Annotated in this window: 64 protein-coding genes and 1 tRNA gene (2 of these 65 cut by a window edge); 32 read left to right on the top strand and 33 right to left on the bottom strand. The window is 68.5% G+C overall.

Annotated elements, in window-relative coordinates; all coding sequences use genetic code 11:
• The 9 genes from C5C07_RS06915 to C5C07_RS06875 all read right to left on the bottom strand — a co-directional run.
• Positions 1-407, bottom strand: partial view of a hypothetical protein gene (locus C5C07_RS06915; RefSeq protein ID WP_115804781.1) — the 5' portion only. Its footprint begins 31 nt before the window's first position; 407 of the gene's 438 nt are visible here — the first part of the coding sequence; the start codon lies at positions 405-407; its stop codon lies off the left edge, out of view.
• Positions 408-461: 54 nt separating this feature from the next.
• Positions 462-1,877, bottom strand: coding sequence for an ATP-binding protein (locus C5C07_RS06910; RefSeq protein WP_115804780.1), 1,416 nt, complete (start codon positions 1,875-1,877; stop codon positions 462-464).
• A 195-nt stretch (positions 1,878-2,072) separates the two neighbouring features.
• On the bottom strand, positions 2,073-2,675 hold the full coding sequence (locus C5C07_RS06905; protein ID WP_004977249.1) for a CDP-alcohol phosphatidyltransferase family protein: 603 nt from the start codon (positions 2,673-2,675) through the stop codon (positions 2,073-2,075).
• Positions 2,672-3,181: an adenylate kinase family protein gene (locus C5C07_RS06900; RefSeq protein WP_050458980.1), complete on the bottom strand. Its 510-nt coding sequence runs from the start codon at positions 3,179-3,181 to the stop codon at positions 2,672-2,674. Before C5C07_RS06900 ends, C5C07_RS06905 begins: the two co-directional genes overlap by 4 nt.
• Complete coding sequence (hisC, locus tag C5C07_RS06895) at positions 3,178-4,263, bottom strand: histidinol-phosphate transaminase (RefSeq protein ID WP_115804779.1); 1,086 nt, start codon at positions 4,261-4,263, stop codon at positions 3,178-3,180. Before hisC ends, C5C07_RS06900 begins: the two co-directional genes overlap by 4 nt.
• A gap of 57 nt (positions 4,264-4,320) precedes the next feature.
• Complete coding sequence (locus C5C07_RS06890) at positions 4,321-5,901, bottom strand: GMC family oxidoreductase (RefSeq protein WP_115804778.1); 1,581 nt, start codon at positions 5,899-5,901, stop codon at positions 4,321-4,323.
• Entirely contained in the window at positions 5,894-6,514 is a 621-nt protein-coding gene (locus tag C5C07_RS06885) for a gluconate 2-dehydrogenase subunit 3 family protein (RefSeq protein WP_115804777.1), read from the bottom strand. Before C5C07_RS06885 ends, C5C07_RS06890 begins: the two co-directional genes overlap by 8 nt.
• Positions 6,515-6,534: 20 nt before the next feature.
• The gene (locus C5C07_RS06880) at positions 6,535-6,933 is read right to left on the bottom strand and encodes a DUF1648 domain-containing protein (protein ID WP_082220685.1); all 399 of its coding nucleotides are present in this window, start codon (positions 6,931-6,933) and stop codon (positions 6,535-6,537) included.
• Positions 6,934-6,996: 63 nt separating this feature from the next.
• A complete protein-coding gene (locus C5C07_RS06875; protein WP_115804776.1) occupies positions 6,997-7,728 on the bottom strand; it encodes a fumarylacetoacetate hydrolase family protein in 732 nt (243 codons plus the stop codon).
• A 328-nt stretch (positions 7,729-8,056) separates the two neighbouring features.
• Between C5C07_RS06875 and C5C07_RS06870 the strand changes: the two genes are divergently transcribed.
• Together C5C07_RS06870 and C5C07_RS06865 are read left to right on the top strand one after the other, a co-directional pair.
• Positions 8,057-8,773 (top strand): metal-dependent hydrolase, encoded by a 717-nt coding sequence (locus C5C07_RS06870; RefSeq protein ID WP_004977257.1) that lies wholly within the window; start codon positions 8,057-8,059, stop codon positions 8,771-8,773.
• 103 nt (positions 8,774-8,876) lie between these two features.
• Positions 8,877-9,275 carry an OsmC family protein gene (locus C5C07_RS06865; protein ID WP_004977258.1) on the top strand — a complete coding sequence of 133 codons (399 nt, stop codon included), beginning with the start codon at positions 8,877-8,879 and terminating at the stop codon, positions 9,273-9,275.
• A 96-nt stretch (positions 9,276-9,371) separates the two neighbouring features.
• On the opposite strand, the gene C5C07_RS22100 is transcribed toward C5C07_RS06865, so the two are convergent.
• From C5C07_RS22100 to C5C07_RS06855, 3 genes are all read right to left on the bottom strand, one after another.
• On the bottom strand, positions 9,372-9,506 hold the full coding sequence (locus C5C07_RS22100) for a hypothetical protein (protein ID WP_004968055.1): 135 nt from the start codon (positions 9,504-9,506) through the stop codon (positions 9,372-9,374).
• A gap of 78 nt (positions 9,507-9,584) precedes the next feature.
• Positions 9,585-10,181: a DJ-1/PfpI family protein gene (locus C5C07_RS06860; RefSeq protein WP_004063616.1), complete on the bottom strand. Its 597-nt coding sequence runs from the start codon at positions 10,179-10,181 to the stop codon at positions 9,585-9,587.
• 108 nt (positions 10,182-10,289) lie between these two features.
• Positions 10,290-11,072 (bottom strand): HAD-IIA family hydrolase, encoded by a 783-nt coding sequence (locus C5C07_RS06855; protein ID WP_115804775.1) that lies wholly within the window; start codon positions 11,070-11,072, stop codon positions 10,290-10,292.
• A 78-nt stretch (positions 11,073-11,150) separates the two neighbouring features.
• Between C5C07_RS06855 and C5C07_RS06850 the strand changes: the two genes are divergently transcribed.
• From C5C07_RS06850 to C5C07_RS06830, 5 genes are all read left to right on the top strand, one after another.
• Positions 11,151-11,405: a hypothetical protein gene (locus C5C07_RS06850; RefSeq protein WP_049905228.1), complete on the top strand. Its 255-nt coding sequence runs from the start codon at positions 11,151-11,153 to the stop codon at positions 11,403-11,405.
• Positions 11,406-11,544: 139 nt separating this feature from the next.
• Positions 11,545-12,330: a GTP cyclohydrolase III gene (locus C5C07_RS06845; protein ID WP_004977267.1), complete on the top strand. Its 786-nt coding sequence runs from the start codon at positions 11,545-11,547 to the stop codon at positions 12,328-12,330.
• A 3-nt stretch (positions 12,331-12,333) separates the two neighbouring features.
• Positions 12,334-13,332 (top strand): zinc-binding dehydrogenase, encoded by a 999-nt coding sequence (locus tag C5C07_RS06840; RefSeq protein WP_004977268.1) that lies wholly within the window; start codon positions 12,334-12,336, stop codon positions 13,330-13,332.
• A 6-nt stretch (positions 13,333-13,338) separates the two neighbouring features.
• The gene (locus tag C5C07_RS06835) at positions 13,339-13,716 is read left to right on the top strand and encodes a 6-carboxytetrahydropterin synthase (protein ID WP_004977269.1); all 378 of its coding nucleotides are present in this window, start codon (positions 13,339-13,341) and stop codon (positions 13,714-13,716) included.
• Between the two features lies 1 nt (position 13,717).
• Complete coding sequence (locus tag C5C07_RS06830) at positions 13,718-14,815, top strand: glycosyltransferase family 4 protein (RefSeq protein ID WP_004977270.1); 1,098 nt, start codon at positions 13,718-13,720, stop codon at positions 14,813-14,815.
• Between the two features lie 55 nt (positions 14,816-14,870).
• Here the strand turns inward: C5C07_RS06830 and hdrA are convergent, their stop codons facing one another.
• Both hdrA and C5C07_RS06820 read right to left on the bottom strand, forming a co-directional pair.
• Positions 14,871-15,356, bottom strand: a complete 486-nt coding sequence (hdrA, locus tag C5C07_RS06825; protein ID WP_008093022.1) for a dihydrofolate reductase HdrA — start codon at positions 15,354-15,356, stop codon at positions 14,871-14,873.
• Between the two features lie 103 nt (positions 15,357-15,459).
• Positions 15,460-15,840, bottom strand: coding sequence for a hypothetical protein (locus tag C5C07_RS06820; protein ID WP_004977272.1), 381 nt, complete (start codon positions 15,838-15,840; stop codon positions 15,460-15,462).
• Positions 15,841-15,944: 104 nt separating this feature from the next.
• On the opposite strand from C5C07_RS06820, the gene C5C07_RS06815 reads away from it, so the two are divergent.
• On the top strand, positions 15,945-16,202 hold the full coding sequence (locus C5C07_RS06815) for a hypothetical protein (protein WP_004977273.1): 258 nt from the start codon (positions 15,945-15,947) through the stop codon (positions 16,200-16,202).
• A 195-nt stretch (positions 16,203-16,397) separates the two neighbouring features.
• Here C5C07_RS06815 and C5C07_RS21270 read toward each other — a convergent pair.
• From C5C07_RS21270 to C5C07_RS06795, 5 genes are all read right to left on the bottom strand, one after another.
• A tRNA-Trp gene (locus tag C5C07_RS21270) sits at positions 16,398-16,574 on the bottom strand.
• A gap of 56 nt (positions 16,575-16,630) precedes the next feature.
• Entirely contained in the window at positions 16,631-16,858 is a 228-nt protein-coding gene (locus tag C5C07_RS06810) for a DUF5795 family protein (RefSeq protein WP_013035372.1), read from the bottom strand.
• Between the two features lie 91 nt (positions 16,859-16,949).
• Complete coding sequence (locus tag C5C07_RS06805; RefSeq protein ID WP_115804774.1) at positions 16,950-17,336, bottom strand: secondary thiamine-phosphate synthase enzyme YjbQ; 387 nt, start codon at positions 17,334-17,336, stop codon at positions 16,950-16,952.
• Between the two features lie 42 nt (positions 17,337-17,378).
• The gene (locus C5C07_RS06800; protein ID WP_004977275.1) at positions 17,379-18,275 is read right to left on the bottom strand and encodes a DUF5794 domain-containing protein; all 897 of its coding nucleotides are present in this window, start codon (positions 18,273-18,275) and stop codon (positions 17,379-17,381) included.
• Between the two features lie 84 nt (positions 18,276-18,359).
• Entirely contained in the window at positions 18,360-18,557 is a 198-nt protein-coding gene (locus C5C07_RS06795; RefSeq protein WP_081605248.1) for a hypothetical protein, read from the bottom strand.
• A 396-nt stretch (positions 18,558-18,953) separates the two neighbouring features.
• On the opposite strand from C5C07_RS06795, the gene guaB reads away from it, so the two are divergent.
• The 4 genes from guaB (at position 18,954) to C5C07_RS21635 (ending at position 22,793) form a co-directional block, all read left to right on the top strand.
• Positions 18,954-20,450 carry an IMP dehydrogenase gene (guaB, locus tag C5C07_RS06790; protein ID WP_004977276.1) on the top strand — a complete coding sequence of 499 codons (1,497 nt, stop codon included), beginning with the start codon at positions 18,954-18,956 and terminating at the stop codon, positions 20,448-20,450.
• 189 nt (positions 20,451-20,639) lie between these two features.
• Positions 20,640-21,728, top strand: coding sequence for a TrmB family transcriptional regulator (locus C5C07_RS06785; RefSeq protein WP_004977277.1), 1,089 nt, complete (start codon positions 20,640-20,642; stop codon positions 21,726-21,728).
• Positions 21,729-21,881: 153 nt separating this feature from the next.
• Positions 21,882-22,472 carry a HalX domain-containing protein gene (locus C5C07_RS06780; protein WP_004977278.1) on the top strand — a complete coding sequence of 197 codons (591 nt, stop codon included), beginning with the start codon at positions 21,882-21,884 and terminating at the stop codon, positions 22,470-22,472.
• A gap of 180 nt (positions 22,473-22,652) precedes the next feature.
• Positions 22,653-22,793 carry a hypothetical protein gene (locus tag C5C07_RS21635; RefSeq protein ID WP_004977279.1) on the top strand — a complete coding sequence of 47 codons (141 nt, stop codon included), beginning with the start codon at positions 22,653-22,655 and terminating at the stop codon, positions 22,791-22,793.
• Here the strand turns inward: C5C07_RS21635 and C5C07_RS06775 are convergent, their stop codons facing one another.
• From C5C07_RS06775 to C5C07_RS06755, 5 genes are all read right to left on the bottom strand, one after another.
• Complete coding sequence (locus C5C07_RS06775; protein ID WP_004977284.1) at positions 22,794-24,812, bottom strand: hypothetical protein; 2,019 nt, start codon at positions 24,810-24,812, stop codon at positions 22,794-22,796.
• Positions 24,813-24,946: 134 nt separating this feature from the next.
• Positions 24,947-25,663: a hypothetical protein gene (locus tag C5C07_RS06770; RefSeq protein WP_004977286.1), complete on the bottom strand. Its 717-nt coding sequence runs from the start codon at positions 25,661-25,663 to the stop codon at positions 24,947-24,949.
• Between the two features lie 139 nt (positions 25,664-25,802).
• On the bottom strand, positions 25,803-26,228 hold the full coding sequence (locus C5C07_RS06765) for a universal stress protein (RefSeq protein ID WP_004977289.1): 426 nt from the start codon (positions 26,226-26,228) through the stop codon (positions 25,803-25,805).
• Positions 26,229-26,365: 137 nt separating this feature from the next.
• Complete coding sequence (locus tag C5C07_RS06760) at positions 26,366-27,517, bottom strand: pyridoxal phosphate-dependent aminotransferase (RefSeq protein ID WP_115804773.1); 1,152 nt, start codon at positions 27,515-27,517, stop codon at positions 26,366-26,368.
• Positions 27,514-27,999, bottom strand: a complete 486-nt coding sequence (locus tag C5C07_RS06755) for an Lrp/AsnC family transcriptional regulator (protein ID WP_004977292.1) — start codon at positions 27,997-27,999, stop codon at positions 27,514-27,516. The genes C5C07_RS06760 and C5C07_RS06755 overlap by 4 nt, the downstream gene beginning before the upstream one ends.
• A gap of 139 nt (positions 28,000-28,138) precedes the next feature.
• Here C5C07_RS06755 and C5C07_RS06750 point away from each other — a divergent pair, with 139 nt between their 5' ends.
• Complete coding sequence (locus tag C5C07_RS06750) at positions 28,139-28,774, top strand: PH domain-containing protein (protein ID WP_115804945.1); 636 nt, start codon at positions 28,139-28,141, stop codon at positions 28,772-28,774.
• Positions 28,771-29,346: a PH domain-containing protein gene (locus C5C07_RS06745; protein WP_115804772.1), complete on the top strand. Its 576-nt coding sequence runs from the start codon at positions 28,771-28,773 to the stop codon at positions 29,344-29,346. Before C5C07_RS06750 ends, C5C07_RS06745 begins: the two co-directional genes overlap by 4 nt.
• A 42-nt stretch (positions 29,347-29,388) precedes the next feature.
• On the opposite strand, the gene nhaC is transcribed toward C5C07_RS06745, so the two are convergent.
• Complete coding sequence (gene nhaC, locus C5C07_RS06740; protein ID WP_004977300.1) at positions 29,389-30,846, bottom strand: Na+/H+ antiporter NhaC; 1,458 nt, start codon at positions 30,844-30,846, stop codon at positions 29,389-29,391.
• Between the two features lie 230 nt (positions 30,847-31,076).
• Here nhaC and C5C07_RS06735 point away from each other — a divergent pair, with 230 nt between their 5' ends.
• The 7 genes from C5C07_RS06735 (at position 31,077) to C5C07_RS06705 (ending at position 40,113) form a co-directional block, all read left to right on the top strand.
• The gene (locus C5C07_RS06735) at positions 31,077-32,873 is read left to right on the top strand and encodes a BatA and WFA domain-containing protein (protein ID WP_115804771.1); all 1,797 of its coding nucleotides are present in this window, start codon (positions 31,077-31,079) and stop codon (positions 32,871-32,873) included.
• A complete protein-coding gene (locus tag C5C07_RS06730) occupies positions 32,873-35,314 on the top strand; it encodes a VWA domain-containing protein (protein ID WP_115804770.1) in 2,442 nt (813 codons plus the stop codon). Before C5C07_RS06735 ends, C5C07_RS06730 begins: the two co-directional genes overlap by 1 nt.
• Positions 35,311-35,934, top strand: coding sequence for a chromosome partitioning protein (locus C5C07_RS06725; RefSeq protein WP_115804769.1), 624 nt, complete (start codon positions 35,311-35,313; stop codon positions 35,932-35,934). Before C5C07_RS06730 ends, C5C07_RS06725 begins: the two co-directional genes overlap by 4 nt.
• Before the next feature lie 124 nt (positions 35,935-36,058).
• A complete protein-coding gene (locus C5C07_RS06720; RefSeq protein ID WP_004977307.1) occupies positions 36,059-36,895 on the top strand; it encodes a hypothetical protein in 837 nt (278 codons plus the stop codon).
• On the top strand, positions 36,888-37,910 hold the full coding sequence (locus tag C5C07_RS06715; protein ID WP_004977310.1) for a MoxR family ATPase: 1,023 nt from the start codon (positions 36,888-36,890) through the stop codon (positions 37,908-37,910). The genes C5C07_RS06720 and C5C07_RS06715 overlap by 8 nt, the downstream gene beginning before the upstream one ends.
• Positions 37,911-37,917: 7 nt before the next feature.
• Entirely contained in the window at positions 37,918-38,808 is an 891-nt protein-coding gene (locus C5C07_RS06710) for a DUF58 domain-containing protein (RefSeq protein ID WP_004977312.1), read from the top strand.
• A gap of 66 nt (positions 38,809-38,874) precedes the next feature.
• Complete coding sequence (locus C5C07_RS06705; RefSeq protein WP_050458960.1) at positions 38,875-40,113, top strand: MFS transporter; 1,239 nt, start codon at positions 38,875-38,877, stop codon at positions 40,111-40,113.
• A gap of 43 nt (positions 40,114-40,156) precedes the next feature.
• On the opposite strand, the gene C5C07_RS21630 is transcribed toward C5C07_RS06705, so the two are convergent.
• On the bottom strand, positions 40,157-40,309 hold the full coding sequence (locus C5C07_RS21630) for a hypothetical protein (RefSeq protein ID WP_004977316.1): 153 nt from the start codon (positions 40,307-40,309) through the stop codon (positions 40,157-40,159).
• A gap of 149 nt (positions 40,310-40,458) precedes the next feature.
• Here C5C07_RS21630 and C5C07_RS06700 point away from each other — a divergent pair, with 149 nt between their 5' ends.
• Positions 40,459-40,905, top strand: coding sequence for an ester cyclase (locus tag C5C07_RS06700; RefSeq protein ID WP_004977317.1), 447 nt, complete (start codon positions 40,459-40,461; stop codon positions 40,903-40,905).
• A gap of 37 nt (positions 40,906-40,942) precedes the next feature.
• Here C5C07_RS06700 and C5C07_RS06695 read toward each other — a convergent pair whose 3' ends face one another.
• Entirely contained in the window at positions 40,943-41,140 is a 198-nt protein-coding gene (locus C5C07_RS06695; protein WP_004063678.1) for a hypothetical protein, read from the bottom strand.
• Between the two features lie 197 nt (positions 41,141-41,337).
• Here C5C07_RS06695 and C5C07_RS06690 point away from each other — a divergent pair, with 197 nt between their 5' ends.
• Both C5C07_RS06690 and C5C07_RS06685 read left to right on the top strand, forming a co-directional pair.
• Positions 41,338-41,763, top strand: coding sequence for an EamA family transporter (locus C5C07_RS06690; protein ID WP_004977319.1), 426 nt, complete (start codon positions 41,338-41,340; stop codon positions 41,761-41,763).
• An 81-nt stretch (positions 41,764-41,844) separates the two neighbouring features.
• Positions 41,845-42,408: a thioredoxin family protein gene (locus C5C07_RS06685; protein ID WP_115804944.1), complete on the top strand. Its 564-nt coding sequence runs from the start codon at positions 41,845-41,847 to the stop codon at positions 42,406-42,408.
• A 33-nt stretch (positions 42,409-42,441) separates the two neighbouring features.
• Here C5C07_RS06685 and C5C07_RS06680 read toward each other — a convergent pair whose 3' ends face one another.
• Together C5C07_RS06680 and C5C07_RS06675 are read right to left on the bottom strand one after the other, a co-directional pair.
• Complete coding sequence (locus C5C07_RS06680; RefSeq protein ID WP_004977322.1) at positions 42,442-42,870, bottom strand: RNA-binding protein; 429 nt, start codon at positions 42,868-42,870, stop codon at positions 42,442-42,444.
• A gap of 35 nt (positions 42,871-42,905) precedes the next feature.
• Complete coding sequence (locus C5C07_RS06675; RefSeq protein WP_004977323.1) at positions 42,906-43,109, bottom strand: hypothetical protein; 204 nt, start codon at positions 43,107-43,109, stop codon at positions 42,906-42,908.
• Between the two features lie 161 nt (positions 43,110-43,270).
• Between C5C07_RS06675 and C5C07_RS06670 the strand changes: the two genes are divergently transcribed.
• Positions 43,271-43,846, top strand: coding sequence for an NUDIX hydrolase (locus C5C07_RS06670; RefSeq protein ID WP_004977325.1), 576 nt, complete (start codon positions 43,271-43,273; stop codon positions 43,844-43,846).
• A 13-nt stretch (positions 43,847-43,859) separates the two neighbouring features.
• On the opposite strand, the gene C5C07_RS06665 is transcribed toward C5C07_RS06670, so the two are convergent.
• Positions 43,860-44,255: a 2Fe-2S iron-sulfur cluster-binding protein gene (locus C5C07_RS06665; protein ID WP_115804768.1), complete on the bottom strand. Its 396-nt coding sequence runs from the start codon at positions 44,253-44,255 to the stop codon at positions 43,860-43,862.
• A 193-nt stretch (positions 44,256-44,448) separates the two neighbouring features.
• On the opposite strand from C5C07_RS06665, the gene C5C07_RS06660 reads away from it, so the two are divergent.
• The 3 genes from C5C07_RS06660 (at position 44,449) to C5C07_RS06650 (ending at position 46,554) form a co-directional block, all read left to right on the top strand.
• The gene (locus tag C5C07_RS06660) at positions 44,449-45,132 is read left to right on the top strand and encodes a DsbA family protein (protein WP_115804767.1); all 684 of its coding nucleotides are present in this window, start codon (positions 44,449-44,451) and stop codon (positions 45,130-45,132) included.
• Positions 45,133-45,265: 133 nt separating this feature from the next.
• Positions 45,266-45,862 (top strand): TlpA disulfide reductase family protein, encoded by a 597-nt coding sequence (locus C5C07_RS06655; RefSeq protein ID WP_115804766.1) that lies wholly within the window; start codon positions 45,266-45,268, stop codon positions 45,860-45,862.
• Positions 45,862-46,554 carry a cytochrome c biogenesis CcdA family protein gene (locus C5C07_RS06650; RefSeq protein WP_004977329.1) on the top strand — a complete coding sequence of 231 codons (693 nt, stop codon included), beginning with the start codon at positions 45,862-45,864 and terminating at the stop codon, positions 46,552-46,554. The genes C5C07_RS06655 and C5C07_RS06650 overlap by 1 nt, the downstream gene beginning before the upstream one ends.
• 42 nt (positions 46,555-46,596) lie before the next feature.
• Here C5C07_RS06650 and C5C07_RS06645 read toward each other — a convergent pair whose 3' ends face one another.
• Positions 46,597-47,895: a twin-arginine translocation signal domain-containing protein gene (locus C5C07_RS06645; protein ID WP_115804765.1), complete on the bottom strand. Its 1,299-nt coding sequence runs from the start codon at positions 47,893-47,895 to the stop codon at positions 46,597-46,599.
• Between the two features lie 145 nt (positions 47,896-48,040).
• Between C5C07_RS06645 and C5C07_RS06640 the strand changes: the two genes are divergently transcribed.
• From C5C07_RS06640 to C5C07_RS06630, 3 genes are read left to right on the top strand one after another with little or no spacing between them, the layout of a single operon-like run.
• Positions 48,041-48,712 (top strand): SCO family protein, encoded by a 672-nt coding sequence (locus C5C07_RS06640; RefSeq protein WP_050458954.1) that lies wholly within the window; start codon positions 48,041-48,043, stop codon positions 48,710-48,712.
• Positions 48,709-49,770, top strand: coding sequence for an iron transporter (locus tag C5C07_RS06635; RefSeq protein ID WP_115804764.1), 1,062 nt, complete (start codon positions 48,709-48,711; stop codon positions 49,768-49,770). The genes C5C07_RS06640 and C5C07_RS06635 overlap by 4 nt, the downstream gene beginning before the upstream one ends.
• 56 nt (positions 49,771-49,826) lie before the next feature.
• Positions 49,827-51,044 (top strand): MFS transporter, encoded by a 1,218-nt coding sequence (locus C5C07_RS06630; protein WP_115804763.1) that lies wholly within the window; start codon positions 49,827-49,829, stop codon positions 51,042-51,044.
• Here the strand turns inward: C5C07_RS06630 and C5C07_RS06625 are convergent.
• Together C5C07_RS06625 and C5C07_RS06620 are read right to left on the bottom strand one after the other, a co-directional pair.
• Complete coding sequence (locus C5C07_RS06625; protein WP_050458951.1) at positions 51,020-51,514, bottom strand: hypothetical protein; 495 nt, start codon at positions 51,512-51,514, stop codon at positions 51,020-51,022. The genes C5C07_RS06630 and C5C07_RS06625 overlap by 25 nt on opposite strands.
• A 43-nt stretch (positions 51,515-51,557) precedes the next feature.
• Complete coding sequence (locus tag C5C07_RS06620; protein WP_115804762.1) at positions 51,558-52,532, bottom strand: aldo/keto reductase; 975 nt, start codon at positions 52,530-52,532, stop codon at positions 51,558-51,560.
• A 193-nt stretch (positions 52,533-52,725) separates the two neighbouring features.
• Here C5C07_RS06620 and C5C07_RS06615 point away from each other — a divergent pair, with 193 nt between their 5' ends.
• Positions 52,726-53,795: the 5' portion of a polymer-forming cytoskeletal protein gene (locus C5C07_RS06615; RefSeq protein WP_115804761.1), read on the top strand. It continues 52 nt past the right edge of the window; the window shows 1,070 of its 1,122 coding nt (coding positions 1-1,070); it begins with the start codon at positions 52,726-52,728; its stop codon lies beyond the right edge, outside the window.

Genomic DNA, 53,795 nt, shown 5'->3' with positions numbered 1-53,795 from the left:
CGACGGACGGGTCGCGTGACGACGCGGTGGCCTCGCCGATAGACGACGACGTACGAGACCGGCAGGAGCGCGACGAACGCGACGATGAGCCAGCGCCCCTGCGTGAACGGGTCGGGCGGGAGCGTGAACGCGCCGGCGACGTACGAGGCGACACCGGCGAGCATCACGGCGAGCGCGGCGCGTTCGGTCCTCGACGCCGGTCGCCGCCTCGACGACCCGCTGACGAAAAACAAAAGGTACGCGACCAGTCCGACCGGAACGAAGGCGACGAGCGCCCCGAGGAGGTTCGGGAACCCGTGGCCGCGGGCGGCGGCGTTCTGCGAGACCCAAAGCGACGTGGCGACGAGGACGACGACCGGGACGAAGAACAGCGTCGCCTCCGCGGGCGACGGAACGATGGGGGGCACGAATCGTCGTCGTTCGTGTCACCTCATAGTAGTTTTGGCGGGGTTCCGGGACAGTCAGCACCGCGCCTCGTCCGCCAGCGGAAGCGCCAGTTGGACGGTGCTCCACCCGTCGCTTCGGTCGTAGTCGACTCGGCCGCCCGCGGACTCGACAACCCACTTGACGACCCACAGCCCCAGCCCCGAACCGTGGCTGAGTTGCGTGATGTCCTCGTCGCCGAAGACGGCGGCCCACTCGATTTCGGGGATACCGTCGCCGTCGTCGCTGATGCGGAGGGTCGCGTCGTTCTCGCACGCCGCCGCCTCGATGCGGACCGTCACGTCCTCGGGGGTGTGTTCCAGCGCGTTCTCCACGACGTTGGCGAGCGCCTGCGCGAGTTTCGGCCCGACGGAGACCGGGAGCGACGGGGGGAGGTCGAGGTCGAACGTCGCCGCGGGGTATCGGGTTCGCCGCGACTCGACGACCGCGCGGACCGTCGCGGTCGCGTCGACCACCTCGTCGGGTCGTTGGTCGTCGAGGACGGCGGCGGCGGTCCGAGCCTTCTCGCTGACCCGAAGGAGGGTTTCGGTGTGCTGGGCGATTCGCGCGGCCGCGTGGTCGACGCGCGGGTCCGCCGTCGCCTCGCGTATCTCTTCCGCCATGCCGAGGACGACGTTCATCTCGTTTCGGAGGTTGTGCCGGAGGACGCGCTGGAGCACCTGTAGGTGCTCTCTGGCGCGGCGCTGACCGGTGATGTCCGAATAGATGGAAAACCCGTACCGCCTCCCGTCGCCGCGGCTGTAGGGGATGCCGCGATAGAGGAACTCCCGTCTCCCCCACGCGGTCTGGCGGGTGACGATGGCGTGGTTGGCCTTGCCGTCGGCGGTCCGCTGGTCGAAGTCGACCGCCTCGTCGTCGGCGTTCGGCGGGACGATGAAGTCGTTGAGCGACTCGCCGCGTACCTCGGCCGCGTCGTAGCCGAAGACGGCCTCGAACCCCGGATTGACCGACCGGATAATCGGTTCGACGCCGACGATTTCGAACTCGATGACCGCGTCGTCGACGAGGTCGAACAGGTGGTCGAACCGGTCGCGCTCCGTGTGTAGTCGCGCGGCCGCCGGCTCCGGCAGTTCGCGACAGACCGCGCCGACGACCCGGCCCGCGCCCGTGGCGACGCTGTCGGCGTCTCCGCTTCCGTCACCGGCTCCGCCACTGCCGACTTCCCCGCCGGGGTACGGGGCGAACTCGATTTCGACCCCGACGGCTCCGGTCGCCCCGCCGCCGACTCCCGAGAGCCGGCAGCGGCACCGACGACTCTCCCACCCGCTCGCCGCTCGCACGGCGTCCGCGGCCTCGCGAACCTCCGGCCAGTCCCCGTCGGCGAGGAGGTCCGAAAACGGTCGCCCGCGGAGCGCCTCGGTGTCCGTCCCGAGGTGTGCCGCGAATCCCTCTCCCGCGTGGACGACGACGCCCGCCGCGTCGAGGACGAACATCACTCGACGAGGGCCGAGCACCGAGGGCGCTCACTCTCGGTTCGAGAAAACAGATATCGTGGGGCCCGGTGGCGAAATTGCGCGAGTATGTGAGTGTGTGTTGCGCGGTTGTGTCTCATTCGATTCGTTCTCTGGTGATAATCTGAAACATATAAATCCGCGGTAGCGGGCAACATCCTCGGGCAGTCGGTCGGGTTACCTCAGGTCGCTCCACGCGCCCCAGAAGCGCTGGACGGCGGTGAGATGGCCGACGACGGCGAAGAAGACGAGCAGCCAGCCGACGAGCGTGAACCCGCCGAGCGTGCCGGTGTAGACGGCGGACGCGAGGCCGACGAGGCCCATGAGCGCCAGTCGGTCGGCGCGCCCGACGAGACCGCCGTAGGCGCGGCCGAGCCCGACCGCCTGAATCTGCGTGCCGAGGTAGGAGGTCATCAGGACGCCCGTGACGGCGGCGAGACCCAGCGCGAACGAGTCGATACCGGCGGCGAGGCCGACGAGGACGACGATGTCGGCGTAGCGGTCGAGGACGTGGTCCAGCAGGTCGCCGGCCTTCGAGGAGACGCCCTGCTCGCGGGCGAGCGCGCCGTCGACGAGGTCGAGCCAGCCGTTACAGAAGACGAACACCGCGCCGAGGCCGTACCAAAGCGGGTCGGCGAGGCCGAAGGCGACGCCGGCGGCGACGGCGAACCCGAAGGCGACGACGCTCACGCCGTTCGGCGAGAGGCCGGCGGCGTCGGCGACCGAGACGAACGGGGCGAGCAGCTTGTCGGCGGTGTCGCGGTACTGGTCGAGCGTCATAGGTAGTCGATGAAGTCGACGGTCCCCGCCGAGGGTTCTCGCTCGCCCGCGACGACCGACGCGATGTCGTCGGCGACGGCGTCTGGGTCGCGGTCGGTCGTGTCTATCTCGTACACCGAGTCCTCGCCGTGGAACTCGACGGCCTCGCCGAGAATCACGTCCAACGCCTCCGATTCGCGGTTCTCGCGGGCCTTGGCCTCGGACTCGCCGCGGTCGAGGAGCCGCTGTTCGAGGATGTCGGGGCGACACCGAAGCACGACCACGCGGTCGGCCTCGAAGTGGTGTGCGAGGTGGCTCTCGACGAGCCCGTCCCAGTCCCCGAGGTGGTCGCGGGCGGCGTCGAGGTCGACGACGAGCGTGTCGCGCTCCTCGTCGCGTTCGCTCCAGAGGCCCTCGTCCTTCACGAGTCGGTTGAGGTGGACCACGTCGAGGTCGAGGTCGTCGGCGACGCGCTCGGTGGCGGTGGTCTTGCCGGTGCCGGGGGTGCCGGTGACGACGACTCTCACGCCGGCGGCACCTCCGAGACGATTCGGTTGAGCACGTCCACGGCGCGCTCCGTCTGTGCTTCGGTGCCGCAGGAGACGCGGATGCACTCAGGCAGGCCGAAGCTCCCGCAGTCGCGGACGATGACGCCCTCGCGTTGGGCGGCCTCGGTGACGGCGGTCGCGTCGCCGACCTCGACGAGGACGAAGTTGCCCTCGCTTTCCCACGTCGGCGCGTCGAGCTGTTCGCGGAGGTACTCGCGGGACCACCGGGCCGACTCGACGGACTTCTCGACGTGTTCCTCGTCGTCGAGCGCGGCGAGCGCGGCGCGGCAGGCGACCTCGCTGGCGGCGAACGGCGTGTTCACGCGGGCGTAAGCGTCGGCCCACGCCTCGGGCACGCAGGCGTAGCCGATGCGGAGGCCGGCCAGCCCGTACGCCTTCGAGAACGTCCGCAGGACCGCGACGTTGTCGTACTCCGAGAGCAGGTCGATGGCCGAGGGCACGTCGGCGAACTCGCCGTAGGCCTCGTCGACGACGAGGAGCGTGTGGTCCTCGACGGACTCGGCGAGTTCGACGAGTTCCTCCCGCGGGAGCACGGAGCCCGTCGGGTTGTGCGGCGTCGTGAGGTAGACCATGCGCTCGCCGTCGTAGGCGTCGAGGACGAGGTCGGCGGTCTGCTCGAAGTCGTCGCCCTTCGACACCTCGTACTGGACGGCGTCGCCGTGGTGGTACCGGGCGCTCATCGAGTAGTACGAGAAGCCGGGCGACGGTTCGAGAATCCGGCCGTCGGGTTCGAGCATCGCGCGCGTCAGGTAGTCGATAGAGCCGTCTGCGCCGGGCGACACCCACACCTGTTCGGATTCGAGGCCCCACTTGTCGGCGAGGCGCTCGGTCAGGTCCGTGTGGGCCGTCTTCGGGTAGACGCTCACGGTCGGCGCGGCGTCCTCGATGGCGGCGACCGCCTTCGGACTCGGGCCGTGGGGGTTCTCGTTCGAGGAGAGTTTCGTCAGGTCCTCGGGGTCCATCCCGAGTTCGCGGGCGACCTCCTCTGTCCCGCGGCCGGGTACGTAGGGAGCGTGTTCGGAGAGGTCCCGTGGTTGCATGGTCGGAAAATGCGGGTCGCGGTTCTTAAGCGTGCGTACTCCGGGACGGTGAGGTCCTCATTCGAGTTCGGCCCGAAGCGACTCGGCGAGCCGAAGCGAGAGCGCCGCGATGGTGAGCGTCGGGTTCATCGCCCCGCCGGTCGGGAAGACGCTCGACCCCGAAATCCAGAGGTTGCCGAGGTCGTGCGTGCGACACTCGGCGTCGACGACGCTCGATTCGGGGTCGTCGCCCATCCGCGTCGTCCCCATGTGGTGGTACGCGGGGCCGGTCTCGTCGGGGCCGACCGTCCAGCGGTCCTCGACGCCGAGTTCGTCCAGCACGCGCGCCTGAATCTCGTTGGCCCGCGAGAGCGCGGCGTCAGTCTGTTCGTCGACGGACCAGTGTATCTCGGGGACGGGGTCGCCGAGGTCGTCGGTCGTCTCCCGGTCGAGGCCGACGTAGTTGTCCTCGCGGGGGAGCTGTTCGACCAGCGCGCCCATGGACACGTGCGTGCCGTAGCTCTCGTCCAACTGGTCGAGCAGGTCGTCTCCCCACGTGTCGGCGTGGAGGGCGTCGATGACCGGCGACGGGCCGGCGTAGTTGAGAAACTCCAGTTTGAGGCCGTTGACCGGGTCGGCGTCGTCGTAGAACTGGTGGCACTCGCTGGTGTTGAAGCCGACGTGGTTCTGGCGCGTGGGTCGGTCGAGGCGGCCGCCCATCCCGGCGAACAGGTGGTCCATGAAGTACCGACCGACCGCGCCCGAGGAGTTGGCGAGGCCGTCGGGGTAGCGGTCGGAGTCGGACAGCAACAGCAGTCTGACGTTCTCGACGCCGCCGCAGGCGAGGACGAACTGTGTCGCCTCCTGTCTGTGGGTCTCGCCGTCGGGGGTCGTGTAGGCGGCGGCGACGACGCGCTCGCCCGCCTCGTCGTGTTCGAGTCGCCGGACCCGCGCCCGGTCGATGACTCGCGCCCCCGCGGCCTCCGCCTTCTCGACGTGGGACTCGGCGGTGTACTTCGCGCCGGAGGGACACACCGGCTTGCACGTCCCGTAGCCGACGCAGGGCGACCGGTCGTCGTAGGGTTCGGAGTTGCGGGCGTTGCCCACCGAGTGCATGTCGATGCCGAGGCGCTCGCAGGCCTCGGCGAAGATGGAGTCCGAGTGCGACGGCCGGAAGGCCGGAAGCGGATAGGGCTCGTCCCGCGGCGGCGCGTAGGGGTTGTCGGCCGCGCCCGCGACGCCGAACTCGCGCTCCGCGGCGGCGTAGTACGGCCGGAGGTCGTCGTAGCCGACGGGCCAGTCGACCCCGACGCCGTGTCTGGTGTCGAGTTCGAAGTCGCGCTCGTGGAGGCGCATCACCATCCCCTGCCAGTGGAGCGTCGACCCGCCGACGCCCTTCACGCGGGCGGCGTTCAGCGGGTAGAACGACTCGCCGGTGGAGGAAAACGCGTCCCGCGGGCCGCCCATCTCCCACGGGCCGTCGAGGCCGGGGCGGATGTGCTGTTCCAGTTGCTCCCGCCTGTCGCCGTCGAACCGCGGCCCGGCTTCGAGGACGACGACCGTCGCGCCCGACTCGGCGAGCCGATGGGCCACGAGACCGCCGGCGGGCCCGGCACCGACGATACACACGTCGGCGTCGGCGACGGGGGTCCTATCCACCGGTCTCGCCCCCGGAGTCGGCCGTTTCGGTCTCGTCTATCGTCGCCCGCCGGTAGCTCTCGGCCCCGCCGGGGTGGCCGATGGGGTTCTCGATGCCGACGAGGCGGCCGCCGGTCGGCGAGGCGTAGAACGCGTAGAGCAGTTCGTTCACGACGTGAAACCGGAGGCGCTCGGAGAGCGTGCCGTCCGGAATCGGGTCGGCCGCGTCGACGCCGAGTTCGCGGAGCAGGCGGTCGCGGTCGGCCGCGGGGAGGTCGGCGAAGGCCGCGCCCTCCCAGTCGCGGGCGACGTCGTCCAACTCGGTCGCGGCGTCGACCATCGCGGCCCGACGCGAGTCGTCTCGCGCGCGCCCGACGACGTAGGCCTCGACGAACTCCGAGACGCCCTCGGCCGCGCTCGGGTAGACCGCCTCGGCGGCGGCGACCATCGTCTCGCGCACCGCGGCCGGTGGGGTGTCGTCGCTGCCGGCGTCCGCTCCCCCCGTACCGGTCGACCCGCCTTCGTTGCCGGTCGAATCGGCGGTCGGCGGGTCGAACTGCGTCAGCGACACGGCCCCGCCGGTGACGCCGAGACCGGCGAGCACGGCCAGCGCGTCCCGTCGAGTCAGTCGCATTCGGCGGGAATTAGGCCAGCCTAATTATAGGGTTTGTCCTCTCGTCCCACGCGGTCGAGGACGACGGCGACGACGCCGAACGTGACGACGACGGGGACGACCGCGACGAGCATATCGAACCGCGCACCGAGATTGTACGCGAGGACGAGCGCCTGCACGTACGCGAGGAACGTCGCCAGTATCGTATCGAAGACGGGCGGAACGCTGGTTCCGCGTCCCGTCGCTCCGGCGAGTCGGGTGACGACGAGCGCGCCGACGCCGACGACTGGGATGAGAAGCACGCCGAGCGGGGCGGCGACGAACGAGTCGGCCTCGCCGCCGGTTCCGAAGTGAACCGCGACCGAGGAGGGGAGTACGGGAAGGAGCGCGACGCCCGCGACGGCGCTGAGCGCGAGCATCGCGACGCCGACGAGTGTCAACCGGGGAACACGCATACGGTCGGGTCGTGGCTCGACGATGAAAAAACGGACCGTCGGTCGGGGTCAGTCCTGTCTGACGCGGTGTTCGAGGACGCCGACGCCCTCGACTTCGACCTCGACGCGGTCGCCGTCTTCCAGCGGGCCGACGCCCTCGGGCGTGCCGGTCGAGATGACGTCGCCGGGTTCGAGCGTCATGTAGGACGTGATTTCGGCGACGAGGTCGGGAATCGAGAAGATGAGGTGTTCGATGCTGGAGTCCTGCCGCGTCTCGCCGTTCACGCGAAGCGAGATGCTCGCGTCATCGGGGAGGTGGTCGGGGTCGGCGAGGGCCGGCCCGAGGGGCGCGGAGCCGTCGAACGCCTTCCCGCGGACCCAGTTCGTCTCGATATCCTGGTCGTCGCGGTTGGACACGTCGTTCATGACGGTGTAGCCCGCGATGACCGCCTCGGCGTCCTCGGGCGCGACGTTTCGGCACTGCTCGCCGATGACGACGGCGAGTTCGGCCTCGTGTTCGACGTTCTCCTTGCCCGCGGGGAGCGTCACGGTGTCGCCGTGGCCGGCGACCGCGTTCGGCGGCTTGAGGAACAGGAGCGGCCGGTCGGGGACCTCCTCGTCGCGCTCCTCGGCGTGCTTGGCGTAGTTGCGGCCGATACAGACGATTTTCGACGGCTCGCACGGGGGAAGCACGTCGACCTCGTCGAGGTCGTAGCGCTCGCCGCCGAAGGAGACCGAATCGCCGTGCCACTCGCCGGTTCGAACCGCGCCCGCGGGGTCGCGGAATCGGACGTGATGCATGCCCCACGCGTCGGCGGGGGGCGTGATAGGCTTTTACATCGCGCGAGTCGCTCGGTGACGTGGGACATTCTTGCACGATTCTCATCCCTTTTGTGGCCGTGGGGTGACGGGCGTGTATCGGCCGTCCCGGACAGTTCGTTCGAGTGGACTCGGGCGGCCGATTCTGCTGTCGGATTCGAGACGAGAGCGGCGGGGCCGGCTCCTCGAACGTCGCCACGAACTCCCGGAACGTCGCTACGAATCCCCGACGAGCGCGCCCGCCGAAAAGCGGTCACACCGCCCCCTGCGAATAGCTTTTTGTGTATTTCGCGTGTAACGTTCGGGTGCTATGGAACTCACCTGGCACGGTCACTCGACGTGGTACGTCACGGTCGGAGACACCTCGCTTCTCATCGACCCGTTCTTCGACAACCCCGCCACGTCTCTCGACCCGAGCGACGTGGAGACGCCGGACTACGTGCTTCTCACCCACGGGCACGCGGACCACATCGCCCACGCAGGCGAGTTCGACGGCGCGACGGTCGTGGGCACGCCCGAACTCACCGGCTACGTCGAAGCCGAGATGGGCGTCGACGACACTATCGGTATGAACATCGGCGGGACGGTCGAACTCGGCGACGCGTTCGTCACGATGGTCCGGGCCGACCACACCAACGGCATCAACACCGGCTACGAGCACGAGGCCGGGATGCCCGGCGGCTACATGATTAGCGATACGCTGCCGACACAGGAGACCGACGCCGACTCGACGACGTTCTACCACGCCGGCGACACGGGACTCATGACCGACATGCGCGAGATTTTCGGCGCGTACTTCGAACCCGACGCGGCCGCGCTCCCGGTCGGCGACCACTACACGATGGGCCCGTGGCAGGGCGCTGTCGCCGCCGATTGGCTCGGCGTCGACCACGTCTTCCCGATGCACTACAACACGTTCCCGGCCATCGAAATCGACGTGCGCGACTTCGAGCGCGAGGTGAAGGCCGCCGGCAGTCAGGCCGAGGTCCACGCCCTCGACGGCGACGAGTCGTTCACGCTCGAATAACCCCGCGCCTCGCTCGGCGACGGCCCGTCTCGGGTCGTCGCTTGTGCACACCGTTGTCCTATTGAGGAACTTTTAGGGTCGGTCGCTCCTTTCCTCGGAACGAATGTCCGACATCCAGACCTCTACTGTCAGCGAAGAAGGTTTCGCATGCACGAGCCAGGTCGGCGACTTCGACCTCCAGATCGACGCGACCGACGAGACGGGCCCGAACCCGAACGCCGCGCTCGTCGCGACGTACGCCTCCTGTTTCCTCCCCGCGTTCCGCGTCGGTGGTCAGAAGACGGGCTTCGACGACCTCGGTAAGGTCCAGATCGACGCCGACGCCGACCTCGACGACGGCGACGACCTCGAGCGCATCAGCTTCGACGTCTACGTGGAGTCCGACCTCGCGGACGACGAGTTCGCCGAAATCACGGAACTCGCCGAGGACATCTGCCACGTCCACGACGCGCTCCGCGGCGAACTGCAGGCCGACGTGACCGTCGTCGGCGACGCGTTCTAAGCGTCGCTCGCCGCTCGGGCCGATACGCATTCTTTTCGCAGAAGTCGAAGCCGCCAGCGGCGGGTGTCGCGGCGGGTTCGGAGACGCCCCGCCGGGTCAGTAGCGGCGCTTCTTATAGCTTCGAAGACTCATAGCCTCGCCTTCCACGATGATAACCTCGCGGTCTTGGGGGTCCGATTCGACGACGTCGTCGACCTGTTCGCGGAAGTATGGGCTGTTCGGCTCTTCCATACCACTCCCTTCGTCGCACCTAATAAAAATCTTTGTCAGACATTCTCACGCGTGATACCGCGTGAGCGCCGCGGCCAATCAGTCGTCAGCGGCCGCGGCGGCCGGTTCGTGGCTGATTTCGGTGCCGAGCACGTCGAGGAACGCCGCCAACCACTCGGGGTGGTCCGGCCACGCCTGCCCGGTGACGAGGTTGCCGTCGACGGTCACCTCGTCGACCCACGAACAGCCCGCGCGCTCGACTTCCGCGCGAACGGCCGGGTAGGCGGTCATCTCGTAGCCGTCGAGGACGCCCGCGGCGGCGAGAATCTGCGGCCCGTGACAGATTGCGGCGACCGGCTTCCCCTCGTCGAAGAAGTGCCGGACGGCGTCGAGCACCTCGTCGTAGCCGCGGAGGTACTCGGGGGCGCGCCCGCCGGGGACGACGAGCGCGTCGTAGTCCGCGGGGTCGATATCGGCGAACGTCGCGTTCAGCGCGAAGTCGTGGCCGCGGGTCTCCAGATACGTCTGGTCGCCGCGGAAGTCGTGGACGGCGGTCTTACACCGGTCGCCGTCCTCCTTTTCGGGACACACCGCGTGGACCTCGTGACCCACCATCTGCAGCGCCTGGAACGGTACCATAATCTCGTAGTCCTCGACGAAGTCGCCGGCGAGGAGCAGAATCTTCTTTCCGGACATGGGCATCACCCACGCGGTAGTTGTCGCGTCAGAACGATAATGATTGTGTAGGTGGGAATAGCGGCGGCTCGGGAGTCAGGGTCTGGCCGCGAGAGCGGCTGAGGCCGGCTATTTCGAGATAATGCGCCCGATGTCACCGAGGTCGTCGAGGACGTGGTCGGGTTCGTACTCGCTCGCCGCGAGGGCCGCCTCGTCGGTCACGCCGGTTCGGACGAGCGCGGTGCCCATGCCCGCATCGAGGCCGAACGCGATGTCGGTATCGAGACGGTCGCCGACGATGAGGACTTCCTCGGGCGGCAGGCCCAACTTGTCGAGGACGAACTCTTGAGCGACCTTCGAGGGCTTGCCGAGAATCGCGTCGGGGTCGCGCTCGGCGACGCCCGCGACGGCGTTGATAATCGCGCCCGACCCGGGGATGTCGCCGTCCGCGGTCGGGATGATGACGTCGGGGTCGGTGCCGTAGAAGGCGGCCCCGGAGCGGAGCGCGTTGTTGGCGTCGCGGAGGTCGTCGTAGTGAAACTCGCGGTCGATGGCGACGACGACGACCTCGGGGTCGTCGCCGGCACGGACGAGTTCGAACCCGGCGTCACGAAGTTGGTCGTGGAAGCCCGGCTCGCCGATGCAGAAGGTCCGCGCGCCGGGGTGTCTGTCGGCGAGGTACGCCGTCGTCGTCGTGCCGGAGGTGACGATCTCGTCGGCGGTCGCGTCGATTCCGGCCCGACGGAGCCGCGCCTCGTAGGCGACGGGGGCCTTCGTCGGGTTGTTCGAGACGAACAGTCGGTCGAGCCCGGCGGCGTCGACGGCGGCGAGGCCGTCGAGCGCGCCGGGTATCGCTTCGTCGCCGCGGACGACCGTTCCGTCAACGTCGAAAACCACGCCTCGGTAGTCCATCGTCCTCGGTAGGGAGGCGGGGCTGTTGAACGTTCGCCCGAGAGAACTATTATGTTCATTGGTGGCATATGTCATCGTATGGGTGTCTCTTCGAAGCGGTTGGTCGGGTGGCTGCGCGGGCCGGCGACCGGCAACAGCGCCATGGGCGTCTACGGGCTCGTGACGGCGATGGTCGCGCTGTTTTTGACCTACTCCATCGTGGCCACGTTTTCCGTCGTCGTCCCGCTGTTGTCGACGACGGCCATCGTCCTCGCGGCGCTCGTCGTGTGGGTGCTGACGTGGGCGGTCCTCGACGTGGTCGCCAGCCGGACGATTCGCGAGTCGTCGACCTGAGTCGCCGACGACTCTGACGGCGTGACGCGCTCGCGTCGGCGGTGAGCGCGCCGCGAGCGTCACGTGCGTCGGGTTCGACGTAGCGGCGGAACCGTCACAGAACCAAAGACCAATATGCGCGTCGCCCTACTCGTCTACCGTGACGAACACGCAGCTGACACTCGTCCAAATCGACAACTACGGGCCGTGGACGGTCACCCCGGACCCGCGGCGGGAGATGGACCTCCAGACGCTCCAGTCGCGGCTCTTCGCCGACTTGGCCCAGTTCGTCGGCTCTCGCGACGGGTACGCGTTTTTCACCCGGTTCGACAACATGGTCGCGGTCACGAACGGACTCGACCGCGACGACCACGAACTGCTGCAGGAATCTATCGGAAATCGCTATCCCGTAACGCTCAGTCTCGGTATCGGCGTCGACCGGTCGCCCGCGGTCGCGCTCGAACGCGCCACCGACCGCATCCAGCGCGCCGGAAGCGCACAGGACGGCGACCGCCGCGAGGTGCTCTCCGGGGAGACGCTCCCCGAGGCCGACCGCTCGGCGACCGACCTCCAAATCGCGCACTTCGACGTGAACGACGCGACCGGCAAGTACACCGACCGCCTCAACGAGTTCGACACGTTCATCCACATCGAACAGGGCTACGCGTCGCTCATGCGCTACCTGCGTGAGGAACACGGCGCGCTGTCGTTCTTCGTCGGCGGCGACAACATCATCTCGGTCACGCCCGACCTCACCGAAGACCAGTACCGCGACGCCATCGACCACGTCGAGGCCGAGGCGGACGTGGAACTCAAAGTCGGCGTCGGCACGGCGTCGAACGCCCACGAGGCCGGCTTCGCGGCGAAGCACGCGCTCGAAGACTGCCGCCACCGCGGCACGACCGTCGAGTTCGCCGACGCCGCGGTTGAGACCGCAGACGACTGAACGATGGAGGGTCGCGCGGTCTACTTCGTGGCCCCCGAACGCGTCGAGGTCCGCGACCGCGACGTTCCCGCCCCCGGACCGGAGGAGGTCCGCGTCCGCACCCTGACCTCCGCCGTGAGCTCCGGGACCGAGCGACTCGTCTACCGCGGCGAGGCCCCGACCGACCTCGCCGCCGACGAGTCCATCGCGGCACTCGACGGCGACCTCTCGTTTCCGCTCCGCTACGGCTACGCCGCCGTCGGCGAAATCGAGGCCGTCGGCGACGACGTGCCCGACTCGCGGCTCGGAAGCCGCGTCTTCGCGTTCAACCCCCACGAGAGCCGATTTCTGGCGTCCCCCTCGGAACTCATCTCCGTCCCCGACGACGTGACCGACGAGCGCGCCGCGCTCCTGCCGACGATGGAGACCGCGCTCAACTTCGTGATGGACGGTCGACCGCTCATCGGCGAACACGTCGTCGTCTTCGGACAGGGCGTCGTCGGCCTCGTGACCACCGCGCTCCTCGCGCAGTTCCCGCTCGGGAGCCTGACCGCGGTCGACTGCGTGGCCGAGCGCCGGGCCATCGCCGAGAGTCTGGGTGCCGACGAGGCGGTCCACCCCGAGTCGCTGGACGCCCCCGCCGACGGGGCCGACCTGACGCTCGAACTCTCGGGCGACCCCGACGCGCTCGACGACGCCCTGTCGGTGACGCGGTACGACGGCCGGGTCGTCGTCGGGTCGTGGTACGGGACCAAGCCCGCCACGCTCGACCTCGGCGGGCGGTTCCACCGCTCGCGCATCAGCGTCGAGAGCAGTCAGGTCAGCACCATCGACCCCGACCTCCGTGGGCGCTGGGACGCCGACCGCCGTTTTTCGCTGGCGTGGGACCACCTCGAAGACCTCCCCTTGGACCCGCTCGTGACCCACCGAATCGGCGTCGAGTCCGCCGAGCGCGCCTACCGACTCCTCGAAGACGCCCCCGACGAGGCCGTCCAAATCCTCTTTACCTACCGGGACGCTTGACAGTTCATGTACCGCGTCTCGGTTCGCAGGGACCTCATCGCCCAGCACTACCTGACGGTTCCGAACCCCGGGCCGGAGGGTGAGCTCCACTCCCACGCGTTCACCGTCGAGGTCGAACTCTCGGGCCCCGAACTCGACGAGTACGGCTATCTCGTCGATATCGACGACGTGAAGGCCGCGCTGGACGCGACGCTGTCTCGCTACCGCGACGAGACCATGAACGAACTCGTCGAGTTCGCCGGGCAGAACCCGAGCGTCGAGCGGTTCGCCCGCGAGGTGTGCGAACAGTTCGTCGAGGCGGCGTCACTCGACGCGCCCCAACACGTCTCCGTTCGCATCTGGGAGGACGACACCGCGAGCGCGACCTACGAGACCCCGCTCTGACGTGCGGGTCGGAATCGTCGTCTACGGCCCGCTCGACGACCGCTCGGGCGGTTATCGCTACGACTCCGAACTCGTCGATGGGCTCCGCGCCGCCGGCGACGACGTGACCGTCGTCTCGCTCCCCGAGCGGTCGTACCGAAAGCGACTCCGAGACAACGTCTCCGCCGCGCGTCGCCTCCGCGGCCTCGACGTGGACGTGCTCTTGCAAGACGAACTGTGCCACCCCTCGCTGGTCGGCGCGAACGCCGCGCTCGACGACGACGTCCCGGTCGTCTCTGTCGTCCACCACCTCAACTCGCTGGAGCGCTTCCGGGCGTGGCGACGACACGCCAGACGCGCCGTCGAGACCCGGTATCTCCGCTCCGCGGACGCGTTCGTGTTCAACAGCGAGACGACGAAGGAGACGGTCGCGGCCGTCACCGACCCCGAACCGAGCGTCGTGGCGCGCCCGGCCGGCGACCGCTTTTCGTCGTTCGGCGCGCCCCTCGGGGACGACGAGATACGGGCCCGCGCCGCCGACGGGCCGCTCCGGGTCGTCACGGTCTGTAACCTCGAACCCCGGAAGAACGTCGACGGCCTGCTCCGCGGGCTGGCCCGCGTCCGCGGCGACTGGGAGCTGACGGTCGTCGGCGCGGCGGTCGACGCCGACTACGCCGACTCGCTTTCGGACCTCGCCGCCGACAGCGGCATCGACGACCGCGTGACCTTCGCGGGCCGGCTGTCGGACGCCGACCTCGCCGCGACGCTCCGGGAGTCCCACCTGTTCGCGCTCCCCTCCCACTACGAGGGGTTCGGCATCGCCGCGGTCGAGGCGATGGGGTTCGGCCTGCCGGCGCTCGTCTCCTCGGCCGGCGGCGCGAGCGAACTCGTCACCCACCGACAGGACGGCTTCGTCGTGGACCCGACCGATTCGGCCGAACTCACCGACGCCGTGGCTCCGCTGTGTCGGAACCGTCGGCGACTGCTGTCGCTCTCGCTTTCGGCCCGCGACCGCTTTCTCGCGCACCCGACGTGGGACGAGACGGCCGCGGAGATTCGCTCGTTTTTGTTAGACCTCGTCGACGCCGACGACGCGGGGTCGCACGGGGCCCACGAGTAGCCGCCGCGGGCGCAGAAACGCACAGGGGGCGCACTCGGAGGCGACCGGTACGGTCTCAGTCGCGGTCGACGCGGACCCACTCTTGGAGCGTGAAGCCCTCGTAGTCGGTTTCATCGTCGAGTTCCCACTCGTCGTCGTCCCACTCGGGGTAGAACGTGTCGCCCTCGTACTCGCCGGGGACGCGGCTCAGCACCATCCGGTCGAGGTGCGGTTGGAACAGCGCGTAGATGGCGGCCCCGCCGATGACGTAGGCCGTCTCCGCGCCCAGCGACTCCGCGATGTCGACCGCGTCCTCGACGCTCGCCGCGCGGTGAGCGGTGTCGACCGAAAACGACCGCTCGCTTCGGCTCATGACAATTTGGGCGCTCCCCGGCAGGTCGTCGAGCATCGACTCGAACGTCGTCCGACCGAGCACCACCGGGTCGTCGGCGATGCGGGCGCGGTACTGCTCCTTGTCGGCGGGGATGCTCGGCCACGGGAGTTCGCCGTCGCGGCCGATGACGCGGTTCTCGGCGAGCGCGGCGACAGAGACGAGTTCCATCACTCTCACGTCGGGCGCGTGAGAGAAAATCGTTGTGCAGCGCCGGCGTCGCCCCGGGACCGTCCCGGCGTCGTCGGACCTTCGACAACCAGCGGACCGAGGCTCAGCCGCCCCGGTCGACGATTCGCCGGCAGTCCTCGATGAACTGGAGGAGGTCCGTCCCGGCGTCGGTCCCGATGCTGATGATGATTCGCTCCGCCTCGGAGAAGGGAAACTGCAGGACGAACGCGTTCTCGTAGTAGTGGACCACGGCGCGGCGCTCGCCGATGGGATGGGTGTCGATGCCGGGCGTCGCAAACGGCGTCTCGACGCGGAGGTCGGAGACGACTTCGGTCAACGTCTCTTTGGTGTATCGCTCCGAGAGGTCGTCGCGGAGATACTCCAGTTCGTACCCGTCGTCGTCGGCGATGACAACCGTCCGGAGTCCGTCGCCGATTCGCCTGCTCAGATACGCCGCGAGTCGGCGCGCTGTGTCCCGTACCATACCGCGCCGTCGCTCCAAGCGCCTATAGTTTATTGGTATCTTTGTGGTATCGGAACCGAACCGAACGCCAATAGTTTTCAAACGAGCGACAACAACTGCGGGGTATGGAGAAGCAACCGCGGGACGTCCGGCGCGACGGCGCGTTAGTCCTCCTCGGGCTCGCGGGGTTGGTCGCGCTTCAGGTGTTGGTCCCCAGGGACTCGGTCACGGGGGTTGCCGAGATGTTTCGGGGCGGCCTCTTCGGCGGGTCCATCTCGGTGATGGCGGCGGGCGTCTTCCGCGTGCCCGACGAGCAGGCGTTTCGGTTGACGGCCGCGGTGGCCGTGGGGTTCGCGCTGGGTTCCCTCGTGTTTCTACTGTGAGGGTCGCTTCGTGGCTCTCGGGGATAACCTGTGCTGGCTGGCCTACCGAGCTGTTAATCCGTCCTCCACAACGGCGCTGCCGCTCTTCTCTGGTGGAGAATCGCTCACAGAGAACGCACCTCCCGGTTTCCGCTAAACCGGCGGTACAGCGCTGCTGCTCCTTGTTAAAACCCTGCGAAAGGATTAAGGTTAGAGTGGGGCCGGAGGGATTTGAACCCCCGATCGACTGATATCTCCGGTGGGCACCTCGGAACTCCAGAGGGTCGTCAACACGACCGATGATCAGTCGGCCGCTCAGTATATCAGCTGGAGTGTCGTCCCGGGCGCCAAGCCTCTGGAGTCAGTCGCCATGCCGGGCTTGGCCACAGCCCCGATTCGTGCTGTCTGCACTCTCTCGTATGGCGATTTTTCTTAAAGGGGTTTCGATTCTACTCGTCGCGGTCGTCGTCGGCCCAGTCGCACTCCTGGCACTTGTAGGCCGTCACGAACTCCGTCACGCTCGGCATGTAGCCCACCTGGATGACGTTCTCGCCGCACTCCGGGCAGTCGAAGTCGGCGTCCTGAATCGGCTCGGCGTCCATCGGGCGCTCGCCCTCGACGAGTTCGGCGAGCGTCTCGGGCGTGACCATCCGTCCTTGTACGACGCGGTTGCTCATACCCGTGCAACCGTCCCGAAGTAAGTAAGCCCTCCGCCAGCGGTTGGTCCACGTCGCCGCGGGCGTCCGCGCGGCCGCATCCCGGTCCGGTTCAGGGCGTCGCAACCGTCACGGTCCGGGTGCGCGGGCCGTCGCACTCCACGAGGAGGACGGACTGCCACCGACCGAGGTCGAGGCCGCCGTCCGCGACCGGTATCGAGACGCCGTTGCCGACGAGGAGCGCCCGGAGGTGCGAGTCGGCGTTGTCGTCGAGTTCGTCGTGGTCCCAGCCGTCGTCGGGGACCGCCTCGGCGAGCATCGACTCGATGTCGCCGAGCAGCCGCGATTCGGCCTCGTTGACGCAGACGCCGGCGGTGGTGTGTTTCGAGAAAACCGTACAGACGCCGTCGTAGCTCGCGGACACCGCGTCGGCGACTTCGTCCGTCACGTCGATGACCTGAAGCCGGCGCTCGGTTCGAACGTCGAAGGTCCGTCGCATGCGACGGGATTCGCCGGCCGGGAGAAAAAGTCGCCCGGCGGATTACAGCCAGGGCGCGCGGGACTCCTCTTCGCCGGGGTAGCCGTACCCCGGCTCCGAGTCGTCGTCGGTCTCGTCCGCGTTGTCGACCAACGCCTCGTAGTCCTCGGACGACTCGACGTCGTCGCCGCCGTCTGCGACCGGGCCGGCCGCGGCCGCGCCGTTCGCGTTCGGCGTGGCCGATTCGGGGTCGGACGCGTCGTCGACGAACTCGTCGAGGTCCGCACCGTCGGAGCCGGGGTCGAACGCGAACAGCGCGGTGACGCCGAGGACGCCGAGAGCGACGGGGGCCTGCGTCGGCATCAGGCCGAGCACGTCGAGCGCCAGCATGCCGAGGGCGACCGAGCTACCGAAGCGGAAGAGGTCGATGTCGACGTTGCCGCGGAGCCGCGGGGCGAACAGCGCGATGGCACCGGCGAAGCCGACGCCCGTGCCGGCCGCCGCGCCGGCGCTGAGCAGGCGCATCGGGTCGGGGTTGACGATGAGCTCGAACCCGGCGGGATTGAAGCTCGCGACGAGGCCGAGACCGATGATGATGCTCGGCGACGGCAGGTACTCGCCGACCTTCGAGGAGGCCGTCTTCGCCGCCACGGCCAGGATGACGAGGCCGGCGAAGCGGTGGAACACCTCGAAGTTCAGGAGCGTCTCGATGGTCTCCGCGACGGCGGCCTCGGCCACCGCGACCGGGATGAGCAACGCGCCGAGCAGGAGGATTGACGTGAGCTGTTCGCGGCGCGTGCCGTCCATCTCGGCGAGGATGACCGCGACCGTCGCGGACCCACCGAAGATGAGCAGGCCGGTCTGGAGGATGCCCGCGACCGAGGGGTCGCCCGCTGAGGTCGTCAGCGCCCCCGCGATGATGAGCGCGGGGAAGATGCCGTCGATGAGGGGAAGCCCCATGACGGTTGCGAGCAGACGGGTGGCACCCCCTACCTGTTGCTCGAGGCGAAGGGCGACCGGGTGGCGTGAGACACTCATTCGATGTTACTGGCCTTCACCATGGCCCAAGCGGCGATACGAACGCAATTCGGACAGGGGCGTGCTGGCGCTCTGCACGCGAAGCCCATTTCGTCCGAAATTGAACTCCCGTTTAAATGTCTGCCACATCGCTGTAAAGAGAATGCCGGAGTCGGAGGTCGTTTGACCGGCAATGCGCGATGCGGCGGGACGCGTGGAGTCCATACAAGATTACATTAGGACAGGAGTATTAAACGTTGTGTGGGATACGACCGCATGGACCATAGGTATCTCTGTCTACCTTATAAAAAGAGCTGAAGATTCGTCGGATATAGATTGAAATCTCGAAGATACCGTGGTACAAGTTCGTGAATATGGTGATTATTCACGATGGTCTTGTGATTCGGTACACCGTGACGAGGGGACGAACACCCCCGAGCAGTCGCGGCCGACGGCGTCCGTCGCTCGCGGGTGTCGTCACGTGTTCTGGTGGTCGTCTCGGTCCGCCGGCGATGCGAAGAATAATCACGCACATGCATATATCACCGAACTGGTTTGCGATACATCGACACGCCCGTGCTATCTCGCAACCCTTTTGTCGTCGCCGCAACCACGCTTGATATGGCGAACGACGTTCCTGACCGAGAACCCTTCACCGAGAAGCTACGGGTACCCGAATCCCTCACATTCGACGACGTGCTGCTCCGCCCGATGGAGAGCCGCGTCGAACCCGACGACGCCGACGTGTCGACGCGCGTCTCGAAGAACGTCGAACTCAACATTCCCATCCTTTCGGCGGCGATGGACACCGTCACCGAGAGCGGGATGGCCATCGGGATGGCTCGTGAGGGCGGCATCGGCGTGCTCCACCGCAACATGAACGCCGAGCAGATGGTCCACGAAATCGAGCGCGTCAAGCGCGCCGACGAACTCGTCATCCGCCGCGAAGACGTGGTCACGGCCAACCCCGGCCAGACCATCAGCGAGGTCGACGAGATGATGGAGCGCGCCGGCGTCTCCGGCGCGCCCGTCGTCGACGACGACGACGTGGTCCTCGGCATCATCTCCGGCACCGACATCCGCCCGTACCTCGAGGTCGGTGAGTCCGACGAGGTCAGCGAGGCCATGACGGACGAGGTCATCACGGCCGAGCGCGAGGTCACCGCCCGCGACGCGCTCGAACTCATGTACGACCACAAGATTGAGCGCGTCCCCATCGTCGACGACGACAGCCGCCTCGTCGGCCTCGTCACGATGCAGGGCATCCTCCAGCGCCGCGAACACGAGAACGCCGCCCGCGACGACGACGGTCGCCTCGTCTGCGGCGTCGCCGTCGGTCCGTTCGACGGTGAGCGCGCGCAGATGGCCGACGACGCCGGCGTCGACGTCATCTTCATCGACTGCGCCCACGCGCACAACCTCAACGTCATCGACACCGCCCGCGAGATCAAGGAGTCCGTCGAGGCGGACGTCGTCGTCGGGAACGTCGGCACGCGCGAGGCCGCGGCCGAACTCGTCGACTTCGCGGACGGCATCAAGGTCGGCATCGGCCCCGGCTCCATCTGTACGACCCGCGTCGTCTCCGGCTCCGGTATGCCCCAGATTTCGGCCGTCGCGGAGGTCGCCGACGTCGCCGCCGAGTACGATATCCCGGTCATCGCCGACGGCGGCATCCGCTACTCCGGCGACGCCATCAAGGCGGTCGCCGCCGGAGCCGACGCCGTCATGCTCGGTTCCTACTTCGCCGGCACCGACGAGGCCCCCGGCCGCGTCATCACGATGAACGGCAAGAAGTACAAGCAGTACCGCGGCATGGGCTCCGTCGGCGCGATGCAGTCCGGCGGTGCCGACCGCTACCTCAAGGAGGACAACGAGGACGAGGAGTACGTCCCCGAGGGCGTCGAGGCCGCGACGCCGTACAAGGGCTCGCTCGCGTCCGAGCTCCACCAGCTCGTCGGCGGCATGCAGTCCGGCATGGGCTACGTCGGCGCCGAGACCATCCCCGAGGTCAAAGAGCGCGCCCGCTTCGTCCGCGTCTCCGCCGCCGGCCAGACCGAAGGCCACCCCCACGACGTGATGATTACCGACGAAGCGCCGAACTACAGCCCGAGCGAGTAACGCGCTCTCCCGCACCCCGGCTTCGTCGCCCCCGAACTGTTCCCCGACGTACCTCGTTTTGCCGGTCGCCGCTCCGCTGTTCTTTCTCTCGCCGCACGCTCCGCCCCCGTCTGCGGCCACTTCCTGTCACGCGAGCGGGACGAGGACATGGGATAATTAATACGGATGTATGTCGTGCATCTACAAGCGATGGATACCGCGGAGCTACGGACCGCACTTCGGAACGCCGGGTTGTCACAGTATCAGGCGGAGGCTTACGTCGCGCTTCTGCAGCTCGGCGCGGCGAGTGCGACCGAACTCGCCGACGCCTGCGCCGTACCGACTGCCCGTATCTACGATGTTCTCCGCGACCTCGAGGCCAAAGGCTACATCGAGACCTACGAACAGGACAGTTTGCACGCGCGGGCGTGCGACCCGAAGTCGGTGATGGAGGACCTCAAGAGCCGCGCCGTCCAGCTCGACGAGGCCGCCTCCGAGATAGAGACGCGCTGGCAGCAGCCCGCGGTCGACCGACACATGCTGAGCATCGTCAAGCGCTTCGAGACGGTGTTCAACCGAGCCGAGGAGATGATTCGGGAGGCAGACGGCGAGGTGCAACTGTCCGTCACCCCCGAGCAGTTCGACGAACTCAAGCCGGCGCTCTCGGAGGCGTACGAGAACGGCGCGCTGGTGAAGGTCGTGTTGCATCCCGAGCGGACCGACGAACTCGAACCGCTCGCAGAACAGGAGTACGAGGGAGTCGCCACGGAGGTCAGACACCGAACCCTCCCGACGCCGTTCGTCGCTATCGTCGACCGGACGGGCGCGTGTTTCGCGCCGCACGACAGCTCGATGAACCAGTACGGCGTCCTCGTCGACGACTACACGCTGGCGTACGTCTTCCACTGGTACTTCCAGACGGCGCTGTGGGAGGTCTGGGAAGTCGTCTACGACGCACAGACGGACGAACCCCCGTTCGTGTATTCAGACATCAGACACTTCGTGCAGGACACGGAGCCGCTCATCCGCGACGGGAAGCGTATCATCACCCACATCAAAGGCTACGAGACCGACGAGCGCGACCCGATAGAGTTCACCGGCGAAGTGACCGACGTGTACTACACGGCGGTCTCCGCGCCGACGGACACGCTGTCGTTTTCCGAACTCGCGGGACAGGTCTGTCTGACCGTCGAGACCGACGAGGGGACCTACACCGTCGGCGGGTGGGGCGCGGTCTTGGAGGACGTCGAGGCGAACCGAATCACCGTCGAAGAGATATCAGAGACATCTGACAGGTGAAATCTGTTCGATTCGCCGGAATGTATAACAACTCCGGGGGGCAATTAGTGCGCACAAGCGCAGTTTCGGACGGCGTTAGACAAGAGGTATTTTGATATACCACTGCACGACATTGAGTTTCGTGAGCGTCCCCGGAACACCCCTACACTACCAATGAGCGCAGAACAGCCACTGGTGCTCATCGTTGAAGATGAGCCTGACCTCGCCGATCTGTACGCAACCTGGCTTAGGAACGACTACAGCGTTCGTGTCGCCTACGGCGGCCGCGAGGCGCTCGATAAGCTCGACGACGAGGTTGACGTTGTTCTCCTCGACCGTCGAATGCCCGACCTCTCGGGCGACGAAGCGCTCTCGGAGATTCGGGACCGTGGCTTCGAGTGCCGCGTCGCGATGGTGACCGCGGTCGAGCCCGACTTCGATATCATCGCCATGGGCTTCGACGACTACCTCGTCAAGCCCGTCTCGCGCGAAGCGCTGACTGACACCGTCTCTAACCTCATCCTGCGAAACGCTTACGACGTAGGGATTCAGGACCTGTTTTCCCTCGCGTCGAAGAAGGCGCTCTTAGAGTCCGAAAAGGACGAAGCGGCGCTCGAAGAAAACGAGGAGTATCAACAGCTCACCGCCCGGTTGACCGAACTCCGGCGCGAGCTCGACGAGACGCTCGGCCAACTCGACGAGACCGAGGGAATCTCCGCAGTCTACCGAGACATCGGCGGCGAAGTCGACATCGACAGCTCCTAATCGGGTGCGGGCGTTCCGGTCGCCGACCCCTTTCACCTCTCTTTCCCGCTTTCGCGCGCCTACAGCGCCGTTTGCGACCTCGACGATTACTTGCGACACGTGTTCACTTAATTAAGTTATTTTCATATCAGATATACACGAAAAATTATATTTCGCGCTCGCTCCTTGGGGTAAGTGCACATGTCCGACGACAGCAACCAGATGGTCGCGTACCTCCGTCAGAACCCCCGCATGATGGGCGTCCTGTTCACGCTCACGCTCCTGCTCTCACAGGCGGGAAGCGTGGCAGCCGGCAACACCGGAATCATCTACGGTCCGTAATCACGGAAGGAATTCGCAATCCCAGTAGACGGTATCGTCGTAGACGACCGGAATCTGTTCTAACGCGAGGAAGTCTCGAAGTTCTTGGGTCGATAGCCTGATGTCCGAGAGAGACTGTGATGAGAGGAAATACTCGGAGTTGTTCGGTAATGCAGGTATGATTAGCGAACCGAGCCCACTCCGAGATGTGGGGTACGCGTTGTACGACAGTTCGTACGTGTCCGAGTCAATGTGCTCGACCTCACAGAGTATCGCGACTCCGCTTTCGGCTTGGACTACAGAGAGGCTCCCGTCCCCGACCACGCCGTACTGGTGGGCGATGTCGCTGTCGGTTCGGACCACGTCGAGGGACGCCTGCAGCGGGAATCCCCCGTTAAGCAGTCGGGCCAGCGTGCGCCCCACGCCGACCGCCTGACTGTTGATGACCTCGCTGAACGTGACGATACCGCCGATAGCGCCGGCCTCGACGAGCGCGAGTCCCTGGTCGTACGACTGGCAGGCGTTGAGGAAGAACGCCCCCGTCCCGACGTGGTCGAGCGTCTCGGCGTCGACCCTGCCGTCGCGACACTGGAAGCCGTCGTCGTCGATGTGGCCGATGTAGTGGAGGAAGTCCGTCGGCTCGGCGAGTATCTCCCGAAGCTCCGCCCGGCTGAGGTCGTAGTGGGCGTCGACGTCGAACGACAGCCCGTCGCGCGAGCCGTAGACGTCGTCGACGATGTCCGTCTCGGCGAGCATCTCCGGGTCGTTGCAGACGACCGTGATACCGATGTCTCCCTGCGTCGGCTTGCGCTGAAGCCGGTTCCGGTAGGCGGCGGGAGTGGTCTTGCTCGCGCCGACCGGCGTTCCGTCGCTTATCCACGCCTGCTCGACCGAGTCGGTCGAACTGGGCTTGACGTACGTCTCGTTCGGGGTCGTCGCGCCCGCGCTCCTGACGATGTCGTCGCGGAGGAAATCGTCGACGACGGCGGCTTGCACCTCCGAGTGGGGGACTTCGGTCCCCGTGGGCGTCCTGACGACCGCGAGGTCGTTCGTGATGAACGGCAGGAGCTCGATGTTGTCGGTCTGCGGCGCGACGTGCGTCGTCAGCTTCCACTCCGGGACGAGGTCGGCGATGTGCTCGTAGGGTATCTCGAAGTACGCCGAGAGCTGTTCGCCGAGCGACGCGTCGTACAGCCGCTCGACGTCGATGTCCGTCCGCGACTCGACCGTCTGGCGCTCGTGGAGCGGCACGTCGTAGATGCCCTCCGTCCGAACGACGCAGTCGAGGAAGAACGTCCGTTTGAGCGCGCGCGCGACCGACTCCTCGAAGCCGTGGGGGCCGTCGAAGTCGTGGACGAACCCGTCTTCGGCGACGAGTCGGGGGGCGTCACCGGGGACGAGTCTCGCGCCGAGGTAGTACGCCAACGGCGTCGCCACGAAGATGTGACTCAGCGTCGGCGGGAGTTCGATTCGGACGCCGGTCTCGGGGACGTGAAGCCCCTCCGGGATGTCGAGTTCGTCGCCCAACTCGAGAAGCGGCGGGTGACCTCGGAGCGTGGGGTACGACCGCTCGACGCTCGTGGTCTTGAGCGCGGAGCTGAACGCCGAGACGGCCTCCATCACGTCCAGCGGGTCGTCGGTCGTCGTGACCGTCGTCGCGGGGCTCTCGTGCGACGACCGCGCGCCGACGTACACCGTCTGCGGCTCCTCGAACGAGAGGACGGTTTCGAGCGGCTTCGCGTCGACGGTCAGCGGTCCCTCGACTCTGAGGTACGTCTTGACCGCACCGAAGAGTTCGATGCTGTAGGTTGCCGCGTCGAGTTCCTCGTGTCCCTGCTGGTCGACCTGCGCGAGCATCGACCCCGCCTCGTCGCGGACGCAGACGACCGTGTTCGCCGCCAACCCGATACGGTCGGTCTCGATGCGGACCGCCGCGTCCGTCGGGAGCGAGAACCGACGCCGGTCGGCCGGCTCGGGCGCGACAGGCGACGGCGTGCGAAGCATGAACTGGTGGCGTTCGACGTTATCCCGAACGACCAACCCCGCGCCTTCCGAAGGGAGCGAAAAGCCGACTTCCAGCGTGGAAGACGCGTCAGCTCGCTTGCCCTGCCCGGACGATTCCATTGAGTCTATGTGACACGATTAGGGTAAAAAACGTATTGGTCGCGAGAACGTCACGGCTCCAACGGAAACCAGCCGGACGAGACCTCCTTCCGCCGGAGGTGCCAGCGTTGGCGGACTTCCGCGCCCTCGACGTCGAGTTCGACGACGGCGTCGAACAGCGGTTCGAGCATCCGATTAATCTCGTCCTCGCGGCCGCCGGGGGACCAGACGTGGACCATCCCGTTTCGCGCGCGGACGTGAGACGTCATGACGTGGAGGAATCGAAACACGTGGTCCCGCTCGTACCGCGAGAGGAGCGACGGCAGACAGTCGAACGCGACGCGGAGTTCGGCCGGAGAGAGCCCCCCGGCGAGGCTGTCGAACTCGGTCACGTCGGTCGCGAGTTCCGCGCCGAGTTGGCCGAGGCCTCCGCTCACCCGGCGTTCGCAGGTCTCGACCGCAGTCGGTACGGCGGCCGACGGTGACGGCGACGCCGCTGCGCTCCGTTCGAGCGTCGAGTACCGCACCACGCGGGTCCACTCCTTCGAGCGTTGGATGTCCGTGTCGAGGCGGGTGTCGAGCGGCGTCGAGTCGTTGAGAACTAACAGGCGGCGTCGAGGCTCGTCGGGAGCGCCGAGCATCTGCTTGGACGCGCGTGAGTAGAGTTCAGTCGGAACCGACCCGACGACGAGGAGCGCGCTCCCTCGTCGCTTGAGGTCGTCCAGCCCGAGTTGGAACGTGGACGTGTCCTCCGTCACGGCGATGTCCGTGTCACCTCCCGAAACCATTCGTGTTGCACGACGAAACCATATTTAATAATACTTTGCGTGTTGGTCTCTCGAAATGTGCCACCAAGTGTCATTATCGATGGTGCACTCTGATTGGGGCGTGTTCGGCCGCTTCGACCGCCCGAGACGGCGGGTCAGACTACCCCGTCGCCCGGACGGTCAGCACGGGAACCGGCGCGGTCCGGACGACGCGCTCGGTGACGCTCCCGAGGAGCACGCGTTCGACGCCCGTCCGGCCGTGCGTCGCCATCGCGATGACCTCCGCGCCGTGTTCCGTCGCGTAGTCGAGGATGGTCTCGTGGGGCGCGCCCCGCCGCACGGCCCCGACCGTCTCGATGCCGCGGCTCTCGCCGCGTTCGACGACCTCGTCGACGACGCGTTGGCCCTCCTGCTCCAGGGTTTCGAGGACCGTCCCGCCGATGATACCCGCGTTGTCCCGCGTCGTGTTCACGACGAACAACACGTGTACCGTCGCGTCGTACCGCTCCGCGAGGTCGAACACGTGCGGTATCGCCTGTTCGGCCGCCGGACTCCCGTCGACGGGGAGCAGGATTTCGTCGTACATCGCTGGATGTACGCGCCCCAAATGTGTGAATCCTTCGCACACCACGGTGCGCCGCTCGGTCGGTCAAAAAACGGAGTTGCCGGCAGGTCGGGGCGGACGGGTGGAGCCGACGGGCGGGGTGGACAGATGGGGTCGTCTCAGTCGCTGACGTACGCCTCGATACGGTTCATCGCCTCGCGGAGTTCGCGCATCCCCGTCGCATAAGAGACGCGAAGGTGACCCTCGCCGCCCTCGCCGAAGACGCTCCCCGGGACGAGCGCGACGTTCTGCTCTTCGAGGAGGCCCTCGGCGAACGCCTCGTCGTCGCCGTCGGGGGCCTCGGGGAAGACGTAGAACGCGCCTTTCGCCTCGAAGCAGTCGAGTCCCATCTCCTCGAAGCGGGCGAGGACGAACCGACGGCGGCGGTCGTACTCGCGGCGCATCTCGTCGACGGAGTCGTCGCACGACCGCAGCGCTTCGAGCGCCGCGTACTGCGCCGTCGTGGGCGCCGAAAGCATCGCGTACTGGTGGACCTTGTTCATCGCGTCGATGGCTCCGGCAGGCCCCATGGCGTAGCCGAGTCGCAGCCCCGTCATCGCGTAGGCCTTCGAGAAGCCGTTGAACACGATGGTCCGCTCGCGCATGCCGGGGTGGGTGGCGATGGAGGCGTGGTCGTCCTCGTACCGGAGGTCCGAGTAGATTTCGTCGGAGAGCACGACGAGGTCGTGGTCCCTGACGAACGAGGCCACGTCGGCGAGTTCGTCGTCGGACATCACCGCGCCGGTCGGGTTGTTCGGGTAGCAGAGCACCAGCACGTCGGCCTCGTCGGCCCCGGCGGCTTCGAGCGCCTCGGGAGTGAGCGTGAACTCGTCTTCGGCGCGGGTCGGCACCGGCAGCGGTTCGCCGCCGGCGAAGATGGCTCCCGGCGTGTACGAGATGTACGACGGCTGGGGAATCGCCACCACGTCGCCGGGGTCGACGAACGCCCGGAACGCGAGGTCGACCGCCTCGCTCGCGCCCGTCGTGACGATAATCTCGTCTTCGGGGTCGTACTCCTGGCCGTAGCGGGTGACGCGCTCCGAGATGGCCTCGCGGAGTTCGCGCATCCCGCGGTTCGACGTGTAGGAGGTCTTGCCGCGTTCGAGCGAGTCGATGGCGGCGGTCCGGGCGGCCCACGGCGCGGAGAAGTCGGGTTCGCCGACGCCGAGGGAGATGACGTCGTCGACCTCCTCGGCGAGTTCGAAGAACTTCCGAATCCCCGACGGCGGCACCTGTTTGACGCGGTCCGAAAGCTGGTCGCCGAGCGTCATGGCGACACTGAGAGCCGGTCGTCGTCGTCGCCGTCGCCGAGTTCGATGCCCTCCTCCTTGTAGGAGTCCATCACGAAGTGCGTGACCGTCTTCGTGACCTCGGGGATGGGGGCGATGCGCTCGGAGACGAAGTTCGAGACGGCGTGCATCGACGCGCCCTCGACCTCGATGAAGAAGTCGTAGTCGCCGGAGACGAGTCGCAGCGTGGCGACTTCGGGGAACCGCGCGATGCGGCGGGCGATCTCCTCGTAGCCCGTCTCGCGGTCGAGTTCGACGTCGACTTCGACCTGCGCCCGGACGTGTTCCTCGTCGACGTTGTTCCAGTCGACGACCGCCTGGTAGCCGCGGATGACCCCGTCTTCTTCGAGTTCCTCGAGCGCTGCTGCCACTGCTTCGGCGTCTGCGCCCAGCTGGCGGGCGATGTCATCTACGCTCTCGCGAGCGTCGTGACGCAGCAAGTCGAGCAGTGACTGCTTGTCCATGGACAGTCCGTTGCAGGCATCCGTAAAATGGTTTGCCCAACCGGGCGGAATTGTCGTGTCACTCAGTGTCATGCGACGGGCGTCGTCGCCGACCTGTCCGGCGGAACACTATTCCGCCGCCGGCGGAAACGTGTCCGCCATGAACGCCGAGTTCGATTGGCTCACCCTCGACGACGACGAAGAGGTACTCTGGGCCGACACCCCGCATCCCTACAGCCTCGTGCCCTCCTTCATCGTCGGCGTCCCGCTCTCGCTCGTCCTCGTGGGCATCCCGCTTCTCGTCGGGTCGTACCTCTCGCACAAGAACACGAACTACGTCGTCACGTCCGACGCGCTCTACCGGAAGTCGGGCGTCCTCTCTCGGAGCGTCCAGCGCATCGAGTTCGACAAGGTCCAAGACACCTCCTACAGCCAGACGTTCCTCGGCGCGCAGTTCGGCTACGGCTCCGTCAACATCAGCACCGCCGGTGGGAGCAGCATCGAGATGAGCTTCCAGAACGTCGCCGAACCGCAGTCGCTCCAGTCGCTCATCAACGAGCGAATCAAGCGCCGCGCGGGGCCGGAGACCGACGCGGAGGGGAAGGCCGCCGTCCTCGACGACATCCTGACCGAACTCCGCGCGATTCGGCGGGCCGTCGAAGGCGATGAGGGCGCCGCCGCGGGCGACGACGGTCCCGACGAGGGCGGAACCGACTCCGACTCCGACGCCGACGCGTCGGCCGACGCGCTCGAACCGAGCGACTTCGAGTTCGACGCGACGACCGACGAGCGATGACGACCGACTCAGCGACCGACTCGGAGACCGCCGCGGCCATCGACGACTGGCTGGCCCGCGGCGACGACGAGACCGTCCGCTGGGCGGGTCGCCCGCGGATACAGACCGTCATCCCCGCCGCGGTCGTCGGGGGCGCAATCGCCGTCGCGGCCGTCGCCGTGGCCGTCGTGAACGACGCGCCGGCGCTCGCGCTCGCGGCTCTCGTCGGCCTCCTCCTGCCGGCGTGGTCGTACCTCCGCGTCACTAACACGCGCTTCGTCGTCACCGACAGGGCGCTCTACCGGAAGTCGGGCGTTCTCTCTCGGACGGTCCAGCGCGTTTCCCTCGACCGCGTCCAGAACAGCGCGCTCTCGCAGGGCGTTACCGGGTCGCTGTTCGGCTACGGGACCGTCTCGGTCGAGGCCGCGGGCGGCGGCGCAATCCGCTTCGAGGACGTTGACGACCCCGGTGCCGTCCGCGACCGAATCGAGGGACGCGACGACCGCGATGGCGACGAACTCCCCGGGACGGTCGAACAGTGGGTCGCCGTCCGCGACGAGGTGCGGGCGCTCAGGGCGGCCTTAGAGCGGTAGAAAAACGGGAGTTTTCGGTTCGGTTCGCGGCGCGGGTTCGCGTCAGTCGTCGTCCGCCGCCGGAGCGGCGGGACCGGGCTGTGCCGTGCTGTTCCCCGAGAAGCCGACGCCCGCGAGGACGAAGGCGAACAGCACGAGCGGCGAGAGGTAGCCGAAGAAGTAGTACCACATGTAGTCGAACGTCGCCACACCCAAGACACCGGCCATGTACGCGCCGCCGGCGTGCCACGGGAGGAGCGCGCCGGTCGGCGTCCCGGCGGACTCGATGGCCTGCGAGAGGTCCGAACTGTCGAGGCCGAACTCGTCGTAGGTGTCGCGGAGCGTCATGCCGGGGACGACGATACTCATGTACTGCTGGGCGGTGAGCGCGTTGGTCAGTATCGCCGAGAGACCGGTGGAGGCGACGAGCAGGCGCGGGCTCCGAATACCGCGCTGGAGGCGGTGGGCGAGGACGGCGAGCACGCCGGTCTGTTCGAGCAGGCCGCCGAGCGTCAGCGCCGCGACGACGACAGCGATAGTCCACGCGGAGCCGGAGACGCCGCCGGAGGCGAGCAGGCTGTTGACGAGTTCGGAGCCGGTTTCGGGGCCGGTGCCGCTCATGAACGTCTGCCACGCCGTGACGAACGACGCGCCCTGCACGAGGATGCTCGTGAACGCGCCGGCGAACGCGCCCGCCAGGAGGACCGTCAGCGCGGGGTAGCCCGCCGCGGCGAGGCCGAACGTGACCGCGAGCGGCAGGAACGCGAGGAGCGTGATGTCGTACGAGGAGGCGAGGGCGGTCTGAATCTCGGCGATTTGGCCGGCCGGAATCGCGCCGGTGATGCCGAGGCTGAGGAGGACGAAGCCGACGAGCGAGAGGCCGAACGCGACGGCCGTCCCGCTTCGCATCGCGCGGATGTGGTCGTAGAGGTCGGTGTTCGTGACGGCGGCTGCGAGGTTCGTCGTGTCCGAAAGCGGCGACTGCTTGTCGCCCGCGTACGCGCCGGAGAGAATCGCGCCGGCCGTCATGGGCTCGGGGACGCCGAGGCCGGAGCCGATGCCGATGAAGGCGACGCCGAGCGTGCCGACCGCGGTCCACGACGAGCCGATGGCGAAGGTGGCGATGCCGACGAGGAGCGCCGTCGCGGGCAGGAACACCTGCGGCGACAGCAGGTCGAGACCGTAGTACATCAGCGCCGGAATCGTCCCCGCGGCGACCCACGTCGAGACGACGCCGTAGATGACAAACAGGATGAGAATCGCCTGTAGCCCCATCGCCAGGCTGCGTTCGATGCCCTCGTAGAGGTCCTCCCAGGTGTAGCCCCAGACGAAACGACCGAGGAGACCGACCAGCGCGATACTCCAGATGAGCGGGATGTGCGGGTCGAGTCCCAGCCACGCCGACCCGAGACCGAGGAAGGCGACGAGTCCGAGCACCGGAACGAGCGCCTGTTTGAGCGTCGGGCGCTGCTCCGGGGCGATGTCGTCGTACGACCGCGGTGTGTACCTATCAGTTCCCATCGTAGCTCGACAAATAACTTTAGAGCATAAAATTGTGTCGTGTTATGCTTTGAGTGCATTGTTATGCAATGACGTACTTTCGCTTGACAATATAATTCCCGACAGTAATCCTACGGGTGAGTCGCCGCGGGCGGTCGCTCCGAACATTCACGTATTCCGATAGGTCGATATTTCGGAACGTGTCAACAAATAGGGAAACAGACATACCGGAGGCGCGCCACGGGTCGGGCATGGCCCTCGACGAGTTCTTCTTGTTTCCCCTCGGGTTGGTCGCCCTCTTGGGGGCGGTCCCCCTCGTCATCCTCTATCTGCTGCGGCCGGAGCCGGTCCGGCGCACCCTCCCGACCTTCCGGTTCCTCGCGGACTCGGCGGGACGAAACGCGTCGAACCCCATCTTCGACCGCCTGCTCCGGAGCCTGCTCCTCCTCATCCAACTGCTCGCGCTCGTCGCGCTCGTCGGCTCGCTGGCGACGCCGTACGTGATGGTTCCCGAGTCGGAGACGGTCCAAGAGACCGTCCTCGTCGTGGACACGAGCGCGAGCATGGGCGTCCGGGACGGCGGAGGGACCCGATTCGACAGCGCTCTCGCCGCGGCGCGAGACGAGGTCTCCGGCACGACCTCGGTCGTCGCGGCGGGGTCGAACGCGAACGTGGTGCTCCGCCGAGGGAGCGCGACCGACGCCCGCGCCGCCCTCGACGGCCTGCGCGCGAGCGCGGCACCCGGCGACCTCCGCTCCGCGATTACCGCCGCCGCCTCCATCGCCGGCGAGGACGCCCGCGTCGTCGTCCTGAGCGACTTCGCCGACGACTCGCCGTGGAGCGACGCGGTCCGCGAGGCCCGCGCCCGCGGCCTCGTGGTCGAACTCCGGCAGTTCGCGGGCGGCGGACAGGGCAACGTCGGTATCGTCGACCGGCGCTTCTCGGGCACGAACGTCACCGTGACGGTGAAGAACTACGGCGACTCGGCGACGACTCGGACGCTCTCTCTCGCCGGCGTCACGCGGGAGGTCCGGATGGACCCCGGCGACGTGGCGACTGCGACGCTTCCGGTCCCCGCGGGCGGCGGGCGCGCCGAACTCTCGCCGGGCGACGCCTTCCCGACTGACGACGCGCTGTACGTCGCGGCACCCGAGGACGCCTCGGTGGACGTGCTCGTCCTCACGAACGACGAGAACCGCTACCTGACGGCCGCGCTGTCGGTCATCCCCGAGGTGTCGCTGACCGTTGACAACCCGCCGACGGCCGTCTCGACGAACTACGACGTGGTCATCTACAGCAACGTCAACCCCGGTCGCCTGCTCTCGGGCAACGTCGAGGCCGGCCGCGAGGTCGTCGCCGACGGCGGCGGCGTGGCGATTCAGGCACAGGAGGAGTCGCCGAACTACGGCGACCTGCAGCTCGTCTCGCAGGCGAGCATCGAGACGAACCCGACCATCGGGACCGTCGAGAGCCACCAGATAACCCGCGACATCACCTTCCCGCCGCCGACCGAGTACGTTGCCGGTGACCTCCGGTCGGGTCAGTCGCTCGTGACCACGACCGGCGGCACCTCGCTCGTCGCCGTCGAGCGCCGCGGGGTCGGCCGCGTCCTCTACTACGGCTTCATGGAGGACAGCTCGGCGTTCAAGTACAACTACCAGTACCCCGTGTTCTGGAAGCGCTCGGTGTTCTACCTCGCCGGGCGCTCGACGCTCTCCGAGCTGAACCGGGCGACCGGCGGGTCGCTCGCGGCGGGCGCGAACCAGACCGTCGAGACGCCCGCGGGCGAGGCGACCGGCCCCGAGGTCCGCCTCGCCGACGCCGGCTTCTACCGCGTCGGCGACGAGCGGTTCGCGGCGTCGCTCCTCAGCGAGGCCGAGTCCGACGTGGTCGCCGCGCCGCTCGACGGCGAGTCGGCCCCCTCGGACTACCCGACGCGGGTCGAAGAGCGCGAGGTTCCGGACCCGCTGACCAAGTGGGCCGCGCTGGTCGCGCTCGCGGCGACGATGGTCGAGTTGGCCTACCTGCGCCGGCGGGGTGACCTCTGATGGCGGCGCTCGGATCGGTCGCACTGACCGCGCTCGGCTCTGTCGCCTCCGGCTCCCCGCTGACTCCCCTCGCGTGGACCGTCGAGGCCGCCGGTCGGACAATCGGCGTGCAGCGCCCGCTGTTCCTCGTCGCGCTCCCGGTGGCCGCGCTCCTCGCGTGGGCACTCATCTTCCGCGGGGCGGACGGGACCGCCGGCGGGCGCTCCCGGCGACTCCTGTTCGCGTCCCGATTCCTCGTCGTCCTGTGCTTGGTCGTCGCGGCCGCGGGCCCGTACACCGTCACGACGCGGATGACCGACGGCGACCCGCAGGTGACGCTCCTCGTCGACGACTCCGACAGCGCGGCCGTCACCGAGGACGTGGCGTCGCAGCTCGCGGCGGACATCGAGGCCGAGGGCGTCCCCGTCACGACCTCGACGGTCGCCCGCGGCGAGGAGTCGCCCATCGGCGACGCCGTCGCGGCCAACCTCAGACCGGACGGGACGGTCGTCCTCGTCTCGGACGGGCGGGTCACTTCGGGGCGGAGCCTCGCGTCCGCGACGACGCTCGCCCGCGACCTCAACGCGACCGTGAGCGCGGTCGCGCTCGAACCGACCCAGGCCGAACACTACGTCACCGTCAGCGGCCCGTCGAAGACCAGCGTCGGCGTCGAGAACGCGTTCCTCGCGCAGGTCGACGGGGTCGTTCCCGAGGACGCCGAGGGCGCGACCGTCGAACTCGTCGTGGATGTCGACGGCGAGGAAGTCGCCCGCGAGGTGGTCAACACGACCGGCGGCGTCGAGTTCTCCCAGACGTTCGAGACCACCGGCACCCACCGCGTCACCGCCCGCATCGAGAGCGACGACCGCTTCCAGACGAACGACGTGTTCCGCAAGACCGTCCGCGTGGTCGAGCCGCCGCGGGTGCTGTACGTCTCCCGTGGGGACTACCCGTTCCGCGACTACCTCTCGGAGCTGTACGACGTGGAGACCGCCGAGGCCGTCCCCGCCGACCTCTCGGCGTACCACGCCGTCGTCTTGCAGGACATCCGGGCCGAGGACGTTGGCAACACAGAATCGCTCCAGCGGTTCGTCATCGACGGCGGCGGTCTCCTGACCGTCGGCGGGCGCAACTCGTTCGAAAACGGCGGCTACGACGGGTCGAGCCTCGCGTCGATGCTCCCGGTCACGACCGGCGAGGGCACGTCCCAGCAGACGAACCTCGTCTTCGCCATCGACGTGTCCGGCAGCGCGGAAAGCGGCATGCGCGTCCAGAAGTCGGTCGCGCTCGACGCGCTCGACCAGCTCGGCGACGAGAACCAGGTCGGCATCGTCGGCTTCAACTACCGCGCCTACGAGGTCTCGCCGCTCCGCCCGCTCGGGCCGAACCGCGAGTCGACAGCCGACCTCATCCGCCGGCTCCAGTCCGGCGGCGCGACCGACATCTCCGTCGGCCTCGAGGGCGCGGCCCAGCAACTCGGCGACAGGCGCGGGACGATTATCCTCATCAGCGACGGACACGACCGGTTCCAGGACGCCGCGAGGGTCGCGGACCAACTCGGCCGCAACGGGGTCCGCGTCATCACCATCGGGACCGGGCCGAGCCCGAACGAACAGACCCTCCGGACCATCGCGCGGGCGTCCGGCGGGAACTACCTCAGGGCCGACGAGACCGACCGACTCCGCATCCTCTTCGGCGGGTCGAACCGCCAGTACGCCGGCGACGGCCTCACGGTCGTCGACCAGAACGACTTCGTCACCGCCGGCGTCGAACTGACCGCGAACCCCGGCAGCGTCAACGACGTGTCGGTCAGGAGCGGCGCGAACTTCCTCGTCGCGGCCGACGACGGGACCCCCGCAGTCGCCTCGTGGCGCTACGGCCTCGGCCGCGTCGCCACCATCACCACGTACGCGGGCGACGGCACGCTCGACGGCCTGCTCCGGAGCCCCGACTCGCTCCTGCTCACGAAGTCCACGAACTACGTCATCGGCGACCCGGAGCGGAAGGCGACCGGTGTCGCCGAGGTGGCGGACACCCGCGTCGACCAGCCGACGACCGTCGTCTACCGCGGCGGCGAGCGCCCGCGGGGCGTCGAGGGGCTGTCCTTCTCGGCGGTCGATTCCGGCGTCTACGAGGCGACGGTCGTCCCCACGGAGACGGGCTACCGGAACGTGCTCGACACGGCCTTCGCGGTGAACTACCCCGCCGAGTACGCCGGGTTCGGTCGGTCGGCCGCGCTCGAAGCCGCCGTCTCCGACAGCGGCGGGACGATGTACGACTCCGAGGACGCGGCCGAAATCGCCGCCTCCGCCCGCGACAACGCCGCCGGCGTCCAACCCGTCCGCGACGACTGGGCGGCCGCGTTCGTCGCCGCCGCGTTCCTCCTCTACCTCGCCGAGGTGCTCGTCCGGCGTCTTCAAGTGTATCGGGGTCGAACGCAAAGTGAAGGTGGTCTGATATGAGTTCCCTGGGTCGGTCCCTGAACCTCGGTCTCGTCCTCGTCGTCGTCCTCCTCACCGCCGGAACCGTCGGCGCGACGATGTTCTACCAGTACTCGGTGGATTCGCTCGACCAGCAAAACGAGCAACTGCGCGAGCGAAACGAGGCGCTGGAACAGGACCTTTCGCAAACCCGACAGAATCTGTCGGCGACGCAGGCGGAGCTCCAGGAGCTGAACAGCAGCCTCGAACGCACCCGCGGCGACGTCTCGCAGGTCGCGAACAACCTCGAAGACACGGAGTCGCAGCTCGAATCGACCCAAAGCGAGCTGTCGTCGACGCGGAGCGAACTCCAAGAGACCGAAAGCAATCTCCGAGACGCCCGCAACCGTATCAGCGAACTCACGGCGACGCTCGACGAACTCGAAGAACAGCGCAACCGGCTCGAAAACCAGATAGACGGCCTCGAAACGGATAACGAGGAACTGGAGGAGACGAACGCCGAACTGGAGGCCCAGATAGAGACGCTCCAGTCCGACATCGACGACCTCGAAGACCGGGTCGACGACCTCGAATCCGACCTCCGGCGGGCCTGTTCCGAGTTCGAAGACGGCAACGAACCGGCGGTGTGCAGCGGTGTCTGAATCACCCCCGCCCGAACCGGGCACCGACGGCAGCGACGTTCCTGATGCTTCCGACGCACCCGACGCGTCCGACGCACCAGACACGGCCGCCGCCTCGGAATCGGGAGCGACCCGCCGCGAGGCGATGGCCGACGCCGTCAGCGAGGTCCGCCGCGAGGCGGTGAAGGCCGCCGTCGTCTCCAGCGTCGTCGACGCCGCGGTCGCGACGCTGTTGGCGAACATCGCGTTCCGGGTCGTCGAGTTACCCGTCCAGTCGTCGGTGTCGCTCGGCTTCCTCCCGCGGGTCGACCCGGCCGTCTCGGTCCACGTCGCCGTCCCGATCGCCCTCGCGGTGGGCCTCCTCGTCGGCGTCGCGGAGTACCTCATCCTGATGCGGGTACCGCCGGTCGAGCAGTTCGAGGCGGTGAACCCCTCGGTCGCCGAGGCGCTTCGGACCGCCCGCGACCTCGTCGCCGACGAGGGGAACCCGAACCGCGACTCGCGCATGTCGGTCGCGCTCTACGACGACGTGCTGTCCCGCCTGCGGGAGTCGTCGTCGGTTGAGCTCCTGCCGACCCGCCGCATCGTCGGCGCGCTGCTCGTCGCCTTGCTCCTCTCGGCGGGGAGCATCCAGGTGGCCGTCTCGGACATCCAGTTCGAGGGACTCGCCGGCGACGGCGGGCCGGCGGGCGAGGGCCTCGACCAACCCGACGAGGAGACGGGGCTCCAGAACGGGAGCTCGATTCTCGGCGACCCCGAGGACGTGGACGCCGGCTCGGAGCAGTTGAACGCCACCGTCGCCGGGACCGGCGGGAGCGGCGACGGACCGGAGTCGTCGGCCGCGGCCTACGACTCGACCGGCTACGGCGGCGACAGCGCCGTCGAGAGCCAGCGCGCCGGCTACCTCGCCGACGACACGCTCGAAGAGGCCGACCTGATTCGCGACTACACCCTGAAGATACGAGAGAACGACGATGAGTGACAAACGAGACTGGCTCGGAGACGACGGACAGCAGACCGCGGCCGAAGGCGATATCGCGGTCGAGACAGACGACGACCTTGACCTCAGCATCGAGGACCTCCAGGCGAGCGTCGCGGCGGTCAAAGACGAGGTCGGAAAGCGCATCATCGGCCAGCACGACGTGGTCGAGCGACTCCTCGTCTGCGTCCTCTGCGACGGCAACGCGCTGCTCGAATCGAACCCCGGACTGGGGAAGACGACGCTCGTGCGCGCCCTCTCGGACGCGACGGACCTGCAGTTCTCGCGGGTGCAGAACACGCCCGACCTGATGCCCTCGGACATCACGGGCACCGAGATCATCCGCGAGACGCCGGACGGTCGGGACTTCGTGTTCGAGCGCGGGCCAATCTTCGCCAACGTCGTCCTCGCCGACGAGATAAACCGGGCGACGCCGAAGACGCAGGCCGCGCTCCTCGAAGCCATGCAGGAAAAGCAGGTGACCGCCGCGGGCGAGACCTACGAGCTTCCGGACCCCTTCTTCGTCCTCGCGACGCAGAACCCCATCGACCAGGGCGGCACCTACCCGCTCCCCGAGGCGCAGACCGACCGCTTCCTGATGAAGATTCTCGTCGACTACCCCGAGTTCGACGAGGAGCGGTCCATCGTCAAGCAGTACGCCGAGGGCGGCGCGTCGCCCGAAGTCGAGCGCGTCCTGCCGCGGACCCACCTGCTCGCGGCCCAACGGCTCGTGCGGCAGGTCCCCATCTCCGACGACATCCGCGACCGGACCATCGAACTGGTCCGCAAGACCCGCGAAGACGAGCAGGTCGAGTTCGGCGCGAGCCCCCGCGCGAGCATGGCGCTCGTCCTCGCCGCGAAGGCGCGGGCGTTCGTCCACGGGCGCACCCACGTCTCGTGGGAGGACGTGGTCGAGATGGCCCCGCCGGTCATCAGACACCGCATCATCCTCGACTTCCGGGCGGAGCGCGAGGGGCTCGACCCCGACGACGTGATTGCGCGGCTGTTGAACGAGTGACGAACCGATGATAGACCCCGGTTTCCTCGACGAACTCGACCGCTTCGACACCTCGCTGAAGCGCGTCTCGAACGCCCGACGGCAGGGCGACCAGGAGTCGCCGGACGTGGGCGAGGGGCTCACCTTCAGCGACCACCGGCGGTACGCCGCCGGCGACGACCCGCGGCTCATCGACTGGAAGGTGTACGCCCGGACCGAGGAGCTGTTCATCAAGCGGTTCGAGGCCGAGCGGAACCTGACGGTCCACGTCCTCCTCGACGCCTCGGCCTCGATGGACTTCGGCGAGGGCGACGCGAACAAGTTCGAGTACGGCGCGAAGCTCGGCCTCGGCTTTTGCCACCTCACGGCCGAGGAGAACAACGACTTCCGCTTTTCGCTCCTCGGCGACCTGCCCGACCGCATCGACACCGACGCGTCGAGCCGCGGCGAAGTGCTCCGGCTCGTCGAGCGCCTCAACGAGACGACGCCCGGCGGCGACGGCGACATCACGGCCGCGCTCTCGACCTACGCCGAGACCATCCGCTCGCGGTCGCTCGTGGTGGTCGTGAGCGACCTGCTTTTCGACCCCGACGACGTCGCTTCCGGCCTCGCCGCGCTCGCGCGGAACGACGTGCTCGTCGCGCAGGTGCTCACCCCCGAGGAACTCGGCCCGGAGGCGACGGGCGACGCCATCTTCGAGGACCCCGAGTCCGAGGCGACCCGCCGGACCTACTTCGGCGGGTCGGCGGCGCGGCAGTACACGGACCGACTCCAATCGCATCTCGCGGCGGTGGACGAGCGGTGTCAGGCGCTCGGCATCGAGCGCGAACTCGTCGACACCGGCGCGGACTTCTTCGACACGTTCGCCGACCTCTGGCTCGGCGCGCGCCTCGGCGGGGAACGTCGCGGCCGCGGCTAATCCGACCCCGGGACCAACATCGCCGCGGACCGCGGGCTTTTCACGAATCACCCCCCATTGGCCGGTGTGACGGAGACACAGGAGCGCCGCGTGGTCGGCCTCGTCGCGGGCTCGCACGTCGTCAACCACGCCTACCTCGTCGCGCTCGCGCCCGTCATCGGCCTCGTCGCCGACGACTTCGGCGTGAGTATCGCCGCCGTCGGCCTCGCCATCGGCGTTCAGGGCGGGGTCGTGACGCTCCTGCAACTCCCCTTCGGCTACCTCTCGGACGCGCGGAGTCGGACGCTCGTCCTCGCGGTCTCGCTCGTCGTCGGCGCGGTGGGAATCGCCGCGACCGCGCTCGCGCCCTCGTACCCGTGGCTCCTCGCCTCGCAGGCGCTCCTCGGCGTCGGCATCGCGGGCCACCACCCCGCGCACTACCCGCTTTTGGCGACCGCCTCCTCGGAGACGAACCGCGGGCGGGCGTACTCGCTGCACGCCCTCGGCGGGTCGCTCGGCTTCGCCGTCTCGTACGCCATCGCCGCCGGCGTCGGCGCGCTCGGGTTCGGCTGGCGCTGGACCGTCGCGGCCATCGCCGTCTTCGGCGCGGCGTTCGCGCTCGTCGCGCTCCCGGTCGCCCGCGGCTTCCCCGAGCGAATCAAGAAGCCGGCGGCGGAGGACCGCCCGTCGTCTCGCCCCACGCTCGCGGGCGTTCGGCGGGGCGCGTCGGCACTCCTCTCGTCGGCGGGGCTGATGGGCCTCGCGCTCCTCTCGTTTCTCACCTCGGCGGCCGCGTGGTGCATCCGGACGTACTCGCCGCAACTGCTCACCGCCGGCTACGACCTCGCGCCGGGGGCGGCGAACCTCCTCGTCTCGGGGATGCTCGTCGTCGGCGCGGGGACGATTCTCGTCGGCGGCGCGCTCACCGACCGCGTCGGCCCCGGCAACGTCGCCCTCGGCGGCTACGCCGCGCTCGCCGGACTGGCGGCGCTCCTGGCGAGCGGGTCGCTCCCGCTCGCGCTCGTCGTGTTGATTCTCCCCTTCAGCGGGACCATCAGCGTCTCCCGGCCGGCGCGGTCGACCCTCGCGGACCGCCTCTCGGAGCGCGCCGACCTCGGCAAGAACTTCGCCGTCGTCACCATCGGCATCTCGCTCGGCGGGGCCGTCGCGCCACCGGCGTTCGGGGCGCTCATCGACCTCGCCGGCGTGCGCGTCACCTTCGGCGTCGTGGCGGTCCTCGGCCTGCTCTCGTTCGGGTTGACCCGGTGGCTCCTCGGCCGGGTCGACGGGTCGGCGCGGCGGCCGCAGGCGACCCCGAGCGACTGACGACGGCGCGTTCGCTCGCGGCGGTTACTCCGGTGGTTCGCGCTCAGTACTCGTCTCCTCGACCCACGAGCACCCCGAGCGCGATGCCGACGGCCGCGCCGAACCCGGCACCGAACGGCCCCAGAAACGCGAACCCTGCGCCGCCGAAGACGAGCGCCGGAACGAACACCGCAATCGGCGAGACAGCAGCGGACATGCCCCACGATTCCGTCTCCGCAGTGATAGTTCCATTGACACTTCGCGGTCGCGGGAGCCCGAATCCCGATTCCCTTCTCCGGCCACGTTCATGATGACAACAATTCATAACTAAGCGGTCGCCTCGCGTCTCTCCGAACGGTGGTGGAAATGGCAGCAACATCCGAGAAAGAACAACAGCACCGAGCGTCGTTCCTGCGCGTGGCGGACGAACTGTGGAACAAACGCGACTACGAGGTCATCAGGGAGGAGTACGACCCGCTGGTCGAGGTCCACGCCTTCTCTGACCCCGACGGCATCATCGGGACCGACGCGGTCGAGGAGTGGGCCCGGCGGTACCACGACGCCTTCTCCGACTTCCACGTGGAACTGTTCGACGTGGCGGCGCGGGACGACAGCGTGTACGCCCGGTATCACCTGACCGGCACCCACGACGGGACGCTCCGAAGCGCCCGCGGCGACATCCCCGCGACCCACCGCAAGATGGACACGTGGGGTATGGTGCAGGCACGCTACGAGGGCGGCCTGTGCGTCGAAGAGTGGAACAGCACCGACATCATGACCATGCTGTCGCAGCTCGGCGTCGCTCCCGAGTGAGCCGACCGAGTCGCGAAAAACGACCGTTTTTGGCCGCCTATCCGGACCACTCGCCGCGAACGTCGTCGGCGACCGCGTCGCGCCACATGCCGAACCCCTGTTGACAGATGGGGCTCTCTTCGAGGTGGTCCATGAACCCCTCTCCTTCGCTCTCCAGTTCGTCGAGACAGAACGGACACCGAGTCGGGTCGTCCCACGTGTGCGCGATGACCGAGGGTTGTACTTCCTGGGACATACACACCAATATGCGATAATACTTGATAAAAATTTGCACGTGGCCCGTATATGGTCTACTTCGTCTACTTGGGGGCGTATTTTGTACTTGATTCTAAACCGAGTACTCCGATTCCGTCCCCGTGTTATCCCGGCTCGTTCGCGCGGTTTCGACGCCGAATCGTAACCCTATACACGACTCGGGACCCCGTTCTATCCGTGAACTACATCTCGTGGGCGGTCGTCGCGCTCGGGGCCTACTCCCTCGTCGCGCCGCTGATGAAAGTGGCGACGACGGGACAGGGGAAGATTCCGAGCGACGTGGCCGCGCTGGTCGCTAACAGCGTGCTCGTCGTGGGAACCGTCGGGGTCATCGTCGTCTCCGGGCAGAGCGTCACGGACTCGGTCGTGAGTTCGAAGCTCCCCTACGTCCTCGGCGCTGGCGTCTGCCTCGCGGTCGGCATCCTCGCGTACTACCGGGCGCTCGCGCTCGGTCCCGTCTCCATCGTCGCCCCCATCTTCGGGATGTTCCTCGCGCTCTCGTCGGTCGTCGGCATCGTCGCGCTCGGCGAGCCGCTGACGGTTCGTAAGGCGGCCGGTATCGGCTTCGCCGTCCTCGCGATCGCCCTCGTCTCCATCGACTGAGCGGGCTCACACCGCCGCCGAAGGCGACGCGGAACTGCCGCGGGCCAACCGCTTTTGATGCTCGCGGGCCAACGCGCCGACATGGTACTCCTGGAATCCGACTCCGAACTCGAACGCGGCGACGCCGCACCCGACTTCGAACTCCCCGGCACCGACGGCGAGACGTACTCCCTCTCGTCGTTCGCCGACGACGACGCGCTCCTCGTCGTCTTCACCTGTAACCACTGTCCGTACGCGAAGGCGAAGTTCGAGGAACTGAACCACCTCGCGAGCGCCTACGACGACCTCGCGGTCGTCGGCATCAACCCGAACGACGCCGAGGACCGCCCCGAAGACTCCTTCGAGAAGATGCAGGAACTCGTCGAGGACGGCACGATTGGGTACACCGCCTACCTCCGCGACGAGTCGCAGGCAGTCGCCGCCGAGTACGGCGCGGTCTGCACGCCCGACCCGTTCCTCTTCGAGAACACCGGCGACGGGTTCGAACTCGCGTTCCACTCCCGCATCGACGACGCGATGAGCCCCGACGACGAGGTGACCGACTACGAGATGCGCACGGCCGTCGAGGCGCTCCTCGCCGGCGACGACATCCCCGTCGAGGAGTCCCCCTCGCAGGGCTGTTCCATCAAGTGGAAAGACCAGTAAAATAGCGCGACTGCGCTCGCCCGACTCGCGGCCCTACTCGTCGCCGAGGAGGGCTTCCCGGGCGTTCTCCACCGCGGCCTCCTTCTTCGCCGGATAGGCCTCGACTTTCGCGCGGAGCGTGAGCCCGCCGCCGCGGCGGGCCTCGCCCTTGAACGCGGCCTGTTTGTCCAGCCGCAGGAAGAACTCCGTGTTGTCCGTGACGCGCTGGTCGAGTTCGTCGAGGAGCGTCTCGAAGTCGGGGAGGTCGCGAATCTTGGCGAGGACGTGCCGCACGTCGTTCGCGCGCTCGACGCGCGCGGAGAAGACGATGATGCGGTCGCCGTGGTGGCCGGTGCTCTCGACGCGGTCGACGTCGAACTCGTCGGGGAGGAACGTCCGCAGCGCCTCCTCGACCCGTTTTTCGTCTTCCGTCTCGTAACAGAACGTTCGGAGGTCGATGTAGTGGAACGGAACGCGTGGCATAGTGGGTCTAAGAGGCGTCGGTCGGTGTCGGTCGCTTACTCTTCGTCGGCTTCGTCGTCGGCGTCGGCGGCTTCGAGCTGGTCCTGCGCGATGCCGACCTCCTGGCCCTCGTCGAAGCTGATGGTGTAGGTCGGCTCGCCGAACATGCTCTCGATGACCTGCGTGACCGTCCCGGTCTCGCCGTCGAACTCGCTGTGCTTGTCGTGCAGAACGACCTTGTCGTCTTTCTCGAAGCTCATACGCACAGGTTCCGCGTCACCGGATAAAAGGGCGATGATTGGCCGCGAAGTCGCCGGCTCCACCTCGCGACGGCGCGTGTCGAAGCCGATTTGTGGAGCCGCGCCGAACCGTGAGCTATGCCGAGTCGCCCGCTCGCACATCGACCGCCGGCCGTGCGCCGATGACGGTCGACGACCTGTGGTTCCTCGCCGACGAGGCGCGCCAGCGCGCCGAGCAGGCCTACCACCGCCTGCGCCGGAGCCACGCCGACGCCGACTACCTCGAACCGGTCCACACCCGCCGCGTCTCCCGCCCGCGGTTTCGCACGCTCGCCGCCCGCGTGAAGTCCACGGGGACGCCCTACGGCGTCCACACCGTCGTCCGCCGCCGCGACGACGAGATACTGCTCGTCCGCCACGAGGGCGTCGACCTCTGGGTCCTCCCCGGCGGCGGCGTCGACGGCGACGAGGGGTTCACCGAGGCCGCCCGGCGCGAACTCGCCGAGGAGGCCGGCATCACCGCCGACTACGGCGGCCTCGCGATGGCCACCCGCGTCGACATCCGCTGCGACGGCCACCAGACGTGGGGCGTGATGCCCGTCTACCGCGCCCGCGCCGACGAGGCCGCGGAGCTCAGCGTGAACGACCCCGACGAGGAAATATCGGCCGCGCGGTGGTTCCGCGTCTCGGAGCTCCCGCCGGACACCCGCGACCGCGACGACCTGCTGTCGTGGTACGACCACGTCGCCGGCGACTGACCGGGCCGCCGGCTCAGCCGGTCGGTCCCTGCGCGTCTTCTGCGTCCTGCGCGTCTTCCGCGTCCTGCGCGTCTCCCGTTTCGCTCTCGTCGGCTTCGACGCGTTGGCCCCAGAACCCGGGGTACTTCTCCACCCAGAGGTCGCCGAGGACGACCGTCTGGCACGCGAGTCGGAGCCCCGAGTCGGAGTCGTGCGGCGGGAACCGGAGCCGGCGGCGCTCCTTTTTCGTCCGATAGGTCACAGGGCCGCGAACCCGGACGGCGCAGGTACCACACGAGCCCCCGCCGCGGCAGTTGAACCACGACGAGTGACCGTTGTGCGGCGGTTCGCCGGCCGCTCGAAGCACGTCGCGGAGCACGTCTCCGCGGTCGCACTCGATTTTCCGGCCGCGAAAGTGGACGGTTGGCACGTGTCGGGTGACGCCACGCGAGGCTTAAGCGGTGTCGTTCGAGCGACGACGGGAGAGAGCCGGCAAAAGGCCGCCGACCGTCCATCGCGCCGCCGCCGCGGTTCCCGAACCGAACCACGAAAAGCGGCAAGGGCCTCCGAAACCCCGCGATTCGCCTCGGAGAATCTAAGTTCGTTCGTCCCCGACCCCGACCATGCGCAACACACGACGCGCGTACCTCGCTGCCACGGCGGGTGCGCTGACGCTGGGAACCGCCGGCTGTCTCGGCGGCGGAAGCGGCGGTTCCGGCGACGACGCCGTCGCCGCCATCGGTTGCGAGGTCCCCGCACGCGACACGGTCGATTCGCTCCCCACGCCCGTCATCGGGGCCGAGGACGCGAGCGTCGTCGTCGACGTCTGGGAGGACTTCGCCTGCCCTCACTGCGCGACCTTCGCGGTCGAGGTCGCTCCGCAACTCCGGTCCGAGTACGTCTCGGAGGGCGTCGTCCGCTACCGCCACCACGACCTCCCGATTCCGGTCGACGACTGGTGGTCGTGGAAGGGCGCTTCGGCGGCCCGCGCCGTCCAGGACGAGGCCGACGACGAGACCTTCTTCGAGTTCGCCCACACGCTCTACGAGAACCAGTCGGAGTTCACCGGCGGCGACGCCGAGGGCTCGCTCTCGACGCTCCGGTCGCTCGCGGACGACGCCGACCTCGACGGCTGTTCGGTCGCCGCGGCCGCCTCCCGGGAACGCTACCGTCCGCTCATCGAGGCCGAGCGGACCGAGGCCGTCGACGAGCGCGGATTCCAGGGGACGCCGACCGTCCTCGTCGACGGCGAGCAGGCCCCCCCGCGGTGGTCCGACCTCCAGAGCGCCGTCGAGGACGCTCGATAACCGGTTTCGACTCGCACACTACCTCTCTCGCGGGATTCGCGCACGACACCAGCGACTCTTTACGCAGAGATTCACTAGCCACGAGTATGCACGCGACGCGACCGCTCCGCCGACCCCGACGAGGTGACGACCGGTGAGACGACGCGCCCTCCTCTCTCTTCTCGCGGGCGCGGGCGTCGCCGGCCTCGCGGGCTGTCTCGGCGACGGTTCGACCCCCGAGGGGTCCGCCGAGACGACCGCGACGACCGCCGGAACCGGAGACGACGGCACCGGAACTGCCTCGGCCACCGCGTCGTCCGGGTCCGGCGACCTCCCGCTCGTCGTCGACACCGTGGAGGCGCAGGGCTCGACGGCTGGCGAGGCACAAATCCCGGCGGACGGGACGCCGACCGTCCTCGACCTCTTCGCGACGTGGTGTGCGCCCTGCGTCGCCCAGATGGAGTCGCTTCGGACGCTCCACGAGGAGTTCGGCGACGACGTGGCGTTCGTCTCGGTGACGAACGAGCGCCTCGGCGGCGGCCTCACGATGGACGACATCCGCGCGTGGTGGGCGGAACACGACGGGAACTGGACGGTCGGCCACGACCCCGACAGTAACCTGATGCGCGCGGTCCGCGCGAACGGCCTCCCGTACCTCGTCGTCTTCGACGCCGACGGTGAGGTGTCGTGGACCCACCGCGGCCTCGCCAGCGAGGAGAACCTCCGCGCCGCCGTCGAGGACGTCGCCTGATGCCCGGGTTCGGTCTCGGTCCCGTGCTGGGGCTCGACCCCGGGTTCGCGGGCACACTCGCGTTCGCCGTCAGCGCGGGCGTCGCCACCTTCTTCGCGCCCTGCGCCTACCCGCTTCTCCCGGGCTACGTCGGCTACTACCTCTCCCGCGAGGAGGCCGACCTCGGCGGCGCGGCCGTCCGCGGGTCGGTCGCCTCGCTCGCCGCCCTGCTCGTCCTCGGCGCTATCGGGAGCGCGCTCGCGGTCGTCGGCGGCCGCATCGCCTCGCACCTCGCGCTCCTCGAACCGCTCGTCGGCGTGGCCCTCGTCGGCTTCGGCGTCCTCATGTTCTCCGGTCGCGCGCCGAGCCTCCACGTCGTCCTCCCGGAGTACCGGTCGTCGGTGACCGGATTCGGCGTCTTCGGCGCGGTGTACGGCCTCGCGGCCGCCGGCTGCGTCGTCCCGATTTTCCTCGGCGTCGTCACGCAGTCGCTCGCGCTCCCGACCCCGCAGGCGGTCGTCTCGCTGGGGGCCTACGCCGCGGCCGCCGCGCTCCCGCTCGCGGTCGTCACCGTCGCGGCCGCGCTCGGCGGCGACCGAATCCGGTCGCTGTCGGGCCACGTCGGCTCGGTCCAGAAGGTCGCCGCGGGCGTGATGGTGCTCGCCGGTCTCTGGCAGATTTGGCTGGCGCTGTCGTTCTTGGGACACGTCTGAGGGGGCGGGCGGTCGGCCGCCCGATAGCCCGCGGCGGCCGACTCAGTCGCCCAGCCCCGGAGCCTCGCCGGTCGGCGTCGGCAGCGACCGAATCTCCCGCGGCGGCACGAGGAAGTTGCCGCGGCGCTTGACGAAGATGTACTCCAGAATGCCGTTGTTGACGCGCTGGCGGACGGTCGGCACGTCGGTCAGGTCGGTGCCGTTCATCGCCTCGCGGACCGCCTCGAACTCGGAGATGCCGCGCTGGAGCGACGGGAAGTGCAGGCTCGCCACGCCGTCGTCGGCCGACTCGAAGTGTCTGCGGAGCAGTTTGACGTTGCCCTCGTCGTCGCGGTTGGCGCGGGCGGCCTTCTGGGCGTGGCCGACGTGGCCGAACTCGAAGGCGTCGTCGCGGAGGCTGTCGAGCATCGCGTCGATGCCGCTGTCGTCGCCGAGGTTGTCGCCGACGCCCTCGACGAGTCCCTGCTCGGCGTGTTCCGGCGAAAATAGCTTCATGACCCGATGGTAGCGGTCTTCCTCGTCGTACCAGTCCGAGAGGCGCTGGCGGACGTTCGCCACGTGCTTCGTGGTCGCGCCCGCGAACGGCCCCTCGTCGATGGTGACGTACTCCTCGGTGGCCTGATTCTTGGCGAAGCCGGCTTTGAACCCCATGAACAGCGGCGACTCCTCGGGGACGGGGTTCCCGTCGGGGACGCCGTTCAGGTCGGACTGGTGTTCCGCCGGGAGGCCGGCCCCGACGAAGCCCGTCCGTCTGGAGTCCACTGAGAAGACCCCCGAGAGGTCGGCGTCGACGGCGACGCCGTTGGCCTCGTCGACCTCGCCGCGGAGCGCCTGTTCGGCTTCGAGGACCGCGTCGGCGCGGTCGGACGCGAGGTGGACGAGCGCGTCCTGCCGGTCGAACTCGGGCGTCTCGAAGGGTGACAGCGCCCGCGGTTCGGGCAGGTCCACGCCCGCCGGGAGCGGGTCGTCGAAGCGGTCGAAGTACCGCGGGGAGTAGGCGACCGACCAGATGACACCCTCGTGGCTCCGCTCGTAGGCGCGGTCGAGGACGCGGAAGGCGTTCTCGACGGCCTCGCGGTCGGCCTCGGCGGGCGGTCCCTCGCCCGCGAGGTCGAGGTAGAGAAGCACCTGATGCCGGGGCATCTCGACGTTGCCGTGGTCGTCAGCCCGGCAGAACTCGTTCCACGCGTGCTGTCTGCTCGGGAGCGTCTCGAACGCGTCGGTCCCCGCCGGGACGGGGTCGTCCGGTGCCCTGTCGAGGCAGGCGGAGAGCGCCGCCGCGCCCCCGGCCGCGACCGCGGCCTTCAGGAACTCCCGGCGGGACGGAGACCCGTCGAACATACCCCGGCTAGGGACCTCTCGGGGAAGTCCGTTCTGGTGTGTGCGTCGAAGATTTCGCCGCGGTCGTGCGAGACGAGAACACGCGCGCTGGCGTTCGAAACGCACACCAAACGGCATTTGAGTATCGGGCCGCTAGCGGTGGGTAATGAAACGACGAACGTATCTCCGCGCCGCGGGGGCGGGCGCGGCGCTCGGTCTCGCGGGCTGTCTCGGCGGCGGCGACGCCAATCCCAACGTCTCGCTGTCGAAGCCCGACCGCGAGAACGACGTGTCCAGCGAGGACCTCCCCTACCCGGCGTGGGGACAGCAGGTCCCCGACGTGACGCTCGCGGACCCCATCGCGGGGGGTGAGGTGTCCGTGCGCGACATCGACGTGCCGCACTTCCACACGTACTTTTTCACCAACTGCATGACCGTCTGTCCGGTCCTCATCAGCGCGCTCCGAGAGGTCCAGATTCACTCGGTCAGCGAGGGCTACGCCGACGAGGTGTCGTTCTACCCCATCACGTTCGACCCCGCTCGCGACGACGCCGACGCCTTCCGCGCGGAGGCCGACCAGATGAACGTCGACATGGACGCGGGCAACTGGCACTTCCTCCGCCCCGCCGACGAGGCCGAGGCGAAGTCGGTCGTCGAAGACCAGTTCGGCGTCTTCTTCCAGAAGAACGAGCCGAACGACGAGGGCAACTACATGTTCACCCACCTCGGGCTCGTCTCGCTCGTCAACGGCGACGGCTACGTCGAGCGGACCTACCGCGGCAACCAACCGGACGAACAGACGCTCATCGACGACCTCACCGCGCTCCGGGAGGCATGACGAGTCGGCGTCGGTTTCTCGCGGCGAGCGGGACCGTCGCAACCGCCGGGCTCTCCGGCTGTCTCGCCGAGCTCGGTCGACTCTACACGTCGAACGAACCGCCGGTCGTCTCGAACCGCCCCGACGAGGTGTACGTCCCGACCCACACCGAGGGGATGCGCATGGTCGGGAGCGCGGACGCCGGCGACCTCCGGGTGGGGGTCTTCTACAGCTATCCCCACCGGTTCTGGGTGATGTCCGACGAGGGCGACGGCTTCGGCACGTCGAAAATCTCGGTCGAGGCCGGCGCCGACGTGCATCTCATGGCGTCCGTCTGGGACGCCGAGACGGGCGTCGTCGTCCCCGACACCGGCCTCTCGCTCGAAATCGCCCGCGACGGCGACCTCGTGAGCGAGGAGGTCGTCTACGCGATGCTCTCCCAGCGGATGGGCTTTCACTACGGTTCGAACTTCGGCCTCGACGGCGACGGGACCTACGAGGTGACGGTGGACGTGGGCGCGCCCTCCCTGCGCCTGTTCGGCGACCTCGTCGGCCGGTTCGACTCCCCGGCGACCGCGACGCTGGACTTCGAGTACAGCGCCCGCGACCGCGACGACCTCCCGTACACGACGCTCGACGACCAGCAGGGCGACCCCGGCGCGGTCAAGCCGATGGAGATGGACGGGCTTCCCCTCGGCCGCGCCCCCGAGACGCTTCCGGGGACGGCGCTCGGGTCGGCGACGACGGGCAGCCTCCGACTCGTCGGCACCGTCCTCGATGCCGACCGCTTCGGCGACGACCCCTACCTCGCTGTCTCCCCGCAGACGCCCTACAACCGCCTTCTCGTCCCGCGGCTGGGGCTCACCGCGACCGTCGCGTCCGGCGGGTCGACCCGCTTCGACGGCCGACTCGAACCCGGCCTCGACGCCGACCTCGGCTTCCACTACGGCGCGTCGGTTCCGGGGCTCGCCGGCGACGACGCGACCGCGGACCTCGCGGTGGACGTGCCGCCGCAGGTCGCCCGCCACGAGGGCTACGAGACGGCCTTTCTCGAATTCGACCCCGTTCGCCTCGGGTAACGGCAACCGAGTCGAACAAGGACAGGGCTATTTTCGTCCGGACCGACCGACCCCGTATGGACTCGACGCGCCGCGAACGAGCGACACTCGCCCTCGCCGTCTGGGGCGTCCTCGTCTCGCAGGTGCTCCTCTACCCGGGCGTCTCCGACCTCGTGACCGCCCTCGGCGGCGGACAGGGGGAGTACGACCTCTCGGCCGGGATGCTGTTTCTCGTCGCGGAGTTCGCCTCGTTCGTCGCCTTCTCCAGCGTCTGGGGCGCGCTCTCGGACGCCCTCGGTCGGCGGACGTGGCTCATCGTCGCGGGCGCGCTCGGCGGCGCGGCCAGCTACGTCGCGCTCCTCGCGCTCGCGACGCTCCCGTGGCTCGACGCGACCTTCGGCGCGGTCCTCGCCGTCCGCCTCGTCGGCGGCGCGATGACCATCGGCGCGTTCTCGCTGTCGATTACGATGCTCGCGGACCTCTCCGGAGGCAACGGACGGAACATGGGCGCGGCGGGCATCGCCATCGGCCTCGGCGCGGCGCTCGGCTCGGTCGTCGGCGGCCAACTCACCACCATCGACCCGCTCGCGCCGCTGTACGCGTCCGCCGCGGCGCTCACCGCCGTCGCGCTGCTCGTCACGACCGTCACCGACCGGACGCCCGATTCGACCCGCGTCGGCGTCGGCGTCGTCCTCAAGAAACTGGCCGCGCGCCCGGCGTTCGCGGTCCCCTACGCCTTCGGCTTCATCGACCGCATGACGGCCGGCTTCTTCGCCCTCGTCGGCGTGTACTACTTCCGCGAGACGTTTGGCGCGAACGCCGCCGTCGCGGGCGGGGTGCTCGCGCTCTTTTTCGTCCCCTTCGCGCTCCTGCAGTACCCCCTCGGGTCGCTGTCCGACCGCGTCGGCCGGTTCGTCCCCGTCGTCGCGGGGTCGATGCTCTACGGGGTTGCCATCATCGCGGTCGGGCTCGCCCCCGTCTTCGAACTCGCGGCGGGCCTGATGGTCGTCGGCGGCGTCTTCGGCGCGCTCGTCGCGCCCGCGACGATGGCGCTCGTGACCGACCTCGCCGAGCCGGGCGAGCGCGGGGCGGCCCTCGGCGGGTTCAACGTCTTCGGAAGCCTCGGCTTCCTCGCCGGCTTCCTCGTCGGGGGCGTCGTCGCCGACGCGGTCGGCTACCTCCCGTCGTTCCTCGTCGTCGGCTTCGCCGAGGTCGCAATCGCCGTCGTCGCGCTCCGGGCGGTGAAGCGACTCGACGGCATCGACGCGGCTCAGACCCCGTCGAGCGCCGACTGAAGCTCGGCGTTCACGACGAGCCACATCCCGCGGAGGCAGACGACCACGGCGAGGCCGACGCCCGCGAGGACGAACGCCAAGAACAGGCCGACGAAGACGCCGCCGCCCCGCGGGTCGGGGACGGTCGCCGCGAACTCGCCGAGCTGGACCGCGAACGCGACGATGCCGGCGACGAGAAACGCGAGCAGCAGTTCGAGGAGCCGCCAGAACGTCTCGATTCGCAGACCGCCGCGGCCGGTGAGAAGGAGGGCGATTCGCCGCGACGCGGCCAGGAGCGAGACGACCGTGAGAAGCACCGTCGCGGCGGCCGCGAGCCCGAAGCCGACGTCTGCGAGCGGGAGCGACGACGCGAGCGGCGAGACGAGCGTCAGCGCGACGCCGAGGAGGACGCCGGCCGCGAGGAGCGACTCGACGCCGAGAATCGCCGTCTCCGGCTCGTCGCGGGCGATTCGAGCGAGTGTCCGGTACACAACCGACGCTCTCGGCGGGTGCTGAAGGCTGTTTCCCTTGGCCCTAGTCGTGCCCGGAGACGCGAACCGGCCGGTAGGGCGCTTCGAGGTAGTCGATGTCGGAGTCCGTGAGCTTGATGTCGAGGGCCTCGACCGCGTCTTCGAGGTGTTCGATACTGCTCGTGCCGACGATGGGCGCGTCCACCCAGTCCTTGTGGAGCACCCACGAGAGGGCGAGTTGCGCCATCTTGACGCCCTTCTCGTCGGCGAGTTCCTCGACGCGCTCGTTCACTTCGCGGCCGCCGCCCTCGAAGTACGGGTGGCCCTTGGCGTGCTCGTCGGTCCGGCCGCGGGTCGTCGCCTCGAACTCCTCGTGGGGGCGGGTGAGGTAGCCGCGGGCGAGCGGCGACCACGGCATGACGCCGACGCCCTGCTTCTCGCAGAGGGGGAGCATCTCGCGTTCCTCCTCGCGGTAGAGCAGGTTGTAGTGGTTCTGCATCGTGGCGAAGCGGTCCAGTCCGAGCGAGTCGGCGGTGTACTGCGCCTCGGCGAACTGGTGGGCCCACATCGACGACGCGCCGACGTAGCGCGTCTTGCCGCGGCGAACCGCGTCGTCGAGCGCGCGCATCGTCGTCTCGATGGGCGTGTCGTCGTCGTAGCGGTGAATCTGCAGCAGGTCGAGGCTGTCCATCCCGAGGCGGTCCAGCGAGTTGTCGAGTTCCTGCTCGATGGCCTTCCGCGAGAGGCCGCCGGAGTTCGGGTCGGTTTCGTCCATCTGGAAGTACACCTTCGAGGCGACGACGGCCTCGTCTCGGCGGCCCTCCAGCGCCTTCCCGAGGACGCGCTCGGACTCGCCGTTCGAGTACATGTTCGCGGTGTCGAAGAAGTTGATACCGAGTTCGATGGCGCGGTCGACCAGTTCGAGGCCCGCCTCCTCCTCTAAGACCCACTCGCGCCACTCCGGGGTGCCGAAGCTCATACAGCCGAGACAGATGCGGGAGACCTCCATGCCGGTGTTTCCGAGCGTCGTGTACTCCATGCCGGAACATCCCCGCGAATCGGCAAAAAGGTGGACCAAGCGGTAGCCGCGGCGGGGACCCTCCCTTCTCGGCCGGTCGTCGACTCACGAGATTCAGGTAAAACGGCCGTTTCTCGGGGTTTGAAACCGTCTCTCTCGATTTATGCCGCTGCGAGTCGTATCATTCATCCGAGGCGTTGCCTCGGTGATTCCGATGTTCACAACGAAACAACTGGTCGCGGTCCTCCTGAGCCTCCTCGTGGTGGGGTCGCTCGCGGGCGTCGCGGCCGCACAACAAGGCCCGGCGGCCGGCGGGACCGTCGTCGTCGGCGAAGGCGAGACCGTCGACGGCGACCTCGAAGCCGTCGGCGGCACGGTCGTCATCGCCGGGACGGTGACCGGCGACGTGTCGGCGACGGCCGGGACCGTCCTCCTGACTGAGACCGGAACCGTCGACGGGAACCTCGACGGCGTCGCGGGCTCCGCGACCCTCGAAGGGACCGTCGGCGGCGACGTGAGCCTCGCGGGCGGCGCGGTGTTCGTCCGCGACACCGCCGACATCGGCGGGTCGTTAGACGCCGCCGGCGGCACCGTCCAGCTCGACGGCGCGGTCGCCGGAAACGTCCGCGTCGGGGCCGACGAGTTCGCCGTCGGCCCGACCGCTCGGGTCGGCGGCTCGCTCGAATACGACGCGACGACCGCGACCGTCGACTCCGCGGCCGTCGTCGACGGCGGCGTGCGACAGGTCGACGACCTCGTGGTCGCCAGTCCCGTCGTCGCCGGCGCGCCGTTCCAGTTCGGCCAGTTCGAAGCCCCGGTCATCCCCGGCTGGGTGGTCTCGGGCTACTGGCTGCTCGCCAACTTCGTCCTCGGTGCGATTATCGTCCTCGTCGCTCCCGACTTCGCCCGCCGCGTGACGGGCCTCGGGACGAAGAAGGCCGTGCGGAGCGGCGGCGTCGGCCTCCTCGCCATCGTCGCGATACCCATCGTCCTGCTGCTCCTGCTGTTGACCATCGTGGGCATCCCGCTCTCGCTGGCCGGCGGGGTCGGATTCGTCCTCGCCCTCTGGGTCGCGGGCATCTACGGCGCGCTCGTCCTCGGGACGTGGCTCCTGTCGCTCGCGGACTACGACAACCGCTGGGCCGCGCTGTTCGCCGGCCTGTTCGTCCTCGCCGTCCTCGACTTCGTCCCCCTCGGGGGCGTCCTCGAGTTCGTCGTGCTGCTCGTCGGCCTCGGCGCGTTCGCGCTGGCGCTCCGCGGGGAGTCCGCCGACGACGGCGACGA

It is taken from the genome of Haloferax sp. Atlit-4N (genome assembly GCF_003383025.1).
GTDB lineage: Archaea > Halobacteriota > Halobacteria > Halobacteriales > Haloferacaceae > Haloferax > Haloferax gibbonsii.
Note: the sequence above shows the minus strand (reverse complement) of the source record. Positions and strands in the feature narration are given on the sequence as shown.

Bases quoted from the DNA above. Each gene is read 5' to 3' on its own strand.
- C5C07_RS06750 (WP_115804945.1), top strand. From the start codon at position 28,139: ATGAACGCCGAGTTCGATTGGCTCACCCTCGACGACGACGAAGAGGTA.
- C5C07_RS06635 (WP_115804764.1), top strand. From the start codon at position 48,709: ATGACGAGTCGGCGTCGGTTTCTCGCGGCGAGCGGGACCGTCGCAACC.
- C5C07_RS06765 (WP_004977289.1), bottom strand. From the start codon at position 26,228: ATGTACGACGAAATCCTGCTCCCCGTCGACGGGAGTCCGGCGGCCGAA.
- C5C07_RS06885 (WP_115804777.1), bottom strand. From the start codon at position 6,514: ATGCGACTGACTCGACGGGACGCGCTGGCCGTGCTCGCCGGTCTCGGC.
- C5C07_RS22100 (WP_004968055.1), bottom strand. From the start codon at position 9,506: ATGGAAGAGCCGAACAGCCCATACTTCCGCGAACAGGTCGACGACGTC.
- C5C07_RS06815 (WP_004977273.1), top strand. From the start codon at position 15,945: ATGGAGAAGCAACCGCGGGACGTCCGGCGCGACGGCGCGTTAGTCCTC.
- C5C07_RS06700 (WP_004977317.1), top strand. From the start codon at position 40,459: ATGGCAGCAACATCCGAGAAAGAACAACAGCACCGAGCGTCGTTCCTG.
- C5C07_RS06620 (WP_115804762.1), bottom strand. From the start codon at position 52,532: ATGGAGTACACGACGCTCGGAAACACCGGCATGGAGGTCTCCCGCATC.
- C5C07_RS06725 (WP_115804769.1), top strand. From the start codon at position 35,311: ATGAGTTCCCTGGGTCGGTCCCTGAACCTCGGTCTCGTCCTCGTCGTC.
- C5C07_RS06630 (WP_115804763.1), top strand. From the start codon at position 49,827: ATGGACTCGACGCGCCGCGAACGAGCGACACTCGCCCTCGCCGTCTGG.
- C5C07_RS06685 (WP_115804944.1), top strand. From the start codon at position 41,845: ATGGTACTCCTGGAATCCGACTCCGAACTCGAACGCGGCGACGCCGCA.
- C5C07_RS06730 (WP_115804770.1), top strand. From the start codon at position 32,873: ATGGCGGCGCTCGGATCGGTCGCACTGACCGCGCTCGGCTCTGTCGCC.
- C5C07_RS06780 (WP_004977278.1), top strand. From the start codon at position 21,882: ATGAGCGCAGAACAGCCACTGGTGCTCATCGTTGAAGATGAGCCTGAC.
- C5C07_RS06800 (WP_004977275.1), bottom strand. From the start codon at position 18,275: ATGGGGCTTCCCCTCATCGACGGCATCTTCCCCGCGCTCATCATCGCG.
- C5C07_RS06835 (WP_004977269.1), top strand. From the start codon at position 13,339: ATGTACCGCGTCTCGGTTCGCAGGGACCTCATCGCCCAGCACTACCTG.
- C5C07_RS06715 (WP_004977310.1), top strand. From the start codon at position 36,888: ATGAGTGACAAACGAGACTGGCTCGGAGACGACGGACAGCAGACCGCG.
- C5C07_RS06865 (WP_004977258.1), top strand. From the start codon at position 8,877: ATGTCCGACATCCAGACCTCTACTGTCAGCGAAGAAGGTTTCGCATGC.
- guaB (WP_004977276.1), top strand. From the start codon at position 18,954: ATGGCGAACGACGTTCCTGACCGAGAACCCTTCACCGAGAAGCTACGG.
- C5C07_RS06810 (WP_013035372.1), bottom strand. From the start codon at position 16,858: ATGAGCAACCGCGTCGTACAAGGACGGATGGTCACGCCCGAGACGCTC.
- C5C07_RS06820 (WP_004977272.1), bottom strand. From the start codon at position 15,840: ATGGTACGGGACACAGCGCGCCGACTCGCGGCGTATCTGAGCAGGCGA.
- C5C07_RS06795 (WP_081605248.1), bottom strand. From the start codon at position 18,557: ATGGACTCCACGCGTCCCGCCGCATCGCGCATTGCCGGTCAAACGACC.
- C5C07_RS06785 (WP_004977277.1), top strand. From the start codon at position 20,640: ATGGATACCGCGGAGCTACGGACCGCACTTCGGAACGCCGGGTTGTCA.
- C5C07_RS06875 (WP_115804776.1), bottom strand. From the start codon at position 7,728: ATGCATCACGTCCGATTCCGCGACCCCGCGGGCGCGGTTCGAACCGGC.
- C5C07_RS06855 (WP_115804775.1), bottom strand. From the start codon at position 11,072: ATGGACTACCGAGGCGTGGTTTTCGACGTTGACGGAACGGTCGTCCGC.
- C5C07_RS06870 (WP_004977257.1), top strand. From the start codon at position 8,057: ATGGAACTCACCTGGCACGGTCACTCGACGTGGTACGTCACGGTCGGA.
- C5C07_RS06695 (WP_004063678.1), bottom strand. From the start codon at position 41,140: ATGTCCCAGGAAGTACAACCCTCGGTCATCGCGCACACGTGGGACGAC.
- C5C07_RS06850 (WP_049905228.1), top strand. From the start codon at position 11,151: ATGGGTGTCTCTTCGAAGCGGTTGGTCGGGTGGCTGCGCGGGCCGGCG.
- C5C07_RS06770 (WP_004977286.1), bottom strand. From the start codon at position 25,663: ATGGTTTCGGGAGGTGACACGGACATCGCCGTGACGGAGGACACGTCC.
- C5C07_RS21630 (WP_004977316.1), bottom strand. From the start codon at position 40,309: ATGTCCGCTGCTGTCTCGCCGATTGCGGTGTTCGTTCCGGCGCTCGTC.
- C5C07_RS06640 (WP_050458954.1), top strand. From the start codon at position 48,041: ATGAAACGACGAACGTATCTCCGCGCCGCGGGGGCGGGCGCGGCGCTC.
- C5C07_RS06905 (WP_004977249.1), bottom strand. From the start codon at position 2,675: ATGACGCTCGACCAGTACCGCGACACCGCCGACAAGCTGCTCGCCCCG.
- C5C07_RS06660 (WP_115804767.1), top strand. From the start codon at position 44,449: ATGCGCAACACACGACGCGCGTACCTCGCTGCCACGGCGGGTGCGCTG.
- hdrA (WP_008093022.1), bottom strand. From the start codon at position 15,356: ATGGAACTCGTCTCTGTCGCCGCGCTCGCCGAGAACCGCGTCATCGGC.
- C5C07_RS06680 (WP_004977322.1), bottom strand. From the start codon at position 42,870: ATGCCACGCGTTCCGTTCCACTACATCGACCTCCGAACGTTCTGTTAC.
- C5C07_RS06805 (WP_115804774.1), bottom strand. From the start codon at position 17,336: ATGCGACGGACCTTCGACGTTCGAACCGAGCGCCGGCTTCAGGTCATC.
- C5C07_RS21635 (WP_004977279.1), top strand. From the start codon at position 22,653: ATGTCCGACGACAGCAACCAGATGGTCGCGTACCTCCGTCAGAACCCC.
- hisC (WP_115804779.1), bottom strand. From the start codon at position 4,263: ATGCAACCACGGGACCTCTCCGAACACGCTCCCTACGTACCCGGCCGC.
- C5C07_RS06755 (WP_004977292.1), bottom strand. From the start codon at position 27,999: ATGGACAAGCAGTCACTGCTCGACTTGCTGCGTCACGACGCTCGCGAG.
- C5C07_RS06910 (WP_115804780.1), bottom strand. From the start codon at position 1,877: ATGTTCGTCCTCGACGCGGCGGGCGTCGTCGTCCACGCGGGAGAGGGA.
- C5C07_RS06710 (WP_004977312.1), top strand. From the start codon at position 37,918: ATGATAGACCCCGGTTTCCTCGACGAACTCGACCGCTTCGACACCTCG.
- C5C07_RS06735 (WP_115804771.1), top strand. From the start codon at position 31,077: ATGGCCCTCGACGAGTTCTTCTTGTTTCCCCTCGGGTTGGTCGCCCTC.
- C5C07_RS06720 (WP_004977307.1), top strand. From the start codon at position 36,059: ATGGCCGACGCCGTCAGCGAGGTCCGCCGCGAGGCGGTGAAGGCCGCC.
- C5C07_RS06840 (WP_004977268.1), top strand. From the start codon at position 12,334: ATGGAGGGTCGCGCGGTCTACTTCGTGGCCCCCGAACGCGTCGAGGTC.
- C5C07_RS06745 (WP_115804772.1), top strand. From the start codon at position 28,771: ATGACGACCGACTCAGCGACCGACTCGGAGACCGCCGCGGCCATCGAC.
- C5C07_RS06675 (WP_004977323.1), bottom strand. From the start codon at position 43,109: ATGAGCTTCGAGAAAGACGACAAGGTCGTTCTGCACGACAAGCACAGC.
- C5C07_RS06645 (WP_115804765.1), bottom strand. From the start codon at position 47,895: ATGTTCGACGGGTCTCCGTCCCGCCGGGAGTTCCTGAAGGCCGCGGTC.
- C5C07_RS06760 (WP_115804773.1), bottom strand. From the start codon at position 27,517: ATGACGCTCGGCGACCAGCTTTCGGACCGCGTCAAACAGGTGCCGCCG.
- C5C07_RS06650 (WP_004977329.1), top strand. From the start codon at position 45,862: ATGCCCGGGTTCGGTCTCGGTCCCGTGCTGGGGCTCGACCCCGGGTTC.
- nhaC (WP_004977300.1), bottom strand. From the start codon at position 30,846: ATGGGAACTGATAGGTACACACCGCGGTCGTACGACGACATCGCCCCG.
- C5C07_RS06670 (WP_004977325.1), top strand. From the start codon at position 43,271: ATGACGGTCGACGACCTGTGGTTCCTCGCCGACGAGGCGCGCCAGCGC.
- C5C07_RS06860 (WP_004063616.1), bottom strand. From the start codon at position 10,181: ATGTCCGGAAAGAAGATTCTGCTCCTCGCCGGCGACTTCGTCGAGGAC.